Genomic DNA, 57671 nt, shown 5'->3' with positions numbered 1-57671 from the left:
GGTAGATGAGTTACTATAATAATAGCAGATAATTTATATTGTAGTAAAGACTTTTTGAGTAAAAATTCAACAATTCCGTAAGGGTTAATAAACTCCTAAGAAAACAAACCTGCTTATTAGCCTCTCAAATAATGTTTCATAGATATTTGAATCATTCTCCCAAGTAGAAGTTATGCTCATATATTTGTCAAATTAAAATTTATATAACCAATATTTTTTCAGGAGTCGTACATATGGGGTTTAAAACGCCTCAATTTCTCTCTTATCCTATTATCGAACCCTAACAACCCGTTTCGAATGGAGGCAAATATGGCAGTAAGGAATATATCATTAAAGCCAAAAATTTATTTTATCAGAGATGCTGAAGAAGTTACACGCAGAAATCGATTGACGTTACGACGATGGTGGCAGAAAAAAATTTTTCCTACCCCTTCGTTGATCAATAACCGATTAGCTTGGGATGCAGAAGTGATTGAGCAATGGATCAGAGAAAATTTACACGGAGAGTAATATGAGAAAAAATAAGAATGATCTTAAAAAAGACTCAGAAAATGAATCACAAAGACCACCGTTGGCAGCGATGGCCTGTGATGCAAAACGGTTTTTAGGACTACGTACAGACATCAGACAATTAATAAACGTAAATAACCCACCGTCAAGAGATAAGTCTATCTCTAAAACTTTACATCATCCAGTTTTAGATGAATTACATAAAAAGTTGTTAAGAAACTTAAGGAGGAATACACGATGAATTTCTCTCAAGACTTAATGGCGGTAGAGCAAGCCTTTCGTGATTTTTTAGCGTCCAATGGTCATCCATTGGACGGAGAAATACGATATGACTCGAATCAATTTCACTATCTCAAATGCCCTCATGGAAGTTCAACTGATGCTCGATATAAGTTTTATTCTGACGGAATTATCTCAGGATATTGCAAGTGCTGGTATTGTGACATTGAGAAATATTTTTGCTCAAAACAAAAACATGAGATTTCAAGACAAGAATGGAAAGTACATAGACAACGCATGGCTGAGGAAAAAGCAAGGATTGAACAGGAAACTCAAAAACGCTGTGCAGATGCTGCTATTCTGGCTCAGACAGTATTTTTTAGTGCAAGTGAAATGGAGGCTAGCAAGCATGGATATTTAAGTTTAAAACAAGTTAGAAATCACGGCTTAAGAGTTGTAAAAACTGAAAATGAACACACAAATTTTGCTCAATGCTATAAAGATACTCTTTTAGTTCCTTGCTTTAATGCCAATAATGAATTGGTAAATTTAGAACGAATTTACTTTGATAAAAAGGCAAATAAATATAAAAAGCGTCCTTTAGTCGGCGGTCTTCGTAATGGAGCTTATTACCTAATTGGCGAACATCAGAGTAATCACGACGTTATATTGCTTGCAGAAGGAACAGCCACTGGATTTACTGCTTATGAGGCGAGTGGATACCCAGTGGCAATAACATTTAATTGTAATAATTTAATAAATGTGGCCAAAATCATTCGTGAAAAATATCCTCATACTAAATTACTAATCATTGCAGATGATGATCGATGGCATAATGAGGTGGATTTACGAGATACAGGGGTGAAGGCGGCAAAAAAAGTTTGCACCACTGTTGAAAATATTTCTTATTTTTTGCCTGATTTCAAAATTCTGCAACTCTCGGAAGAGCGATTAGGGATACTTCAATTAACTGATATGAATGATCTATTTGTTCATTTATTAGCAAATGGAATTGATAATGAAGGTGCTTTAGCAATTATAAGGGAACAGATTTTAGTTGCTATATCTACGACGGATACTATTTCTCATGCTGTAATACTAGATCAACTTCTTGATAAAATTGGCAAAATTGATTTTGCACCATTAGCAGAACTCAGAGAAGGAGAAAAACTTACCAATAGCCAAATGCAGGTAATTATAATTGATCAAATTTTAATTCTTGCAAAGAATAACAATTGGGGCTTATGCCGGCAGTATGATTTTCTTTATTTATTCAATGGAGAATATTGGTACCTAATTGAAGAAAATGAGTTAAAAACTTTTTTGGGTAATGCTGCAGAAAAGATGGGGCTTCGCAATGTACATGTGCAACATTTTAATTTTAAGGAGCAGCTTTATAAACAGTTTTTGGTAGCAGCTAATTTATCTAAACCAGAACAGCCAAAAGAGATCATCAACATTCATTTAAGAAATGGAACTTTTGAAATAACGCCAACAGGTAACGTTTTGAAACCTTTTAATCGTAATGATTTCATGATTTACCAATTGCCATTTGATTATAATCCCCAAGCAAGTGCTCCTTTATTTTTTGTTATTTAAACAGAGTCTTGCCAGAACAAGAATTACAAAATATTTTGGCAGAATATTTAGGTTATGTATTTATCAGAACGAGTACGTTAAAACTAGAGAAAACTTTATTGTTATATGGTTCTGGCGCGAATGGTAAGTCGGTGTTTTATGAAATTGTGCGAAGCCTTTTAGGAGAACAAAATACATCAGAATATTCATTGCAAAGTCTTACTTACCAACGAGAATGGCTATTATAGAGCAATGATCGTTAATAAACTGGTTAATTACGCTAGTGAAATAAATGGTAAGCTCGAGTCCTCTATTTTCAAACAATTAGTGAGTGGAGAGCCAGTAGAGGCAAGATTGCCACATGGTCGTCCTTTTACTTTAACCGATTATGCAAAATTTATATTTAACTGTAATGAGCTGCCTAAAGATGTAGAACAAACTGAAGCCTATTTTAGGCGGTTTATAATTATACCTTTTGAAGTCACTATTCCTGAAGCAGAGCAAGATAAGCAATTACCTCAAAAAATAATTAAGCAGGAATTATCGGGCGTATTTAATTGGGTACTCCAAGGGCTTGAGCGATTATTGCAGCAACAACATTTTACTGAAAGTGAAAAAGTAAGACTTGCGCGCGTTCAATATGAAAAAGAATCCGATAGTGTGAAACTTTTTCTTGAGGAAGCCCATTATACTTCCAATTTCGATAATTTTGTTCTTATAAAAGATCTCTATCCTGAATATAGGCGTTATTGCCAAGATAACGGTTATTTTCCGGTTAATAATATCAATTTCAAGAGACGCTTAATGCACTCAAAAATTATGATCTCAAAAAAGACTAAAGGTGACGTTGCTTTTTTTAGTAAAGGCGATGCTTATAGCCGAGTAAAATTCGCATCATGATTAAAATGATAGAAATGATCACGGAATAAAATTTATTTTGGACTTCAAGGAGGATATATGTCAAAACAGGTTAAAAATATAAGCGCAGCCCCAAATAAGAGCACTGAAATGTCAGAGAGGCAATATTTAAAAAGAAAAATCTTACGACTCAATGCTCTTGCCTGTAACGATATTAGGCAGAATAATTTTGACATAGAAAATGCGATGCATCAGAGCAGGAAAGAGCTGCAAACGTTAGGTGTAAATGACTGTTTACAGGAAATGATTGCGGCTCAAATTATATCGATTCATCGTCTTCAACAGATTTCAATGAGTTTCGCTAGTTCTACTGATGAAATGAATCATAGACAATATTTTACTAATGCCGCCATTAAACTTGCGAATTGTTTCGCACAGCAAGCAAATCTTTTAAGTCGATTACAAGGCTATGGAGGGCAAAAAATGATTATTGAGCGTGTCGATGTGCATCATGGAGGACAGGCTGTTGTAGGCAATATCAATGGTAGTATTTCTCATAAGGATGGAAAAAAATGAAAACGACCTCATGTAACGGACAAAAACAATATACGTTTAATAACGCTCCACGATGCGGAGCCAAAACCAAGCATCATAATGGCAAACCTTGTTTAGCTCCTGCCGTTAGAGGAAAACGTCGCTGCCGTATTCATGGAGGATCCAAAGGTAGTGGCGGCCAACAAGGAAATTCTAATGCACTTAAACATGGTTATACCACAAAAGCGATTAAGAATTTTAGAGAAAATGTTAAGATTGCGATTCAAGAAGCAACGCGATTAACTGATGCTAATTTTTTTGATTAACAAGGATACAACAATGGATTTTAGTTTTATTAAAAGAATTTTTGGTAGCCAGAGGGCAAATACAAGAAAATCTACTACAGCAAACAAGCAGGCAAAGAGTAATAAGGAAATTGTCGAAATTTTACTCTCACTTATTATTAACGATGATTATTTATCTGTACCCATTTATATACATGGAATTAACTGTGAAGAACAAGCTCACGCTTTCGGAACTCTTTATCCATTGCAATATGTTTGGAATGAACACCAAACCGATGCTGGCCACTTAGGATTTAGTTTTAGCATAAATGGGGCCGCTGTTGGCAGTATGCTAGAGGGACTGATCCCTAGAACAAATTCAAATTTTGCAGTTATTAGAGATGAAGTAATGAGCGTCCTTAGTTATGGAGGTAAACAAACTCTTTTGGCCATGGTTGAAAAAGCTATCTTGCCGCCGAGTCAGCTACTTAAAAATTTTGAATATGAGGACATAATAAATCTAAATTTTAATCGATAAGTTAAATGAGTTTCTTGAGAGTTTAATTGAATCAAATAACGCTTTCCTTAGTCAATTATGGCGTTGAGCAGTCCTTGAGTTTGCGTTTCCTCTTCAAAAAACTTAACAAAAAATGTCTTTGATAGCTTCGGATTAATTTTATTTTCCCGAGTAAATTCGGCTTTAAATCCGCATTTTTTATAAAATTCTGGCGCTTGAAAAGCACTTGTACATAAATTCATATTATTGAACCCCTGTCCTTTAAAATGCTCTTCAAGTGCTTGCAGCAACCTCCTTCCATATCCTTTACCGCGATGATCACCATCTACCCATATATCATCAATATAAATTTCAGCAAAAGCGGTATAGGCATTAATTACCCCACAAGCAACACCTTCTTGGTTATGGAGAACTATTGAAAACCGCTTATAATTAACATCAATTCCATAACTAGCTTCGTATGCCTGGAAGCTGTCTGTCATTCGTTGCTCTAGTTCTTCGCTAATGTTATCAAGAAAAGAAATCTTCACATCATGATTATACTGAGAGTGCCCCATAGTTGTAATCCTAATACGTTATTTAGTTGTCTGCAGAGAGGACAAGCTATTATTCAAAAATTTGAGCGTAAGTTGATTTATCTTTTTATGCGTTTTTTCATCACCACGGTCACAAAGGTCTATATGCTTAGAGTTTTCAAGTTTTATAATTACAATGCCAATGTGCCTTGCTTCTTTGTCACTCGGTAAAACCCCAGCATCTGCCTGAGTATCGTTGGCTCTCAAGGATAGGATAGGTGAAATGCCGTTGCGTGGGAAAGGCATGCGTAAGCTATCCAATGAGATTAGCTTTTTAACTAATTGGGGATGCTCTTTTGCAAAAAGCATAGCAATATCACCACCATTGGAATGACCAATTAGAATTATTTTATTTATATTTAAATTAGGTTCTCTGCGATGAAGTTCACTCATGACAAAAAGAATATTGAGGACGCCTCTTTTCTATAAAGGCTTACGTCTTGTCAATAAATCGCCAGTTCTTGCCAAAGCTGGGTCAGTCTTTAAGTCATGTTGAATACTCACGACATAATAACCTTGTGCAGCAAGTTCTTTGGCTAAAAATGAATACTCCGTGTTTCGCACTCCATAGCCATGATTAATAATGACAACCGGTAGATTGTAGCGCTTGCCTTTTGCTTTAGGCTGAGACGAATGACTAACATAAACTTCAATGGGAACAATACGATTTCTTGCTCTATTCTGAAGCCTATAGGATTGTTGTATGACTTCGTTTTGAAGTGGACTAATAGCTTGAAAATTAGAGGCTAAGGCAACAGGGCTTTGACTAAAGCAGCTTAGTGTAAATACAAAGAATAAAAGCCTACATAATAGATTAGTCATTTTAGTAAAAGTGTACCCAGAGAGATGATTAAGAAATTTGAATTTTACTAGAAGCCAAGCTGTGCTTGGCTCCCCGGGACGGGCTCGAACCGCCGACCTAATGATTAACAGTCATCCGCTCTACCGACTGAGCTACCGGGGAATGAGGCAGAATCTTAAATGGATTCCGCCTATGGGTCAAGGGCTTGGCGTGAATTTTTTTCTTTTCCTGCTGCAGGGTAGAACTATTTGCAAAAACGTTGCAAACGATCCAGTGCGTCATGCAAGGTATCCATGCTGGTTGCGAAAGAAAGCCGTATACAACCTTCGTTGCCAAAAGCAGAGCCGGGAACCAAGGCGACGCCAACATCGTGTAAAAGTCGTTCTGCAAATTCTACATCATTCGCGAACCCCCGTTTTTTAATAATGGCCTGGACACTCGGGAAAATATAAAAAGTTCCATCAGCAGGAATAACTTCAATATCAGGCATTTCTTGTAAACGCTCTACTACATAGTCATGGCGTTGATGAAAAGCTTTAATCATCTGTTGTACAGTCTCATCCCCTCCATTCAAGGCGGCTACAGCGGCTTTTTGAGCAATGGAGCAGGGGTTAGAAGTGGATTGGGACTGGACTGTTTTCATTGCGGTTATCAGCGAGGCAGGACCTCCTGCGTAACCTATCCGCCAGCCAGTCATGGCATAGGCTTTGGAAACCCCATTTAAAACGATAGTGCGAGAATACAAGTCGGGGCATGCATTTAAAATGTTGGCAAAGGGTTGCGTCCACAAAATATGTTCGTACATATCGTCAGTAGCAATGAGAACCTGGGGATGTTTTTTTAATACCTCGCCGAGCGCTCTTAATTCATCCAGGCTGTAAGCTACTCCTGAAGGATTGGATGGGCTATTTAGGAAAAACAGTCTTGTTTTGGATGTAATTGCATCAGCCAGTTGTGCGGGAGTAATTTTGAATCGGGCTGCGGGCGTTGAAGGAATAATAACCGGAGTTCCACCCGCTAATAAAACAATATCAGGATAGGAAACCCAGTAAGGTGCGGGTATGATGACCTCCTCCCCTTCATTGATTAAAGCCTGGCATAAATTATAAATTGATTGTTTACCGCCTGTAGACACCAGAATCTGATTAAGCTGATAGTCAAGGCCATTATCTCGTTTAAATTTATCCTTGATGGCTTGCTTTAATTCAGGGATACCATCAACAGCCGTGTATTTGGTAAAACCTGCTTCAATCGCAGCAATGGCAGCCTTTTTAATATGATCAGGCGTATCAAAATCTGGCTCGCCGGTGCCTAAACCAACAACATCCAGCCCTTCGGCACGCATCTGAGCTGCTTTTGCAGCAACGGCAAGGGTGGGAGATGGTTTTACTTGATGGACACGTTCTGCCAGTGTAATACCCATTTTTTTAAGCTCCTATGTAATATTTTGATCAATTAACGAGGGTAAAGCTACCTAAACATGTCTTGATCAGTTATAGTTTATATTATGAAAAATGTATTCAAAATTTATGCAGATTATCACCCGGCCGGCGATCAACCGACAGCCATTGCTTCATTGATCGGGGGACTTAAAGCCGGCTTGGCCCGCCAAATTCTATTAGGCGTTACCGGCTCAGGTAAAACATACACTATTGCGCATGTTATCCAGGCGATGAAAAGACCCACACTCATTATGGCTCCCAATAAAACATTAGCCGCTCAACTGTATGGAGAATTTAAAACCTATTTTCCCGACAATGCCGTAGAATATTTTGTGTCTTATTATGACTATTATCAACCTGAAGCCTATGTTCCCGCTTCCGATACTTTCATAGAAAAAGACGCTTCCATCAATGAGCACATTGAACAAATGCGCCTGTCAGCGACCAAGGCGCTCATTGAACGTAGAGATGCCATCATTGTAGCAACCGTATCAGCAATCTATGGTTTAGGTGATCCTGACTCTTACTTGCGTATGGTATTACATCTTTCACGGGGAGAACAATGTGATCAACGTAAAATTTTAAAACGTCTTGCTGAAATGCAATACATTCGAAGTCCGCAAACCCTCGAACGTGGACAATTTCGGGTACACGGCGATGTGATTGATGTTTTCCCTGCTGATTCAGAGAAAGAGGCGGTTCGTATAGAGCTTTTTGATGATGAGGTAGACAATATTGCACGCTTTGATCCGTTAACAGGAGAAGTTCTTCAACGGTTACCCCGCATTACAATTTTTCCTAAAACCCATTATGTGACTCCTCGTGAACGAATTCTACAGACTATTGATTGGGTAAAAGAAGAATTACAGCACAGGCTTGTTGAATTTACTGAACAAAATAAATTATTAGAAGCACAGCGATTGCAACAACGTACCTGCTTTGATATTGAAATGATGCTCGAACTGGGTTACTGCTCAGGAATTGAGAATTATTCTCGTTATCTGTCCGGAAGAAACACTGGAGAACCTCCTCCGACTCTTTTTGATTATTTACCTCCCGACTCATTGCTCATTATTGATGAATCGCATGTCACGGTTCCTCAAATTGGCGGTATGTATCGAGGAGATAGAGCACGCAAGGAAACATTAGTGCATTATGGTTTTCGTTTACCATCAGCCCTCGATAATCGCCCATTACGCTTTGAAGAATTTGAAGAGCGTTCGCCTCAGACAATTTATGTCTCCGCAACACCTGGGCCTTACGAGCAAGAGCATGCAGATAATACGGCTGAACAGGTTGTTCGGCCTACCGGTCTGGTTGATCCGGAAGTTGTTATTCGCCCTGTAAAAAATCAGGTGGATGATTTGTTGTCGGAAATAAGAATGATTGTTCAACAGGGCGAACGTATTTTAGTGACTACTTTAACCAAGCGTATGGCTGAAGATTTAACAGATTATTTACGCGAACAGGGCATAAAAGTGCGTTATTTGCATGCGGATATCGATACCGTAGAACGTGTTGAGATTATTAGAGATCTGCGTTTAGGTGAGTTTGATGTATTGGTTGGTATCAATTTGTTACGCGAAGGGTTAGATATGCCTGAAGTAGCCTTAGTTGCCATTCTTGATGCAGACAAGGAAGGTTTTCTTCGTTCTGATCGCTCTTTAATCCAAACGATTGGCCGTGCAGCGCGCAACATTAACGGCCGCGCTATTCTCTATGCCGACAGGATAACAGGCTCTATGCAACGGGCATTGGATGAGACGGAGCGACGTCGTACCAAACAACAGGAATTTAATCAGGCTCATGGAATTACACCTAAAGGAATAAAAAAATCAATTACGGACATTATGGAGGGCGCTTATAGCACTAAACGACAAGCTCAGGTGGCCGAACCAAAGGCAAATTATCAAAGATTACCTCCGGAACAATTAAGCAAGCGGATGAAGCAACTTGAAAAACAAATGCATGACTATGCAAAAAACATGGAGTTTGAACAGGCTGCCAAAACACGTGATGAACTACTTACTTTGAAAGAACAATTGAAGCAAAGTTATTAAGTTTCTATTTAAAGAGATAGCCCGACAAACCGGATTTTGAACCCTGGGGTTCAAGTGGGTGACAGATGAGCCAGTTCAGGCTTCCCATTTAAAATGGGCTTGCACAACGCCAGCTACACAACGTCTCCCTGAGTGTAAGTATTGGTTCACAAATCACTCGCTGTCGGGTTAATTGCAGTATAACATTATTGTATGATAGAGGAAGCTGTCTGGCTAAATTTTACTGCTTTTTTTCGATCGCGTATAATACCTGTCTCATTAAACATTGAATAAAAACTGCTACTCGTTTCTGTGGGTTTCAAGATGAGATTTGATACATTATTAAATGACATTAAAAACACGTTTCCTGAAATCAATTGGGAAAAAAGGAAAAACAGGGAAAATCAGATTGTGGAGCTTGTTTCTCCCTTAATGAGCAAAGATGAAGCTCATAACAAGCTGCATGAATTAATTTATCCTGGATTATTTTTTACGGAGAAGGACGCTTTTAATATTGTCGAATCACGTTTTTTTTCAGGATATAGAATTATTATTTATCTTGATCAACTTAAATTGATAAGAAGTGAAATTAAACTTTATCCTGCTATAAACGATATTTTAGGTTTTTTTAATAAGAAATATCTCCCCCATCAAGGATCAAAAAAATTTCGTTGGGAATATAATCCTCTTATTAAAGAAATGTATATAAATATAGGAGATGAATGGGAGTTAAAAAATAACAACTTTTATATGGAACCTGTTTTTTTAAAAAATATAGGTTTTTCTGATAAATTAATTAATGAATTTAATAAATTATTAAAAAAACAATTCACTCGCCAGGGAATAAGATGGACTATTTTTCATGACGACCTGATTCGGTTTTTTAAAAACACAAACTTTAAAACGTTACGCGCTCAGGGCGGAACGATGAAATTATTTGAACCTACGTTTCCTGATAATATAGCACGACATATAGGAACTTTTTTTGATTCACGGAGTACTTCCAGTCTGGCTTGTGCAAGCAAAACAATCAACGAAGCAGGGAAAAAATATGAAAACCATGTAGAAAGCACGAGTTCAGTGCAAATGTAACAGCGAGGCTAAAAACAACAGCCCATCTCCTTAATAAATCGAGCGAGATATCAATTACAAAATATGACAAATAATCTGCATGGCGTTTTATTCTCAATCCGTTTGCGGGTCCTGATCAATATTGCCATGCACTACCTGATGAATCTTATTTTCCAGAGAGCTAATAAACTTCGTCACTTGTTGGCGTTGCTGTTCTTGTTGTTTCTGACAAGTGATTAATTCATGACTGATATTTAACGCAGCCAACAATAATGTTTGAAACTCATCCAATTGTTTAAATTTTTTCTTACTCTGTAGCAATTGCTCATTCAATTTCTCGGCAGCTTGCTGAAGATTACCTGTCTCATTATCCGGGCATTTGATTTCATAGGTTTTATTCAGTAGCTTAATAGAGCAGGATTTGGAAGTTGTCATTTTATAATGCCTATCAGATTACAATGCTATTACTCTAAATAGTAACAATTTTGGCTTACACGAGCAAATCAGTTATTATTTATAATTTTGTAATGAGCTTATTTATGTCTTCTCAAAGTGATGCCATCCATTTGCCTGCTTACCAAACTTTTCTGGATACAATTGCTGTTTTAGCCTTACCAATCTCAGCCAGTGAATTACATGGTTTAATGTGCGGTTATTTATGTGCGGGTGCAACCAGTGAAGGAGAGACCTATCTTCGCGCGTTAACACCTGGCAAACGGGATGTATCTGTGCGAACCGCCGCTCTGGCAATGTTTGAAGTCTATTCAATCAGTCAACATCAACTTGCCAATTTTGATTTTGAATTTCAATTACTGTTACCGGACGAACATGAGTCACTTGTTATTCGCGCGCAGGCTTTTAGCGAATGGTGCGAAGGATTTACGCAGGGAATGGCTCTATCGGGTATTGGTTACGAACAGCTTCATGATGAAGAATCACAGGAAGCATTACAACATTTGGGCGAATTTGCTCACCTGGATTATGAGACATTGGAAATTGATGAAGAAGATGAGAAAGCGTTAATGGAAGTACAGGAATACACGCGTATGGCTGTAATCCGTTTACATAGTGATTTAATATCTTCTCAGAGTAATGAAGAGAATTCCTCTGAAACAAGACATTAATAGAAAGGATAGGTCGATGATTACTCAGCAAGAATATCAGACAAGAAGGCAAACCCTGGCAGCCCAATTACCTCCCGATGCCCTTGCGATTATTCCCGGAGCTAATGAAGTGCTGCGTAATGGCGATGCTACTTATCGATTTCGCCAGGATAGTTATTTTTATTATTTAACCGGTTTTAATGAGCCTGAGGCAGTGCTGGTCATAACCGGCAGCGAATCAGGTAAAAGTTTTTTATTTAATCGCTCCCGTAATCCTGCGCAGGAACAATGGACGGGAAAACGATTGGGTCAGGAAGGTGCTTGTGACCTTTTAGGTGTTGCTGAAGCGTATCCTATTGACTGTCTGGCTGAACGTCTACCGCATTTATTGACTGGCAAAACGGCTATTTATTATGCAATAGGACGTCAACCTGATTATGAAAAATGTATTATGGAGGCTTTACAGTCTCTCAAAAGTAAAGTGAGACGCGGCGTAAAGACACCGGAAATGCTTTGCGATTTGGAACCATTGCTCAGTGAAATGCGGCTAATTAAAAGCGAAGCAGAAATAGCCCTGATACGCCGCGCTGCTGAAATTTCTGTGGCGGCACATCAACGAGCCATACAGTATTGCCGCCAGGTTAACAATGAATATCAATTGGAAGCAGAACTTTTATATGAATTTGCGCGAAACGGTTGTCGCGCGGTTGCTTATGATCCGATTGTAGCAGGCGGGGCTAATGCCTGCATTCTTCATTACACAGAAAATAATCAACCGCTTCGCCAGGGGGATTTATTGTTAATTGATGCAGCGGGCGAATTTTGCAATTATGCGGCGGATATTACGCGAACTTTTCCCATTAATGGTCATTTCAGTAATGAACAACGGGCAATTTATGAGCTGGTTCTTAAAGCGCAACAAGCCGGTATCGCCTGTATTAAACCGGGATTAGGCTGGCATGAGATACAAAAAACAATAATTTCTATTTTAACTGAAGGTCTGTGTGAATTAGGTCTTCTAAAAGGTCGGGTTGATAAACTTATTGCTACAGAAGCCTATAAGTCCTTTTACATGCATAATTCCGGACACTGGCTAGGTTTGGATGTTCATGATGTGGGTCGCTATAAAATTAACGGTGAGTGGCGTCCACTTGAAGCAGGAATGGTACTTACTGTGGAACCGGGATTATATATTTCTCCCGGGATGGAAGGCGTTGAACAACGCTGGTGGGGTATAGGCGTACGAATTGAAGACGACATTCTGGTTACTAAAGACGGCCATGAGAATTTAACGGCTGCTTTGCCTGTAGATGTTGCTGCTATAGAGGCGTTGATGCGTGATTGAGAAACAGGTTGATATTCTTGTTGTTGGCGGTGGTCTAACCGGAGCCATCCTGATGCTGGCTTTGGCTGACAAAGGTTATAATAGTTTGTTGATAGACAGTCATTCTTTCAGTGATAAGGTTCGCGCTGATTTCGATGCCCGAACCCTTGCTTTGGCACCCGCAAGCATTCGCATCTTGAAAATGCTTAATATTTGGCCATTTATAGAGCCAGATGCTACCGCTATTGAAATGATTCATGTGTCTGAACAACATGGATTTGGTAGCACTCAATTGCATGGTCAACCTCTTAAACCTCTGGGTTATGTAGTAGAAATGCAGCATATTAATCGTGCGTTATATCAGTTGCTTGACAAGCAACAAATTATGGCTCCCGCAAGCCTTGGTACCCTCAATAGAAAAGAAAGTATAGCCACGATTAACACATCGGCAGGAGAGATTAAGGTTCACGCCAAACTTATTGTGGCGGCCGATGGAAGTGATTCCACTGTACGCCGTTTAAGTGGTTTGTCCGCCAAAACGACCCAATATGCGCAACAGGCTATTGTTGCCAATATCGGATTGGCACGCTCCCATCAAAATAAAGCCTATGAGCGCTTCACTGCATCAGGACCTTTAGCATTATTACCTATGACAGAAAAACGTGCTTCATTGGTCTGGTCTTTATCACCTCAAGAGGCAAAACGTCTCATCGCTGTAGACGAAACTGCTTTTTTAACGGCTTTGCAGCAATCATTTGGTTATCGTTTGGGACGTTTTGTGCGAGCTGGTCAACGAGTTATTTTCCCCTTGCGGCGAGTAACAATGACCAGAAAAATAGCCTGGCCGCTGGTCTTTGTAGGTAATGCGGCTCATACACTGCATCCCGTAGCAGGACAAGGGTTTAATCTCGGTTTACGTGATGTAGTTACACTTGCACAATGTATTATACAACAAGGACTTAACGACACGATGCTGGCTCGCTACGAGCAAATGCGGCAGGAGGATGAAAGAGCTATTCGAGGCTTGACAGATGGTCTGCTCCATGTATTTGCCAGTCGTTTGCCAGGTATGGCGCTAGCGCGCAATTTAGGACTTATTGCAGTGGACAACCTTGCTTTTTTAAATCGATATTTAACCCATTATACCTGTGGTTTTGGGGGCTACATACCCGATTTGGTTTGCGGGCTTCCCTTGCAGGCCGGGAGTGACAATGAACCAGTATTTTGATGTGGCTGTTATTGGCGGTGGAGTGGTAGGATTATGTGCGGCGGTGGCAATGGCTCAACGTGGATTTTCTGTTGCTATCATTGATGCAGGTACTTTGCAGGTCGATTTAACCAAACAGGACCCTCGTGTTTATGCAATCAATCAAGCCTCACAGGATTTGTTGCTTGATTTGGGAGTATGGCAGCAGTTAGATAAAACACGGACTTCTCCTTATCGACATATGTACGTCTGGGACGCAGCAAACGGTGCTCATATTGAATTCGATTCCCGTTTGATTGCAGGGAGTAATCTGGGAGTTATTGTCGAAGAATCAGCGCTCAAACAAGTTTTACTGCAAAAATTAAACTTGGAGAAAGTAGTTTTTTTTCCGCGAAGCTTAATTACCACATTCGAAACAAACGCTGATTTTATTCAGGTGAATAGTGATAAAAAAAGCTGGCAAGCAAAATTAGTCATGGTTGCGGATGGGGCCAACTCCCCTTGTCGTCAGCTCCTTAATGTACCTTTAACAAGCTGGCCCTATCATCAGCAAGCTCTTGTTGCTTCAGTTCGCACAGAAAAAGCGCATCAACAAACAGCTTATCAGGTTTTCAACGCAGACGGCCCTCTGGCTTTTTTACCCTTAAATGGTGATAAACAATGTTCTATCGTGTGGTCAACTTCGCCCACGCACGCCAATCAATTAATGACGCTTTCTGATGAGGAATTTAATCGGGAACTGACCGAGGCTTTTGCCAGCAAATTAGGACAAGTTTGGGTACAGGGCAAACGTTACCAGTTTCCTTTAACAATGCGTCATGTCAATCAATATAGTGGCAAGCGCTGGCTGTTATTAGGCGACGCGGCACATACCATTCATCCCCTGGCAGGTCTTGGTCTTAATGTGGGTTTGGCTGACGTGAGCGTCTGGCTCGATTGCCTTGCCAAAAGCAAAAATTGTTTAACCTCCTCAACCGCTCTAAGTGCTTATCAACGGCAGCGTAAACAGGCTGTGTGGCAAATTATCGCAACAATGGAGGCGCTAAAAACCTTGTTTCTTAATCCCTTGCCTCCAGTGGTTACCTTGCGCAATTTGGGATTACGTGTTTGTAATCGTTTTTCACCTTTAAAACGAGTATTTATTGAGCACGCTATAGGTAAGAAGCTCAGTATGCTCTGATAAGTCAGGAAAAATGAGAAAGACTGAGCCTCACCGTAGCAAAATGTTTTGGAATGCGGTATAAAATGACTGGTTTTAAGACGACTGTGCTGAAGCATAGGCTATATATTACAGGATGTAGAATGATTATAAAAAAATTACAGATCATGGTACTTGGTTGTATTTTATCAGCGAATGTCTCAGCTAATAGAATGGATTCCGGCTATTATGGTGAAGGGGGCTGGCCTTTTGTCGGCTCTTTAAGCGTTGGTCCTGCCTGGACGAGAGCCGGAGAATGGGAAAGCTTTTCTCTTCAGCCCGATATAGAAAAAACATATGCAGCCGATCAGGGTGAGTATGCATTGAGACTGGTATCAACACCAAAAGGTACCCATACTCTTGCCACTGGCGAGTTATTTTTAGGCGTCTATGGCCCTATTAACTCCATCGTTCAAGGACAAATTGGTTTGGCGATAGCGACATCCAGTTCGGCCAAATTAACGGGCGACATTTATGAAGATGCGAATCCAGCGTTCAATAATTATAATTACAGCTATTCGGTACGTACGACACGCGTAGCCATAAAAGGCAAGGCGTTGTATGACCCCGGGTTTTACGATCTGTTTCCTTATGTCAGCGCGAGCGCTGGGGTAGGATTTAACCACGCTTCTTCATTTAAGGTTGCACCGAAAATTGAGGAAGAAGTACCAGCCCCCCTCTTTACTGATCAAACCTCCAAGGAATTCAGTTATACGTTGGGTATCGGATTACAAACCCCGGTAGATCCCAATTGGCAGGTCGGACTTGGTTATGAGTTTTCTGATTGGGGCCAGAGTAATCTTGGCCGCGCTCCAGGACAAACTTTAGGCCGCGGTTTGCATGTCAATACGTTCAGGGTTCATGGACTACAGGTAAGTTTGACTTATATCGCTTAAAAGAAAAAGAATTGAACCTCAGATGAGGAAACAAACTCAATGTATACACCAACTTAACTTGGGTTAACTAAAGAAATTAATTTGTGCAGACTTTTTGTCTTGAGTTTCCTCTCTCAACGCCTTAAGCTGCTGATTTTCTGAAATCAAAATCTTTTTATCAGTTTCTAATCGACTTATCTTTTCTGAGAGTTCCTGATTGCGCAGTTCCAATTCCTTAATTTTATCTAATAATTGGAAGAGACCCTCACAAGATTGAACGTTCCTGAATTCGGGTTGACCTGGCAAACCTCGATAGGAGTGAACTATATAATCTAAATAAGGCTCCTGAACTCTATAGGCTGACTGCATTGCTAATTTTAAATCCACCTCCGGGCGCTGATTATCTAATTTGGAGCGAGTAACATAAAGTATAGCCAACCTGCGTTGGGCCTCTGGATAATGAGGGTTAGCTACATTGACGTCTTCATAAAGTCCGATAATCTTATTTAATAACTCTAAATCACTATCAACATCTGAAGTATGATTATCATCAACGAAACACCATAAAAACTCATAATATCCATAGGCTTGTGCTTCTGATGCTTTTTGTTTTGCCAGGTTAAACTTATCTTTAGAGATAGCTTTATTGATAGAAAATAAATAAAACGCGGCTGGAATTTTTAAATCATAGTTTTTTTCTAAAAAGCGAAATAACTCTAAATCAATTTTTGGTTCGAAAGTTAATACTGTTGTGATAAATTTATCTACAGCTTCTTCAGTGACCCGACGATCCCAATGCCTGTCTGTTGAAAAAATATGATCTACTTCTCTTCCTCGTTCTACTTCTCCCTTACAAACGCAACCTAGATGTTCTAAAATAAATTTCTTTTCGCGTTCACACCACCAGAGGTCAATAAAAAAATACTTAATCACACTTTTAGGGTCTTTATTGTCAAACTCTATTCGGTGAGAGTAGTTGTAAGCCCTGGGGTGAGGCTGCTTCAACTCTTTATCAACAATATCCTTTATATCTGAACAAACAAACATGTAAACATTCCGCTCTATATAAGAAAAGTAATGCTAACATAGAAACTATCTTGTTTAGTTATGTTTTTTTCTATCCGATATTTCAGATTGCATGAGTTTGATTTGCTTAACCTGGCAGGGATTTCATCAAGGTTTAAAAACAAATAATTTAACCAAGGAATTGAGTCTATTTTTTAATAAAAGATAGGAAATAGCGGTTGAACGTGATTAGAATCAGGTGACTGCGTGGCGACAGGAGAGACAATGAAGTTTGCAACAATTCCAAAGTGAAAATCTGTATAACTTTGATAGGGGAGATTACTTTTATAAATCACTCAGAGGCTTGTATACTTCCTATGCTCTAAAATATACACCACCCAGGTTAAATGAAATCAATTCCAGGCGCCAGGCCCCAGCATTAAACCTTTCCTGCGCTTGATGAAGACAAAATAAGGTAATGAAGCATGAAAAACAAAATTATCCTCCTGGGAAACCCGCTTTTACGACAAAAATCCCAAGCTATTTTAGAAGAAGAATTTGGTACACCCGACCTTAAACAATTAGAGCAGGCATTGTTTGAAATGATGCAAGCAGAAAATGGCCTGGGTTTGGCTGCTCCTCAAATAGGAATTAATAAGCGAGCTATTGTGTTTGGTATGGAAAAGCATCCAGTGCATACTTACTTGCCAACGATTCCATTTACGACTCTATTTAATCCGTCGTATGAGCCAACATCAGATGAATGTATTGAAGATTATGAGGGATGTTTAAGTGTTGGTGCACTTCGAGGCAAGGTATCGCGATATAAGCACATTTGTTATCGGGGTTACGATGTGAATGGTCAGTTGATAGAACGAGAGGTATCTGATCTTCATGCACGTGTTCTGCAACACGAATACGATCATTTGGAAGGTGTAATTTTTTTGGATAAAGTTATAAACGTTAACTCTCTGGGTTTTCATGATGAATTAGTTCGAGCAGGTAAGTTCAAAACCAGAAAAGACGCGTAAAATTACATGTTTAAACTTTCAAAAAATCATCATTAGCAGTGCTATTGGCAACGTGCTTGAGATGTATGATTATGTGATATGAGGGTTATTTTCCGTTTTTTTATCAAAAGAATTTTTGCCATCACAATCCAACCTATCCGATATTTTCTTTTTATTCTGACTTTAAAGTACATTAAAATAGTTTATATTATATCAATGTAGAAATTAATTTGACAATTATGATGTATTTTTATACAATTGAGATTCTAACTGTTATCGTAGCGAAGTTACATAAATGAATACCTTACTCCACAATTAATAGGTTTTAATATTGGGAATGATTTAACATGGAAAATGAGCATAAAGCAACAACATCAGTTAGAGGTACCCAATAGTCATTTACTTTCTATCGAAGTTTATATTCAACAAGACGACCTTGGCGCAGAAGTATTGGCTCTTCCAGCGCAAAAGAGCATAGAGCAGCAACATCAACCGGAAAGGTTAAATAGTAGCCTGTTTTCTAACGAGATTTATATTCAACAAGAACAACAAGAAGAAGTTGATGCAGAAGTATTGGCTCTCCCGGTACAAAAGAACACAGAGCAGCAACATCAGCCAGAGGCATCAAGTAGTAGCCTGTTTTCTAACGAGATTTATGTTCAACGGGAACAGGTTAGTGAAGAGGTATTGGCTCTCCCGGTTGACTCATCTGAAAAACAACCTCATGCTGTAAAAAATGATAAAAATGAACGAAAAAAACAAGAGGTCATTGATAAATTAACTACTCTGACAAAAAAGTATTTAACTCATTTAAATACAGCCTCAAGGAAAAACAACGACAACTTAACACAAAGAAAACATACGATTATATCAAAATTAGATAATATACTAAGTGATACATCCCTGGACAGGAATGAAAAATTACATCTATTTTCAGCACATTTTCGGACAGCAGATAAAGACCTATTAAAAAACCACAGAGAGCCAAATTGGGTGGCTTTTAAGAAAGTTGCATTATTTTTCTTGAGTCTTACAGGAATTGGCGCTATTTTTGGTGTCATTGACTACAGTATAAGACGTCACCATTCTATCTTTTGCACTCCTAAAAGTCATGGAGAGCGGTTTGTTCTGGATATCGAAAATATACGGAATCCCTAGCCTAATAGTTTTTTCTTAGTTCATATTTTGCAAAAGCTTCTGTATTTGCTAAAAATATGGTTTAATTTTAAACATGAACGTTTATAGGGTTGGTGTGTCGTGTTTTTTTTGAAGCCTAAGCTGCTATTGAGTTGTGTTTTTGGCAGCTTTTTAGCAGTTGGGTATTCACTGGCTGCTAATGACCAATCCAGTCAATCTCATAAAACACCCTCTCTTTCTCGCTGGAGCAAGCAATCTGACACGCAAGTCTCTTCTGCCGATGAGGCTGAAAAACGCCTGGAAAAAGCAATCAACAATCCTGAGTATATGCTCGATAACTGGGTAGAGTTACCTGTTTCACCCGCGGCGCAGCATAAGAAGGTTCAACGATTAAGCCTGCGCGAAGCAATTCTACTGGCTTTACGTTATAACCCGAATGTCCAGAATGCGGAATTGGATCGCATTATCCAGCGTTATCAATTGCGTCTGGCCTATAATGAATTTGAACTACAATATGCTTTAGCGGGTGCAGCCGCTATTGAAAATAGCCGCTATACGGGCGTAGGCGCGACAACCAATAAAAGCTACATCGCTTCGCCTGAAGTGAATTTAAAGACCAAATCAGGCGCACAAATCGGTTTAAACATTGATAATAACGTTTCAAATTTTAATAGTTATACGCCGGTTCTCAATTTTTCGATTACTCAACCTTTACTGCGAGGTTTCGGGCGAAAGGTCAATGAGGCTAATCTTTTAAATGCGATTGACAGAGAATGGCTGAATAAGGTGAATTTACAGCAGGCCATTATTGATCAGATTACTCAGGTTATTACAGCCTATAGGGCATTAATTTTAAGTGGTAATAATTTAGAAACGCAACGATTGCAATTGCAGGAAGCAAGGAACACCTACGCAATTAATGAAAAAAAAATAAACGCAGGACAATTGGAGCCGACAGCCAATATTCAGCAATCGTATCAGATTGAATCGTTAAGTCTTATGGTTGAACAGGCCGAAAATGATTTTAAAACCGCGGCGCAGGATTTGTTGCAAACGATAGGATTAGATCCGCAAATGCGTTTATCCGTTCCTAAAGATATCGCATTACATAAGCTCATTATTCCGGATAGCAAGGTTGTCATTGCGCAGGCACTGGAACATAATAGTCAATATTTAGCACAAAAAATGCTTCTTCGTGCTGATGAAAGGGCTTTGGAAGTGGCAAAAAACGAGCAACTTTGGCAACTTGATTTAGCAGGCAATGTGCAAAGCGGCCGATTGAATAGTCTGGATGGTCAGGGAAACTTCCCCGGTTTGTATAACGGGCGCAATATTAATCAAACAGCTCGAATAAAACTAACCATTCCTCTGCATGATATCGGACGCCGTAATCAGCTTATTAGCGCCAAAGTTCAACTTGAAAAAGATAAATTAAATCTTATTGCACTTAAACGGGCTTTGGAAACGACAATTACCAATACCGTTAACACCATTCAGAGTCTGGCAAAGCGTTATCGGTTGGCTCAAAAACAAGTCGATTTAGCCGCTCGATCTTATGCACTGGAAAAGAAAAAGCAGCAAGCAGGGATTGCCAGCGCTCTTGATGTCAACAATACCCAAAATCAATTAATTCAAGCGCAGATGGGTTTAATTAACGCCAAAATAGCCTATCTTAACCAATTGTCTGCTCTGGAGCGTATTTCAGGCACAACGCTTGATCATTGGCGCATTAAACTGAGGTATGGTGGATGAAAACCCGATTAGCCTTAATCATTGCATTCGTTACATTATTAGTAAGTTGCAGTAACAGTGAAAGTAACAAAAATTCCGGGCGGATCTATACGGTAAAAAAAGAAGTTTTTCATAAAGTCTTGCATTTTACGGGGACTATTCAACCCTTGCGCGAAAGTGCTTTAAGCAGTCCGGTTGACGCAGTAGTAGAAACGATGCATGCCCATTATGGGCAGCAGGTAAAAAAGGGCGATGCCGTTTTTACCCTGAATTCCAGCGAATTACAAAAACAGTATAATGATACGCTGACCGATTACCTGAAAGCAAAGGACAATTACACTGTAGCGCAAGCAAAATTTACCGGCACCCAAGAACTTTGGGAGGCTGGCTTGTTGTCAAAAAATAATTTTCTTGGGGAACAATCAAGCCTGGCTACAGCAAGGGTCGGTTTAATACAGGCTACTCGTAAGCTTACAGAAATGCTGGAGAAAATGGATGAGACAAATACATCCAGTTTATCTGCTTTGACGATCGCTGAGTTTGATAAAATAAGGCAGGAGTTAGCTGGTAAGCATAATCTGATTCGCCTCAAAGCACCTTCTGATGGTGTATTGCTTTATCCACCTAAATCGTCCGGGGAAGAAAAAGCAGGTAAATTAAACATTGGCTCCACGGTTAAAACAGGACAAGTGTTAGCTCTTATTGGCGATTTAACAGGTGTCAGTGTGGAAATTGATGTCCCTGAAACCGATATTGACAAGATTCATACAGGTATGAAAGCGACTATTACCGGTATTGCTTTGGGTCAGCAGGTGTTAAACGGCGAGTTGGTTGCTGTTAATGTTCAAGCCTCCAATAGCGCCAATGGAACCTTGCCCTCTTTCAATGCGGTAGTGGAAGTCAAAAACCTGAATGACGACCAGCGCTCCTGGATAAAAGTGGGCATGAGTGCAGCCATTGAAATTGTCATTGATAATGACAAACAGTTACTTGTTCCGATTACCGCAATAAAACAGGAAAGAGGTAATTCAGTGGTTAAATTAAAAGAAGAAAATGGCTCTCTACGTACACATATTGTTACAACCGGAGCAGCACAAGCGGATAAAGTTGTTATTGCATCAGGGCTTAAGCCGGGTGACGTGGTGATTTATGATTGAGTCCTCATTAATAACACTCAGAAATATCACCAAAACTTATGAGATAGGCGGGGTGAGCTCTCAAGTATTAAAGAATGTCTCATTAACGGTTGCTAAAGGCGATTTACTCGCTATTGTGGGCGCCTCCGGTTCAGGAAAATCAACACTCATGAATATTATAGGCTTGTTGGATAAAGCCGATGAGGGGAACTATTTATTACAACAACGCAATATTGCTGATTTAAATGAAGATGGACTGGCAACTTTACGCAATCAAAGTATTGGTTTTGTTTTTCAACAATTCAATTTATTACCTCGTTTTTCTGCCAGTCAAAATGTGGCGCTACCGTTGATTTACCGCCATGTACCTGACAAAGAAATCAAGAAACGGGTGGAGAAGGTTTTAACTCGTGTAGGGATGCAATCGTTTGCAGCGCACCGGCCTACCCAATTATCAGGGGGACAGCAACAGCGAATTGCCATTGCTCGTGCTCTGGTTGGGGAACCACGGGTTATTCTCGCCGATGAACCCACAGGCGCCCTTGATTCGCGCACAAGTACAGAAGTAATGAATTTATTCCATACACTGCATAAAGAAGGCTGCACACTTATTATAGTTACTCATGATGAAAAAGTGGCGGCTCAATGCCAGCGGCGTATTACTCTGGCCGATGGACAGATTGTCACAGAGAGCAAACAATGACACTCTTTGGTCACGTTCAACAGGCACTTGTTAATTTAACGGCGGCAAAACTAAGATCGTTTCTGGCTGTGCTAGGTGTGTTAGTAGGTACGGCCGCAGTGGTTGCCTTATTAAGTTGTGGGCAGCTGGCTACTGAAAAAGCGTTGGAACAATTCAAGACGCTGGGCACAGATTTACTAGCCTTGTCAACGTATCAAAAAAACCCAGCACCTTCCCATAGTGTCAGTGAGTCAATTCCTGTTAACTTATGGCGAGAAATGCCAGAGCAAATTCCTGCGATTTTAGAGATTGCACCTTATAGCATGGCTTACCAGTCGATAAGTTTTCAAGGCCAGGTTTTGCAGGGGGTAATTATTGGCGCTGATGAAGCTTTAGCCAGTATTATTCATATTAAATTAGCGGCTGGTCATTTCGTGTCGTTTGTCGAATCCTTTGAACATTTTTGCGTTATTGGCCATACTCTCGCTCAACAAATGCAGCAAGTGAGCCTGGATAATCCTATTGGGCAACAGCTACGTATTGGCCCTGCACTTTATACGATCATCGGAGTAGCAGAGCCTTGGAAAGAAAATGGTTTTTTTAATGAAGACATTAATCAGGCAGTGATTATTCCAATAAAGGGTATCCCTCTTCTTAGCAGGGATAGTAAAATTAATAATGCCGTTTTGTTATTAAAACCGGATAGCAACATTGATGAAGTTATAACACAAATCAGGCAAGTTATTAATTCATGGGCGCCGGATTTGAGCGTATTTGTCCGCAGTGCCAAACAGATTATTGCCAGCATGGAAAACCAGGGTCAAATCTTTACCTTATTGTTAGCAGTAATAGGCGGTATTTCTTTGTTTGTGGGCGGCATTGGGGTCATGAATATCATGCTGGTTTCTGTCAGTGAGCGCAAAAAAGAAATTGGTATTCGTAAGGCAGTCGGCGCCAAAAATAGCGAGATTCAAATTCTTTTTTTGATGGAAGCAGTGATATTGTCGCTCTCAGGAGGAATGTTGGGAGTGTTTGCAGGTTTAGTTTTCACTCGTATAATTGCTTATTTTAATGAATGGCCTTTTATCCTTTTTCTAACTCCACCTTTGGCAGGATTTGCTGTTTCTGTAATAACTGGGGTTTTTTTTGGTTTTTATCCAGCAAGACGAGCGGCGAAATTGGAACCTATGGCTTCTTTGCGCAGTGAGTAAGTTAAATGATGGTCAAAGAGGGAGTTATAAGGGTGTTGTAGGAAATTTCATAACTTCCTGCAAAGAACCACTTATTCATTATAAAGCTCCAATTTTTTCCATTGTCCCTTTGAAGGTGATCATTATGCTAAAACTATTTATTTTTAGCTTACTCATCATAGTCGTGCGAATAATGAAACAGTAACATGGTGGTTTGGTCATCCAATTTTAGCAAGAGTTGTAAGCAGACATTATCCTGAATATTTGCTTGGCAGAGATACAAATATGCATATTATTCAAACACCGAAAGTATCAAGTTCTCGACATGCCGCTTATCATGCAACGGAATCTTACAGTGGTACCTATTGTGTAGTTGGCAATCATTATATGTACATGCGAGATGTTGAGCATTTGGTACAATCAGAGTCCGTGACTGGTTGTGATATTTACAATGGATGGTGGGATAACCCATGATGAATTTAAAAAAAATAATAACTATGATTCTAAGTTTAGCTGCTTTAAATGTGGAGTTGCCCCTGTTACGTCGCAAAAGATACGATAGCATTTGCTAGAACTTTGGGGTTCGAAGTTTGTACTACCGCTCCTTACAGCCCAGAATCAAACGGAATGGCTGAAGCCTTTGTTAAAACATTTAAGCGTGATTATGTCGCTTTTTATGAGCCCTTAAATGCTCACTCCTTTATGCAACAACTTCATGAATGGTTTGAGGATTATAACGAAAATGCCCCGCATAAAGGGCTTAATATGATGTCACCTAGACAGTTCTTAAATTGGGTTAAGAGATTAGTGGTCCGGTTTTATAGGGGCAACTCCAGCCTGGAACAAAATGAAAAAGGCCATATTTCACGTTATAGAGAAAGAGCAAAAGAACTAATCCAATTAGAAGATATTATACAATTTAAATATCTTGCCAGCTCTAAAAACAATGATAAAAATAGTTCAAACTAAGAAAGGATATCTCTGGAATTTCAATGGGCCGCCAACTATTGCTAAGAACAATTTTACTCTTTAAAAAGTTATGTGTTTATCTGTAGAGATTCGTCAAAGATTACATTTCATTTTATTGATTCAAATTAATTATATAAAGTAGTATCAATTAATACTATTTATTTTTTCAAGCTCAATAATTTTATCCGCCATGTTAATAGTTTCTTTTCTATGGGCTATTATTACTTGAGTAATATTTAACGACCGCAATGAGATATTAATATTTTTCTCATTCTCTCCATCTAAATGGCTAGTGGCTTCATCTAAAAATAATATTTTAGGTTTTTTATATAACGCACGGGCCAATAGAATCCTTTGCTTCTGCCCTCCAGATAACATAGAACCCATTTCTCCAACGCGAGTTTCGTAGCCCATCGGTAGTCTTTTGATTGTCTCATGTATAAAAGATAATTTTGCTACTTGATATACATGTTCTATATCAAGGTTTTCATCAAAAAATGATATATTATCAAGTATTGAGCCGTTTAATAAAGTATCCTCTTGCATGACAGAGGCTGTAATATCTCTATAATTTTTTAGGCCAAAGTCATCAATTAATGTATCATCAATATAAATTTCACCTTCGGTCTTATTTAACAAGCCCATAAGTACTTTCATTAAAGTAGATTTTCCACATCCAGAGGAACCAATTAATACTACTTTTTCTCCTGCATTAATTTTTAAATTGATATTTTTTAAAATGTATTTCTCTTCAGAATTATATTTAAAGGAAATATTACATAGCGTCAATGCCCCCATTACTCCAGCTTCTGTTACTGGAAGTCGAAGCTCTTCTTTTTCCATTTTTTCAGGCTGCTGAAATAAAATATCACTAAGTCTATTTAACTGAATAGAAATTAATTTATAGTCAAAAATGTTTTTTATAAAAGATGAAGATTTACTTACCAGTAAATTTCGATATGTTAAAAAAGCCATTAACATACCTATTGAAAACTTATTTCCAAGAACCAACGAAGCACCAACGCATATTACAATGATGTATTCAAAATTAAATAAAAACTGGTTTGCGATGTTATAATAAAGATCAATTTTTGAAATTTTTACGTTTTCGTTCAATGCATTAATATAACAGTTTCTCCATGTATTAAATCTAATTTTTTCTTTTGAAAAGGTTTTAATAGGTAAAATGCTCTGTATTGTTTCAAGAAAAATAGACGATGCTTTAGCATGTTGTAGAATAGATGATTCTGTATATTTTTTTAAAAAACGATATGAAAAATAACGTATAAAAAAATATATAAATAAAAAAAATACTACAAGCATTGTTAACACTGAACTATAAATCATCATGACAAATAAATTTATAATGATCATTATTCCATCAAGTACAGTATTGATAAAATCCGTTGATAGCTTCTTTTGTATATGATCGATAGATTGAAACCTTGATTGAATATCACCTTTATACCTTACTTCAAAAAAATTCAAAGGTAATTTTAAGATATGTTTTACTACATTAGATGAGAACTGCTCTGTTAAATTATTTGTTAAATATACCACCATGTTTCCACGCACATATTCGGTAAAAATCTGGAAAAAAAGAAGAATAAAAAAAGCACTGGCAATTACATACAAATTATTAATATCACTAAACACAAGTACATCATCCGTTACGTACTGAATAAATAAAGGATTCAACAATCCCAAAAATTCTATAACCAATGATAAAGAAAGCAGCCAAATCAGAAATCTATTAATACCGGAAACAGACTTAACTAAATCACTTAAACTAATTTTTCTCTTCTCAGAAATTGCACTAAAATCAGTTGTTTTTTCAGTTTCCAGAACAACTCCTGTAAATGAATTAGAAAACTCTTCCATAGTACAATGTCTTACACCCGAACCAGGGTCATTAATAACAATTATATTTTTTTTAACCTCCTTTAACACCACGAAATGATTCATATTCCAATGTATAATTGCAGGACATTTTATTAATTGGAGCTCTTCTAAGGGAACTTTTAATGCTCTTGTTTTAAAACCAAATTTTTCAAGGATATTCGTAATATTTAATAAAGTAACTCCTTTATTAGATGGCTTACTAATTTTCCTAATACTATATAAATCTATATTATGCCCCCAGTAGTTACAAACCATGGCAATACAAGCATGTCCACATTCAGCCATTTCACTTTGGAAAATCATAGGTAATTTGGACTTTCTCTTGAAGAAAAGATTAGTTTTTTCTATAGTCATACAGTAGCCCCACCATAAAAACTGTAAATCGGATCCAAAATCCATTGCCATACTTTTCTTTTAGCTCCTAGAACTATACCTGTAATTGTCATACCATCTTGCACTTTTACCTTTTTACCATAAAGAAATACACTTTCACTTTGCAGAAGAGCTGTTGCCTTATAATAAGGCTCCTTGATTCTTATAGGTTTATCCTCTTCTTCATCGGTTAAAATACTTTGACTAATATCTTTAATCACTGCTTTATATGTTCCAAAACGTTCATAAGGATATGCATCATAACGAATGATCACATTTGAATTTTTATGTATAAATCCTGATTTTCTAATAGGAATAAATAATTCAACTTCTAAATCTGAGTTTACAGGCAATATTTTTAATAATGGTTTGGTTAAGTTTATATATTGTCCTGTCTTATAGCTAATGCTAGCAATAGTTCCAGTAATAGGCGCCTTTATAATATAAGATCTGCTTTTCTTATATTTAATCAAATCCATATCAATCATATTCAAACTATTTTTAAGCGAAGCTATCTCTTCATGCTTTTGGTTAAATGAATCTAGAGAAATATATTTTTTCTCTAACAATTTCTTTAATTTATTTAGTTGATATAATTTATAATTAATTTCATTTTCATAGTATTTTTTCCTCTTCTTTAAGAGATAAAGTATGTCGTTATCCTGATTTTTATTCAAATAATCATATGAAGTATCAATAACAAATAATACTTCATTTTTCTTAACTTTTTTCCCATGGTAGACATTACTTTTTTTAATTATCCCATTTTTATTTGGAAAAACACGAACAATACCTTTACGTGAATTAACATATCCGTAAACAATGTATTTTTCAGAAAATTCACCAAAACAAATAAATACAATTAAGACGATGACTAGCATGAGAAAAACACCAGAAACAAATTGATATTTCACTGGAGTATTAATAAAAACAGAACCCCAGTTAGCATATCTTTTATTATCAATAACTTCTTGTCTAAATAAAGAATTTTTATTCATAAGAAACTACTATCCCTCAATTGTAGGTGCAACGATAAATGATAGATAACTGAGATCTAACCAATAGTAATTTCATGCCCTGTTCTTATTCATTGTATCAAGCCATTTTTCCCATGCATCAATGTTATTAGATCCAAAGTCTTTATCACTAATTTTCTTTAAAAGAGCATAGGTTACGTCATGATTATTGGGTTGTTTTAATCGCAACAAAGAAACAAGCTTCTTATTTCCTTTTTGAATAATTAGCTGTTTTGACAACGTTGAACTCGCAGCGTTCAGAAGTACTAATAAAGCTTTATTTCTATCTGTATCAAATGGTGAATCCAAAAGATTTAGGAATGGCATGACATTAATATCATGTATCTTCGCTTTATTCATAGTTTCACTAATTACGCGCATTGCACTATTTCTTACCCCTTCATCAGAATCCATAACATGCCTGGTTAATAAAGAAAGTATTTCCTGAGGATCATTAAAATACCCTATCAAATAAATAGCAGCCGTTCTTCTCTGTGGAAGAGGATCACTATTGATTGTCTTAACAAGAAGGTCTTTTTCTTTGGGAGCACTGTCAGTTAATACGCTAAACTCTTTTTTTAATTTAGGGTGATTAAATCCGGGCAAGCAATGATATACAGGACATTTAGTCCCTTTGGTATTTAGTTGATTATTTAGAATAAGGTTCATTGAACTATTATGGAATTCAATCATTTTTTCAATAAGATCATGCTTCGATTTTGTAGTAGGAACAGCTTTATCCTTTTTAGGAATAAACCGAAGTCTATCTTTATCATTCTGGCCAACAACTTCAATAGTTGTGTGAATATCTTTATCATTAGGATAGACAATTGTATCAAATTGAACATAAGCAAAATCGTATTGTTTTTTAATGTTATCAATCAATTGGTTTTTTTTAGGGAAAACTACCTTCATAAAATAATCATCTTTTCCTCCATTAGATATTTTAATCATTGCATCAATAAATCGAGATTCAATATCACCGACCTGAGTACCATAATTTTTAATTAAATCTTCGGCTTGTCTAAAATCAATACCATACACATCAATAATACTTGCAGCATTCAAACATAAAGAAAAAGCACAAAGTAATATAAAAAAATTAACTCTTCCCACAAAACCCCCTATTTAAACTGGTTGGTGCACCATTTAAGTAAACATGACGTTGCATATTCTGCTTATAAATTTCTTGCATTCTATATCTATATTTCGCGAGTGAATGTATACAGTTATGAGAATTCCAAATGTAATTCCTAGACTTATTTATAATAAAATTAACAAATATATCCAGGATTTTTATTTCAGAATTTAATTCTTCAAGCCACAAAAATTGACCTTGTTCATTGACTTCAAGAAATATATAATTATCATCATAAGTTACAATAAAATCAAAAGAGCCAAAGACAATACCTAATTTTCCCATAAAAATACGTAAACGATTTTCTATTTGAATGGGTAATTTATAAGGTTCAATATTTAGATTATTTCCTTGCATTGCGCGCCAATCTAATTTGCTATCTTCATGCAATTGTGAATTTAACTTTGCAGCAACAATATGATTGCCAAAACATACAACTCTTAATTCGTATTTTTTTTTAATTTCAGGTTGGTATATACCTGGGACAAGTTGTAATAAATTATTTTTTGGAAGATCATCTAATGTTATTTTATTTGTATAAGAAATTTTAATCTTCTCATCTTCAAACCAAAAGTTAGAACATAAAGGCTTATATATAACACCTTCATTTTCATGTACCTTTAAAAACTCTTGAATCTCATTAGGATCATTAGAACAAAGTGTTGTTGGAATAATGAACCCACATTGACTAGCTAATTTTAACTGTAACAATTTTAAATTAGCTCTGTAGGAAGCCTCTTTATCATTAATCCACCATGCATTAGGTGCGATATTTGATGTTAATGATTCATAAAATAGTACATTTTCTCTTGCGATAAACTTATAGTCTTCAGGATGAGCTTTGCCTTCGGGTAAATATGGCTTACGAGCACGTCGCCACCATACAATATCGTAATCATTTTCTTCGTAATTATTATACTTATCTGAACTTTTCCAATTATAAAACTTATCATCAATAAATACAGAGTTAGTCTGTTTGTAGGGCTGATCTGCCGTAAAATAAAGTCGTACCTGATGTCCTATTTCTTCTAAAGCGATTTTTACAATAATAGCATGGAGATCATCTGGCTCAGTGGGAATCAATAATTTCATAAAAAAACCTGGTTAATTTTACATTAAACTGTTATTAACGATTTAGCGAATCATCTAAAATGATTCGCTACTTAAGTTAATTTACCAGTCTACAGTAACATCCCCAGCACCATCAGGACTTGAAACATTACCAGTTACTTGAGCTGTTGTCTGTACACTTCCTCCGGAAACTTCATCCAGGTCTTTATAGTCAATTTCTTTGGCTAGCGTGTATGCTAAAACTCTTTCCTCTTTTTCCATTTGTTACTCCTTTTTATTTCATATATTAATAATATAAAAGTTTATTTTTGTTGATTTTCTAAATTAAAAACTTCAGGGTATAAATGCAATGAAGTATTTGTAGATAATTCAGAAAGGCACTCCAAAAATAAATCTTCCTTGGTATCCAAAAATAGTGTATTTGCCCACAATTAATGGATACCTTCCTACCTCAGCTCCATGAGCAAGATAAGAATCTTTTTTCCAACCATCTTGGAAATCCTTAGCTTTCATCATTGAGGAAAGTTTTATCTAACAATAACAATTTATTGCTATTTAACAGATACGAATACAACCATGATCCGCGCCATTGTCTCCGATTGATCAACACTCCTTTCAAATGATACACTTTAGAGAGTTAAAAATTGATTAATACAATTTAAAGTGTAAATTAACACTCTAAATTGTATTAATCAAGATGCTTATAACTTTTATTTCATAGCTCCACTAAAAACTTGAGTAACGTAATGAATTACATTGGCGAAAATTTAAAATATCTCTTAAAGCAAGAAAGCATAAGTGAAAATGAACTATCTAGACGGCTTGGAATTGCGCAGCAAATTATTAATAGAATAATTTCTGGGTCGAATCAAAATCCTAAAATAGCTACTTTAATGCCTATAGCAAATTATTTTAATATCCCACTACATAACTTTATTGAAAATCAGCTTGCCGATAGCAAAAATAAGGCCGAAGCAACCCACATTCATAGAATTCCATATATAGAATTTAGGGAAATAAAAAATTTAGGTGTTGAAGAAGCTATATTACTCACAAAAAAATACATATCTGTTGATATAAATAACAAAACGGATTATTTTGCAACATCAATGTACGATGACTCTATGGAACCAAAATTCTCCAAAGGAACTATTCTTGTTTTTGAAAAAACCGGAGAAGCTATTAGTGGGGACTTCTGCTTACTTAAAGGCGATAATAGTCACTACATGTTTCGCCAAGTTCTTATTAATTCTATGGATAAAAAATTTATTAAATGTCTTAACCCAACAGGGGAAGATTTTAGCGCCCTACCCTTACCTGTAAATTTTTATGTATTGGCTACTCTTTTGGAATCGAGGACTATTTTTAGCTCATAAGCAAAGAAAATGGATTTAATGACGGCTTTTCCGTTATTTCACGTTCCTTTCTTTTTAAAACGTATGCAATAAAACTCGCAGGCCATACAGCAAAAAAACCATAAAGAATTTTGAATAATAACGCATTTAACATAATTAAAAGTATGCTTTTATTTGGCATCATACCAAAAAAAGTCAGGAATCCTGCAACAAATGTTGCTATTCCTTCGCTAAGAGAAGATGCTATAAGGCTTCTTAACCAAAAGTAATTTCCTTTTAATTGATATTTCCATTTTGCTATTAAATAAACATTAAAAAAAGAACTAGTTAAATATCCTACAATTCCAGAATTAGTAAATCGCAGCACATGCCCCAAAACCAGTTCAAATTGCTCTTTCAAGTCCCAATATTCAGGAGATGGAAAAGCATTAACGATGGTAATTAAAATAGCAAATAAGTACCCTGACAAGATTGACTGCCAAATTAATTTTTTTGCATTTTCCGCTCCATAAAGCTCTGAGTAAATATTTCCTAAGAAAAACGTAAACGTGTATATAATAGTTGATCCTGGCTCTGAAAATCCCCAGATATTGACTATCTTATAAGCCATTACTGTCGCAGCCATTAAAAAAGTTACATAAACCATGGACAAAAAAGTTATATATTTAAATTCTCTTTCTTGTTTTACTATTTCTTTTTTTAAATACAGTCTCGTTAATTTATTTTCCATAGCTAACTCATATTGTTAAAATCTTGTAACGATTGCTCTTGAATTGCTGTAGAAACAACGTTAATCATATCTTTTTTGCTTATGTCATTTAAAAGATCATAATCTTGATATGCTTCTATAGCTCCTTTCTCAAACTTCTCTTTAGTGAACCAATTAAAAAATACAAAAACTGTCTTTCCTTCTCTCATGTATTGACCTTGAATCAGCAAAGAGGACTCATTAATCAATTTGATGTATTTCTGAAAAGACAAATAAGTAATCGCTCTTACATCACACGGAGAAAATTCAGTTAGTAGATGATCATTAAAAACAATTTCTTCAGGGTTATATTGTATGATCTGATTTTTAATACCACTAACTAAAATATCAAGTTCAATATTATTATCTTGATTCAAACGGACATCCAATAAGGCTAATCTGAATAGCATTCGCTCTTTCTTAAACTCAATACACCACATTTTTAATGTCTGAACCCATTTAAAAAATGAAAATCTTTTTACAGCAATCATTTTAATACTCCTCAAATACCCTTTGTATTTCTTGTTTAGATAGCCTGTGAGCCAAACAAACAGACAATAATATACTGGCTTTATGAGGAGAAAACTCTGAAGCAACAACAAATCCATATTTATTATCATAGGATGGATCAACATTGGTAATAGACAAACCTGAACGAGCACAACGCACAACAGGAATACCATTTAATACAGCTTTATTAAGTAATGTACTTATTTCTTTGGTTTGATATCCCTTCCCATATCCAGCACTTACGATACCATTTATTATGTTATTATTAATAATGTAATTAATATGATCGATAGCTATACAAAAGTGAGCATAGATCATTCCTATCTTGGGAAACGATTGCATCGCATGAATTGAAAACTCACTACTGTATGCGCATTTATGTAAAGGTTGCATTTTTTGGTGAAAAATATCTCCAACAACATAACCTATCCCTCCTATACCATCATTGGAAAAATCATTTGATATGCCTGGTTTATTCTTAGTAGCCCATCTCGCCGAGGTTACTGTATCATTTAAAGTTACGACAACGCCAAGATCTTGAGAATAATCAGATTGCGCGACTACAATTGCATTGAACAAATTCTTTTTTCCGTCAAAAGCCAAACTATTTTGGGGAAAATGAGCTCCCGTAAAAACGATGCATTTTTTTGTTTTAACCACGAGTCCAATAAAGTACGCAACATCTTCTAATGCATTAGTTCCCATTGAAACAACTAGCCCAAACACATTAGGATCATCTATTATGTTTTGAATTTTTCTTCCTAAATTCAAAAGATCATCTGGACTCAACTCATGACTAATTATATTACTAAAAGATTCATAGTTGACTTCAATTTTTCCTGGAAGCGGTAATTCATTAATAAAAGAATAAAGCGAAGCTCCTTTTTGACTATAAAATTCAGCCGTACTTTTTGGTGTATAATTAGAGATAGTTCCGCCAAGATCTAATACAGCTATTTTTTTCATTAATTCCTCCTATGTTTTAAGTAATCACTACTTAACTTCTTTTATTTTTTCCATCAATAAAGTAGCATCTTCATGAGTTTGTACAATTTTTTCCCATGCAGATTATCAATAGAAGACTCTTTACCGGTATATAAACTGTGGAATATCTATTATTCATCGCATCAATTACAAAGACAACGGACTCTTCATTTATTATTACTATTAAAAAATGCCTGAGGTTTATCACAAAATATAGCTTGTTTAAAGATTTATTTTGAAAACTACAACAATGAAGAAGCACCTGATAGTTATTGAAAATATAAACTCCTATGAAGTACAGCCTCATGGAAAATAAGATCAAAAATAGTCGAATTTATTTATCAACAATCGTTAATTCCGCCAACTATTGCTGAGAACAATTTTACTCTTTAAAAAAGTTATTCTTAAAAAAGATAACGGGCCAATTAAAAGTTTGCGCCAGCAAATTCATCATATAATTAATAATCGCTTCACCATTTTCTGAATTAGTCATAATAATCGCACCGTCTCCTGTGTTGGGAAACAGGATTAACTCGCTGTGATAGCCAAGATTATGGCCCGCTTTTCTAAAACTTAGTGTTTTACCTTGGCCGTTGATCACAACGCCCAAACCATAATTCGTATTGTTTTGTCGTTTAAGCATTTCTTGAGCGAGGGATTTGTTTATTAACCTGTTATCTTTACCAAAATAAGCTTTTGCAATAGCTATGGCGAATTGAGCTAAATCGGTCGGCGTTGACCATAATCCTGCAGCGCTGGCTTCTGTGTAATTATTCCAGCCGCCTTTGACCCTGTTCCCATGATTTAAAAAGCCTGGTACGGCAATAGAACGCCAGTTTTTAGGGAGAGGATTCTGAAAAATGCTTTGCTCCATGTGAAGGGGCTTAAGTATTTCCTTTTTCATCCACCGTTTAAACGGTTGTTTAGTTGTGTCATTTATCAGTTGTTCTAATACTTCATAACCTCCACCTGAATAAAAATATCGGCTACCTGGGCGATAAAATACACGTATCGGTGCTGTATTGGCTGGAGGGTGACCTTCGAGAATGTTGTTGAGTGTTGGCAGTTGACTGCCTTGAACATGACCAGGAAAACCAGCAACAGATAACCCTGATGTCATAGACAAAACTTGTCTTAAAGTGACTGGATTATTTTTATTGAATTTATTCAAAGGAATCTTCCAGCCCGCCAACTGCTTATTAATGTCTTTATCCAACGCTAATTTTTCTTTAGAAACCAATTTGAGTACACCGTAGGCGCTGACACTTTTGCTGATAGACGCTGCTTGAAAAATTGAATTTATTGAAACAGATACGGCAGGGTCAATGGACAACGTTTGAGAAATAATTATTTTATAATTTTGGATAACAGCATAACCAACAACAGGTACTTTGTGTAATTTCATTGCTACCCGCAATTTTTGATTAAGTTCATTGATACCATAGGGAGACGCCAGTGCACTGGAAGAAAATAAAATAACAACAATGAATTTAACAATTGACATGTATTAATTCCAATCTAACGAAGCCACCGTTCGTTAGATTTATCGATTAAGCAATCGAGACAATATAAAACCAACGCCTGCAGCAATCAATAAAGAGGACAATGGTTTTTCGTGAACCTTTGCTACAATTTTATCGGAATGCTGTTTCAAATTATTCTGTAATTCATCCATTTTATCTTGACCTTCACGATAAAGTTGAGAACCCATTTTTTTTGCTTCTTTTACTACGTTTTCCATTTGCTCGCTTAGATCAGGCTCATGGGATTTAGAAAATTGGCGCGTATTATTACGTTCATAATTCATGGTCTTCTCCTTGAACGATTAATTATGAATTACTTACTTAAATTATTTTCGGGTAGATCACAGCATTCAATATATTCATGCCATTCAAAATCAATAAATTTTTCTATAATTTTTTTAATTTCATTCTCTGCTTTTTTATTACTTAAAGCTTCTGTATGAAATTTGCTATCAATTTTTTCACCATCATCCATAGTACTTACTATAAAGCCGTCTGCTTTGTATAATTGGGTGCCGGGATCCTTTTTTATCTGATAACAAATTTTAAAACCTCTATAGGTATATTCACTCATTTATAAACCTTGTATTATCCAGTAATTATTTAATTATTCTCCTTATAGAATTAGGACATAAAGCGATCAAATTCAAGGTTTAAATTGACTTTATGATTTAGCTTATTGAATTAAATACTAATTTTTCTCTCTACAAAAAAGGATGCTAAAGCTCATCCAGTCTTAAGGACTGGCCAATCTTCCAAAAATTGCCCCAGGGATCAGTTTTTAAGTTCAGCAAGCGTCGAGGTAACGTATGAATAGTATAAAAGGTATCCTGATAGTTATTACTTAACTCATCCCAGCCAACAGGCGTAGCAACCGGGGCATGCAGCCTGGCACGCGTGGAATAAGCAGCAATGGCAGTAGCTCCACGTTGATTACGCAAATAATCAATGAAAATTTTACCTTTTCGTTTGGTTTTCGCCATATTACTGGTGTATTTCTGAGGGTTACACTTTTCCAGATAGTCAACAAAAACATGGGTAAATTCTTTTACCTCATTCCAATCATAAAGCGGTTGAATAGGAACAACCACATGCAGACCTTTTCCTCCGGTTGTTTTGACAAAAGCAGTCAGATGATATTGGTTAAGATGCTCTTTTACATCAAATGCTGTTTCTACAACAGCCTGCCACGCCAGATCAGGACCAGGATCCAAATCAAAAACCAGTAAATCAGGATTCTCAACGTGTTGAATGGTACTTCCCCAAGGATGGATTTCCAAAACACCCATTTGAACCAGACTTAAAAGGCCAGCTTTATCCTTTAAATAAATATAGGGTTCCTCTTCGCCGGATTTATTTTGAATGGTAATTTCCCCTAATTTTCCTGTAGCGTGATTGAGGTGTTTCTGATAAAAACAATCCTGATAATCCGAAGGACACCTGACTAAAGTTAATGGACGATCAGTTATAAACGGCAAAATATAATCGCTAATAGCCTCATAATAATCATAAAGATCGCGTTTGGTAATTTTATCTTCTTTATAAAGTACTTTATCAGGATGAGTGAGCAGAGGGTCTTTTTTCTTTGTCGGTTTATTTTTTCGTGTGGTTTTTGTTACTGTTTCCACAGCAAGTTCTTTTTCCTTGCTGATATCTTCAGGATTTTTATCACTACGAAGACCTTTAAAGCGCGCTTGTCTTAATCGCCCATCCTCTGTCCACTCAGAAAACTCTATTTCAGCAATAAGTTCAGGTTTAACCCAGGTCACTTCTTTTGAATCAGGGATCTTTTGGGAGAAAGGGTTTTTATCGGTAATTAGAGGCTTTAATTGCTCATGGATCGATTTTAACGATGCTTCGGTAAAGCCAGTCCCTGCTTTGCCACAGAATAGCAATTGATTTTCATTAAAAACACCGAGATATAACGCACCAAAATGCTGCCTTGTATTGCGGGGTTTTGAAAAGCCGCCTACCAGAAACTCCTGTCGTTTAATGCATTTTATTTTAAGCCAGGCCCGGCTTCGCCGTCCTATGTAATCACTTTCTATTAATTTCGATACAATGCCTTCTAAAGCAAATTCGCAGGAATTTTTTAGTATTTCCTCACCTTGACCAAAAATATGATCGCTATAGCGAATGGAATCTGGCGCCTGAACAAGCACGGATGCCAATTGCTCTTTCCTTTTAATCAGGGGAACAGCGCGCAGATCGTATTTATCAATATACAACAGGTCAAAAAGATACAAGACAAAATCAGGGTCAGGATCTCCTTTAATAGCATTTTGTAAGCGCTGAAAATTAGAACGGCCATTCTCATCCAAAATAACTATTTCACCATCAAATATCGCCGTATGAACGGATAGTTGTTGAATTGCAGGAATTAAACTTTTAAATTCATTGCTCCAATCATTATGATTACGAGAGACAAAACGTACCTGTTTGCCTTCTTTAAAAATAATCATACGATAACCGTCCAATTTGATTTCATGAAGCCATTCATCGCCTTGAGGAGGTTTGTCCACTAAAGTAGCCAGTTGGACCGAAATAGTATGGGGAAATGCGGCAGGAGCACCCAAAATTTCTTTAAGATCGGGATTAAGGGCAATTTTTTGAGAGCGACTTCTTTTTTTATAGCCGCTTGAACTCCAGATGCCCTTATAATATTCACTAATTTCATCCAATGACTGATGACTTACCACGCTAAGCGGCTTCTCTTTGGTTATATCGTAACGGGCCAGAGGCTTCGCATGCTCATCCTGATATTTTTTTAATAACCATTCTTTGTCTCCCTTGAAACGAATTAAATCCCATCGACCTTTTAATTTGCTGCCCTTTAACTGAAAACGTAAATGACCCTTTTCATAAGCTTTTAATGGCTCGTTATCCAAAGACTGCCAGGTTCCCTTGTCCCATAACATCACTGTTCCACCGCCATATTCACCCTTGGGAATAATACCCTCAAAGGAACCATATTCGATAGGATGATCTTCTACATGCATGGCAAGGCGTTTTATGTTCGGATCATAGCAAGGTCCTTTAGGCACAGCCCAACTTTTTAGCACACCATCAAGTTCAAGACGAAAATCATAGTGGAGATGACTGGCCGCGTGTTTTTGAATAACAAAAAGCGATTGATTTGTTTTATGAGAACGCCCTCCTTTGGGTTCAGATGTTTTTTTGAAATCTCTTTTTTGATGATAACGGTCAAGGCTCATAAGTATCCTTGCTCTGATATTAATTACTAATTATAGACAATCCGGTTTAATGCAGGTGTTCACTTGTGAAAACGACCAACTTTTCTCAAACTGCTCCATTCGGATTAATTTTATAATGACTAATGAGAGTGATGTTTTTTATCTGGAGTTGAGTTATTCTATAGTTTCGCAAATTTCAATAGGGATATTTATGAAATCAAAATTTATTTTGTCGTTGGCTTTAGGTCTTGGCGTCTTGTCATCTGGTTGCGATTTAAATACTTATTCCAGCAACTATTACGCTAATCAGGTTCCCGTCAATTCCAGGCAGGCTCAATTCGATGCCCGTGTTCTCGGCGCTCTTGTCGTATTAAATAAAAATGAGATAGCTGCGGCTAGCGAAGCACAACGAAAGTCGGCCAATCCGGCTGTTAGAAATTACGCAAGCTGGATGTACAGTGCTCATAATCAAAATTTACGGGAAACCGAAAATGTAAGCCGCAGAATTGGCATTATGCCCCAAAATGGTGACACCGCTCGGATGCTGCAAAGAAAAGGCCAACAAGAAATGGCTACATTAAATCGATTGAATGGTAAAGCGTTTGATAAAGCCTATATGACTGCCATGGTTAATGATCACACGAAAGCATTGGCGTTATTGAATAACAAACTTTCAAGCCGTGTAGCCAGCCCTTTATTGAAAGATCATCTGGAAGCTACCAGAGCACATATTCAGAAGCATCTACAGGAGGCTAAAATTGTTCAGCGAGAAGTCGCTCGTTCTTAATGACTGGCCATTATTAATCCGGGATTGAATAGTCAATAAAAGCCGCTAATGATGCGGCTTTTTATTTTTAATTTTTTGAGTCGCACTTTTTGGATTATCCGTACGTTTTATTCTTTTTCCCATACTTTTTTTCAGTAAAGTAATAAAATCGACTACATCATCGGGTTTTCGTATACGTGTTGTTTTTTTACCTCCGGATTTTTCGGCTTCCGCTGCTTTTTTATCAAGCCACCTGGTCATCGTCTCATAATACTCGTCATGATACTTTTCCGGTTTCCATGTTCCGCTTAAATCCTTAATTAAATCAACCGCCATTTTCATTTCACGATCAGAGATTTTATAGTCTTTTAGTGATTTGGTGGGTAATTTTAAATCGTCTTCTTTACGAATTTCATGCTGAAAACGAATGCGATTTAAAACTAAGGCTTCATCATGCGCCATGATTAAACATAAATATTCTTTTGTGCGTATAATTGCCTTGGCTACTCCTACTTTTTTTGTTTTCTTCAGGGCTTCTCTTAAAAGAACATAGGCTTTTTGATTTTTTGAATCCGGTATTAAATAATAGGGTTTATCAAAATATAAATTGTCAATTTCAGCCAGATTAATAAATTCTTCAATATTAATTAATTTAAAAACGTCGGGGCTTGCTTTTTCAAACGCTTTTTCATCCACTATAATATAGCGCTCTTTGTCATACTCATAACCTTTTACTATATTTTCCAGTGACACTTCCTTACCTGTTTCACTATTCACTCGTTTGTATCGAATACGCGCTTTATCGCGATTATCTAATAAGTGAAAATGTAATTCATTTTTTTCTTCAACAGGGATAATTTGTACCGGAATTGTGACCAACCCAAATGAAATATCACCTTTCCAGATAGCTTTCATAATCATTCCTTTTTTGAAGAACTTTCTCTAATTATAGTCAGTGCCTTTTGTTTTTATTAATCACTCAACATGTTATTATAAAAATCATAATGTCATAAATAAAACCGATGAAAAACAACCGGAATACAAAAAACAGGGGTGCTATCAGTGCTATTCAGGGAAGATTTGAACACCTGACTTATGAAGCATTTGACGATGGATGGGATATTGAGGAAGAACCTCTTTCTCCTTTAGAAACCACATTACTACCTGAAAAAGCCAAGTCTATTATCAGTCGTAATAATTCCCCTGATCTTGGTTTTGAACAATCGATTAATCCTTACCGCGGTTGTGAGCATGGATGTATTTATTGTTATGCCAGACCTGCCCATGCTTATATGAATTTGTCGCCCGGGCTGGATTTTGAAACCAAAATTTTTTATAAAGCAGACGCCGCTCACCTTTTAGAAAAAGAACTTAACAAACCCAACTATCAATGTAAACCCATTCTTTTAGGCGCTAACACTGATCCCTACCAACCTGCGGAAGCACAACTCAAAATTACTCGTAGTCTGTTAGAGGTTTTAAACAAATACTCTCATCCTGTAATTATTATTAGCAAGAATGCTCTTATTACACGAGATTTGGATATTTTAACCTCCATGGCGAAACAAAATCTGGTAAGAGTCGCCATAAGCGTTACCTCCCTTTCCCGTCAATTAAAGCATATTATGGAACCCCGCACGACGACTCCATCAGGCAGATTAAAGACGATTAGTATTTTATCAAACCATGAGATTCCTGTTCGTGTAATGGCCGCTCCTGTCATTCCTCTGATCAATGACGATGAACTGGAAAGCATTTTACAGGCTGCCAAACAGGCGGGAGCTCAACATGCCAGTTATGTATTACTGCGCTTGCCTCACGAAGTTAAAGTGCTTTTTAAAGAATGGCTGCACCAACATTTTCCTCAACGTGCCGACCATGTTATGAGCATCATACGTCAAATGCGTGGAGGAAAAGACTATGATTCCACTTATGGAACCAGAATGCGAGGTGAAGGTCACTATGCCAATTTATTAGCTGCCAGATTCCGTCTGGCATGTAAGCGTTTACATTTAAATATTAATTCTCTTCCTGAGTTAGACGTAGGAAAATTTAGAAAAAAAGAACAGATGATAGCAAAACAATTAACATTATGGGATGATGAATTTTAGCTAATAATGAATAAAAATCAAATAAAAACAGCATCCTAGTTCAATATATTTTAATTAAAATTTAATGCTTAATTTTTTATGATAAATTATCTTCTATACTAATAAAATTCGGATGTTTTATTGTATTAGACAGGAGGTCGCCATGAACAAGAAACCATCTCATCCTCCAGCTCAGCAGCAAAACCGTCAACCTGGTCTTGAATCGAAAATGACCCCTGAGCCTGACTATTTCTCTGCTAATTATAAAGGAAGTGATAAATTAAAGGGCAAAACGGCTCTCATTACGGGTGGAGACAGTGGAATTGGTCGTGCAGTTTCCTGTGCTTTTGCAAAAGAAGGAGCAGATGTCATCGTTCACTATTTAAATGAACATGAGGATGCAAAAAAAACAAAAGAAATTGTGGAAAAAATGGGAAGAAAATGCTGGTTAATGTCAGCTAATTTACAGACCTTTTCCGCCTGCGAAAAACTGGTCAAACAGGCACAAGAACAATGTCCTCCTATCAATATTTTAGTGAATAATGCCGGAGAACAACATCCTCAAGAGAGTATAGAAGAGATAAGTTGTGACCAATTAGAAAATACATTCAAGACGAATTTTTTCTCTTATTTTTATATGGTCAAAACCCTCTTACCTTTTTTGAAAGAAGGCGATGTCATTATTAATACCGCCTCGGTCACCACTTATAAGGGTAGCGCACATCTTTTGGATTATTCTGCAACTAAAGGTGCAATAGTAGGATTTACGCGCTCACTTTCACAAAACCTGGTGTCGCGAGGAATTCGCGTTAATGCCGTTGCCCCAGGCCCTATATGGACGCCGCTGATTCCTTCAACCTTTACGGCAAAAGAGGTTGAAGAATTTGGTAGTCAGGTTCCCATGAAACGGATGGGGCAGCCCGCTGAAGTAGCACCTTGCTATGTATTTCTTGCCTCGGAGGATTCTTCTTATATGACAGGACAAGTACTTCATCCCAATGGGGGTGTAATAGTCAATAGTTGAACATCGATAGGACCCTCATAGTCATAGAAGCAAAGATATGGAGCTTATTAGTTTATTGTTAATTATTTATTATTAATTCATAATGGAGAGAAAGAGCAAATAGCATTTATTAGTAGAGAGCAATGAAAATTACCTGACTTTTTGATTTTATGGAGAAAATCATGAAAGAAATTCTTTTGGTAATGACAATAATTCCTTCTCAAAAAAAGCTAATTATTTGTAAAACAAAACAAATAATAAAAACATCGTCCTATTTAAGCGATTTTTCTATCCCAAAAAACGCAGGGAAAATAGAATTAATTAATTAATCTATCACAAGAGGAAAACCAATCAAGATCACATGAGCTGTTGAACAAGGTAAATGATGATGTCATAATGTTCTATTTTTAAGCACAACAATGCATCTCAATACTAGCAACATTAAATGGCTTGTGGTACTTCACGTTCTTATTCTTTGTGTAAGCAATACGCTCGTTCAATATCCCTTTATTTTTTTGGGAGTCCATACAACGTGGGGAGCTTTCAGTTATCCATTAATTTTTATTTTGACTGATTTAAGTACACGTCTATCAGGAGCAAAAACTGCCAGAACAATAATTTTTATGGCAATGATACCCGGCTTTATTTTTTCCTATTTTATTTCAAATTATTACGCGCAAGTGAGTTTATTCGCAGGAAATATCCTTGTATTGCGCATAGCTTTGGCAAGTTTTCTTGCTTATGTAATAGGGCAATTATTGGATATTCTGGTTTTTCAAAAATTGCGTTACTGGAAAAAATGGTGGATTGCCCCAAGTCTTGCGACTGTTTTTGGTAACTTGGTTGATACCTATTGTTTCTTTTTTATTGCTTTTTTTCATAGTAGCAATACGATTTTAAATGAGCACTGGCTTGAAATGGCAACAGCGGATTTAGCATTTAAACTACTCATAGGACTTCTGTCTTTCATACCCTTGTATGGTTTTATTCTGCAATTAATTTTGCGTCATCGTTTTAAAGCACTCTCTTAACTGATAAGATATTTTTCTCATCCTTTGGCTCTTGCTTATTAAGGAATGTCAATCAAAAATAACTATTCAAAAAAATTATTTCCAGTCTTTGCAAAATGGATTTCAGAAGAAGTAGGAAAAGCCTGGGTCTTTATATTTTCGTTAAGTTTCGTGATAGGCTGGCTTATTTTAGGACCTTTGTTCAAATTTTCCGACACCTGGCAATTAATTATTAATTCCGTCTCCTCCGCCGTAACATTTTTGATGGTATTTTTAATTCAAAATACCCAAAATCGTGAAAATAAGATTTTAAATTTAAAATTGGATGAAATAATTAAAGCGACAAAAACGGCTAATAATAATTCCCTTGATTTGGAAAAATTATCGACTAAAGAATTAAAACGTCTGGAGAAAGCTTATCAAAAACTTGGTGATAAAACCGATAAAAAAGCAAGTAATCCAAAAAAATTGGAGAAATAATAATTCAGGATCTTTCTGCCTTTTTCTTTTGAACCTTGATATTAAACTTCTTGTTCCATGGAGCTTTTATCCACCAAGTAGTTTAATATCTTTTATCCGACTGATAAATAAAGCTTATTTAAGTTCCCTTACTTTTATTCTGATCTATTAATCCTGTTGCGGTGTCGCTGCATTCGCACGTTCCTCCAAAATGGCAACGGCAGGTAAAGTTTTACCTTCCAGAAACTCAAGAAAAGCGCCACCTCCGGTGGAAATATATGAAATTTGCTGAGTCAAATCATATTGATCAACAGCAGCCAATGTATCACCTCCTCCAGCAATGGAAAAAGCATCACTATCGGCAATAGCTATTGCCAATGCTCGGGTGCCATAGGCGAATTGAGGAAATTCGAAGACACCGACAGGGCCATTCCAAATGATGGTTTTCGCCTGATCGATAATATCTACATAGCTACTTACAGTTTCAGGTCCTATATCCATAATCATATCATCACTGGCAATGTGGGCTAACGATTTATTAAAAGCAGGACAGGAATCAGAGAAGTGCTTGCCTACAACGACATCAGAAGGTAGAGGAATTTCACAGCCTTTTTCCGTAGCAAGCGCTAAAATTTCTCGTGCATCATCAAGCAACCCCTCTTCGCAAAGTGAAACGCCAATCTCGAATCCCTGTGCTTTAAGAAAGGTATTCGCAATACCACCGCCAGGAATTAAATAATCAACGATCCCTACTAACTGTTTCAGAAGCGTTAATTTGGAAGAGATTTTGGCGCCCCCGACAATAGCAATGATTGGTTTTTCCGGTTGCTTAAGTACTTGCTGTAAAGCTTCCAATTCACGTACTAAAAGAGGACCTGCCGCCGCTATGGGGGCATATTTTGCTACGCCATGAGTGGAGGCTTGGGCGCGATGGGCTGTGCCAAAAGCATCCATTATAAAAATGTCGCACAAACTCGCAAGTGTTTGCGCCAGTGCATCATCATTAGCCTTTTCTCCACAATTAAAACGTACGTTTTCGCAAATAACCAATTCGCCCGGATTAACTTCAATACCATTTAAGTAGTCGCTAACAAAGCGGACAGGGTATTGGAGGTGGGCTGCCAAATAATCAGCAACAGGTTTTAAGGAAAAACGTTTTTCAAATCGACCCTCTTCGGGGCGTCCCAAATGTGACAACACCATGACGGCAGCATTTTCTTCAAGTACTGCCTGCAAGGTCGGTAGAGCCGCTTGTAAACGTTGATCACTTGTAATAAAACCATCTTTAACTGGTACATTCAAATCTTCACGGATCAGTACTCGTTTATTGCGAAGACTGAGGTCACTCATTTTAATCAAATTCATCATGCTATCCTTTAACGATTCATCATGTAATTTGCTGTATCTAACATACGGTTGGAAAAACCCCATTCATTATCATACCAGGCTACTACTTTCACCAGATTACCTAACACTTTAGTCTGAGTTGCATCAAAAATAGCTGAGGCCGGGTTATGATTAAAATCGCAAGAGACCAAAGGATCATCGTTGATCTTTAGAACATCACTGGCTGCACGGCGCATGATGTTATTTACTTCTTCTGCGTTCGTTGTGCTCCGGGTAGTAAAAGTTAAATCAACAACAGAGACATTCAGGGTGGGGACACGCATCGCAAAACCGTCCAGTTTGCCGGCCAATTCAGGCAATACCAATCCTACAGCAAGAGCAGCTCCCGTTTTAGTCGGAATAATGGATTGAGTTGCCGAACGGGCACGGCGCAGATCGCTGTGGCTACCGTCCAAAAGCATCTGATCTTTGGTATAAGCATGTACCGTATTAACCAGTCCGTATTCTATACTCAAGGCTTCATGTAACGGTTGCACAACGGGTGCCAGGCAATTAGTGGTGCAAGAGGCATTGGAGACGATAATATCCGTTGCCTGTAAACGCTGATGATTAACGCCATAGACAATAGTAGCGTCAGCGTTTTTACCGGGTGCGGAAATCAAGACTTTTTTAGCCCCTGCTGCAATATGTTTCATGGCTGCGTCATACTGGGTGAAATGCCCGGTGCATTCGAATACAACGTCAACGTCAAGTTCTTTCCAGGGTAAATCCTGGGGAGAGCGCTCGGCAATCACTCGAATAGAATGGCCATCAACAACTAAATTGTGCCCATCCACCCGAACCTCCGATCCGAAATGACCGTGAGTAGAATCATAGCGGGTTAGATGAGCTGTCGTTTCTATACCTGACAGGTCGTTAATAGCGACCACATTAAACTGATTTTGGCGCTTATATTCATAAATAGCACGTAAGATACAGCGGCCGATACGGCCATAACCGTTTATCGCGACTCTTACAGTCATAGGGTTCTCCAAATTAGGCTGGCTCTTTTAAATACTTGTTAACATACCTCACCTGATTAAAGGTCTGATTTCAGCCGTTGCGTTTATAAACAGATGAAATCCAGACTTGGCTACATAGGCGAGAGACATGTCTACAACTCTTCTGACGAGTCAGCGTTTAAAATTGTAATTTTGTTATTAAACGTCCAGCATTTGCTCTATAGTGAAAAGAATGGTTTCAACAGTCAGATTTAAATCATTATAAGCCTGCGTGGCAGGTGCTGAAACACCAAAACAATCCAGTCCAATTACCGCACCATCCAGTCCAACAAAACGATACCAGTAACTGGTTGCCGCTGCCTCAATTGCGACCCGATGGCGCACTGATCGAGGCAAAACCTGTTCCTGATAATCCGCTTCTTGCATAAGAAAACGTTCACAGCAGGGCATGGAAACTACGCGAACCTGTCTATTTTTTATTTGTAATTGCGTTGCGGCAGCAAGTGCCAGCTGCACCTCTGATCCTGTTGCCAACAAGATAACATCCGGCTCTTTCTCACAATCCTTAAGAATATAACCCCCTTTCCTGATTAACTCCGCAGCATTGGGTGTATGCAGCAGGGCCGGCAGATTTTGCCGGGATAGCAATAATGCCGAAGGACCGGTGTGACATTCCAGTGCCTGTTGCCAGGCGATAGCCGTTTCCATAAGATCGGCAGGCCGCCATACCGCCAAATCAGGTGTCATGCGTAACATGGCGGCGTGCTCTATAGGCTGATGAGTAGGCCCATCTTCCCCCAATCCTATTGAGTCATGTGTAAGAACATAGATCACACGTTGTTTCATGAGCGCGCTTAAGCGGATGGCATTCCTGGCATAATCGGCAAAAACAAGAAAGGTTCCTCCGTAAGGAATAAATCCGCCGTGTACCGCTATTCCATTCATAATGGCTGCCATGGCAAATTCACGTACTCCGTAAAACAGATAATTTCCCAAAAAATTATTTGCAGTGATGGATTTCGAGCCGGACCAATCCGTATTGTTGGAACCTGTTAAATCGGCCGAACCACCTAACATTTCCGGCAAGTGTTTTGCAAATTCCTCAATACAAATTTGAGAGCTTTTTCGGGTAGCAAGCGCTTTATCGTTGCTGCGACATTGGTCAATAAACGCACTTGCCACGCTATCCCAACTATCTGGCAAGTCACCATTAATACGGCGTAAAAACTCATGATAATCAGTTTGATATGCTTGCTGATAAAGGTGACAGCACTGGAGCCAACCGTTTTCTTCCTTTTGTCCTTGTTCGATATGATTCCATTCGGCATAAAGCCTATCCGGAATTTCAAAGGGCGCATAAGACCAGCCAAAAGTTTCCCGTGCTTTAGCGACGCCTGCGCTTCCCAAAGGAGAGCCATGTGCTTTTTCACTACCGGCAACCGGTGAACCATATCCTATTATTGTTTTACAGATAATCAGGCTGGGGCGGGCGATTTCCTGACGTGCCTGTTCAATAGCCTGTTCGATTTCCCGAGGATCGTGACCATTAATGGGGCCAATAACTTGCCAATTGTAGGCATTAAAACGTTCAGCAGTGTTATCTGTAAACCAGGTTTCTACATTACCATCAATTGAAATACCATTGTCATCATAAAAAACAATCAATTTTCCCAAGCCTAAAGTACCGGCCAAAGAACAGGCTTCATGAGAAATACCTTCCATGAAACACCCATCACCTGCAAAAGTATAAGTATAATGATTTACCAGCTCCAAGGAGGGACGATTAAATTGAGTTGCCAATAGCTTCTCCGCAATAGCCATTCCTACCGCATTGGCTAACCCTTGCCCCAGTGGACCCGTTGTGGTTTCAACACCAGGAGTATGCCCATATTCCGGATGCCCTGGTGTTTTGGAATGAAGTTGACGAAAATTTTTTAATTCGTCAAGGCTTAGTTGATAGCCGGTTAAATGCAACAGTGAATAAAGAAGCATGGAACCATGACCATTGGATAAAACAAAGCGATCGCGATCAAACCAATGAGGATTTTGCGGGTTATGTTTTAAAAATTTTTTCCATAATACAGTAGCAATATCTGCCATCCCCAGCGGCATACCGGGATGACCTGATTGTGCCTTTTCAACGGCATCTATACTTAAAAAACGAATAGCATTAGCTAAATCAGTGGGACTCATGCGTTCTCTTGTACAATCGTTAAGGCCGCTATTGTCGCTCAGAAGACTCTAATCGGCAAGTTAGTGTGCCATTTACTGTAATAATAATAGGCAGAAAGTATTTTTCTATTCAAAAATCGTAATAATTCCTACAAAATTTTACTTTTTGTTTATTTATTGGCATGATTTTCAAATTTACATTAACTTGGACTCATATGACAATAGCATCGCAACGATTACTGTCTTTGTTTAACAGGGAGAAGACAGATAAGGAAACAACAGGCATCGATGTGATTTTTATATCCTCCCCGGAGAAAGGAAAAACGCCTTGGCAATTTGGCCAGATCCTCCTTGAACAACGGGATGAATTTTTTTATTCTCTTTTACCCCTGCATCTTAGTTTAGCTTTTGAATACAGCATTATTTGCGACCATCTTAAGCATAATTTTGCCAAAAAAAACAATTCAGACATAGAATTTACTGATGTCGAAAAAAAGGTGTTTATTCAACAATTGAGTGCCGCATTAAGAATGGCTGAGTTGTTGACTCATCTTTATCGTTATTATCTTTGTATACCCCGTGAAGTAGTTCGCTTACAAAATGAACAAGAGATCTATCGTACTTTATTAAAAGACTACTATAAATTTGAATGCTTACTAAAAGATAATGATATGAAATCAACTTCTTTAACGCAGGAGGTAAAAAAAAAGGCGGCATTAACCCTCTGGCCTCGCCTGTTTATTGTACGTTTCAGGCGCGTATTAACTACCCTGGCTCCTCTTATAAAAAGCAGTGATCTTTATTCTCACTTTATCGGGTTAATGAACCGACATACAGCCCTTATTTTTAATTATGTAGGATGGGTTTTTTATTTGCCCCGATTGATAACGAACATTATTTTACTTTTAAAACATCTTATTCCTGGCCCCTGGATGAGTGATAAAGAAAAACAAATCCCCTGGTTGGCTCGTTTTAAAACTCAGTTACAACGCCGTTGGTTTGAATTAGGTAATGACATAATGTGGTTGACAGGCGGTTTACTTTGCTGTTTTTTACTCACAGGTGCGTTGACACCAGCAGGGATGTATTTAACTGTCGGCTTATTTTTATCCGATGTAATTATGGCCTCTGGCCGGGCCTATCATGAACTTGGCCGCTTGAAAAAGCTACGCAGCAACTACGCTGAGCTGGCTAAAAGTAAACATTCTGAAATAAACCTTAATCTTATTACTGAACAAACGCTTTTGGATAAACATATTCGTTATGAACAACGACGTTTGTTATTCAGTGTGGCAAGCACCACCACTTTATTTTTAGCCATGTGTCTGGCTATTCCAGCGTTAGCATTTAATCCATGGTTTTCTTTTATCGGTGCAGTAATAGTTATTACTGTGACCTTATTTAATTTTCTGGCAGTAAAAAAACTTGAGCAACAAAAACCTGTAGTGAACATTAAGAATTTAAAAGAAGAAGGCCAATTAATTCTGCAGGCCAAAAAAATTGAGCGGCCATTTTCATCGGTCAAAACAAAGCCTATTTCTTCTTCCTCTTCTCTATTAATGTTTGGTCGCAACAATAATTCACAGCTACCGCATTCCGCCAGTGAATCAAACCTGCCCTCTTTTGAGCCCTTTAAAAGCCCTTAAGATAGAGACGCAACCCATTCGATGTTATGCTTAACCATTTACAATAGAGGAATGTATGTCAACAACAGTTCTACCGCAATTTACTAATTTGGATGTTGATAATTTTAGTACACGTCTTGAGGCCATGTTACAGGCCAATTTACAACAAATAACAACGATCCTTACCCAAAACAATCAGTTCACCTGGGATAATCTCATGCGCCCCCTGGAAGACATGGATAATGAACTGGAACGTTTTTGGTCACCTTTATCGCATTTACACGCTGTTGTTAATTCAAAAAAATTACGCGATTGTTATCAGGCATGTTTGCCCAAATTATCAGCTTATGAAGCAGCAATTGGCCATAATCAGGCATTATATGAGGCGATTAATTCATTAGATAAAAATGTGCTTGATAAAGTACAAGGCAAAATAGTAGAAGACGCCATTCGTGATTTTAAGTTAGCAGGCGTTGCTTTATCTTCGGAAAAGAAACAGCGGTTTGAAATAATTCAAACTCGTTTATCAGAATTAGCCAATCAATTCGAAAATAATGTTCTGGATGCCGGTCAAGCTTTTACTCTACCTATTAATGATGAAAAACGATTGGCGGGTTTACCCGAACATGCCATCCATACGGCACGTGAACTTGCGGCAGAAAAAGGACTATCAGGGTGGATGTTAAATCTGGAGTTCCCTTGCTATCTTGCCGTCGTGACTTATGCAGAAGACCGATCACTGCGTGAGCAGATGTACTACGCTTATGTAACACGCGCCTCTGATCAAGGACCTCATGCCGGGCAATTCGATAATACCGCATTGATCAATGAAATATTAGCGCTGCGTCATGAAAAAGCTGTTTTGCTGGGTTTTACCAATTACGCCGAATTATCCCTGGCTACCAAGATGGCAGGATCAGCAAAACAGGTCATTGATTTCCTGAATAACCTGTCTGAACGCGCTTATCCTCAAGCAGAATATGAATTTAACGCCTTGAAAGCATTTGCCGCAAAACATTATAATCTTCCCGAACCTGCTCCTTGGGATTTGACCTACTTATCAGAAAAGAAAAGACAATCGCTTTATTCAATATCACAGGAAGAACTACGCCCCTATTTTTCGCTAAATAAAGTGATGTCTGGCTTGTTTACCATAGTTAACAGGCTTTATGGCATGACTATGAAAGAGATTAAAGACGTTGATGTTTGGCACGCTGATGTAAAATGTTATGAAGTACTTGATGAAGATAAAACGATTCGAGGCTATATTTATGTTGATTTATTTGCTCGTCAGCATAAACGCGGAGGCGCCTGGATGGATTCTTGCCAGAGCAGATATAAATTAAGTAATGGCGACATTCAGTTACCCATTGCTACACTTACCTGCAATTTTGCCAAGCCCTCAGCAAACAAAATGGCAACGCTTTCTCACGATGAAGTCATTACTTTATTTCATGAATTGGGCCATTGTTTGCATCATGTTTTGACGAAGGTAGATTATTTAGGAGCTGCTGGAATCAATGGAGTAGAATGGGATGCTGTGGAATTGCCCAGTCAATTTTTCGAAAACTGGTGCTGGGAACAGGAAGCCCTTCAGCTATTAACCGAGCATATTGATACGGGCGAGGTATTACCTGAAGGCTTATTTAAAAAATTATTGGCAGCTAAAAATTTTCAGTCCGCAATGGCGATGATGCGTCAACTGGAGTTTTCCTTGTTTGATTTTCATCTCCATTTGGACTTTATACCTCAAAGCAAAGGTTTTGTAGAAAAAATTCTCGCCCAGGTACGTCAACAAACCACAGTCGTTCCTGTTGCGCCTTATAACCGTTTCCAGCATAGTTTTTCACATATTTTTGCGGGTGGTTATGCCGCGGGCTATTATAGCTACAAATGGGCCGAAGTTCTTTCCAGCGACGCCTTTGCCCGTTTTGAAGAAGAAGGAATATTTAAACAACAAACCGGTCGAGATTTCTTACAGGCCCTATTAGAGATCGGAGGATCACAAAAAGCGGCCGATGCCTATTTAGCTTTTAGAGGACGCCAGGCAACAATTGATGCGTTGTTAAGGCATAACGGTATTCATTGAATTGCTTAGAGGTGTATTGAAAAAATTCATACAACAAGACATTTATGCTTTTCTCTGTGTTATAATTAATACATGGGGGCGACCTGGCTTCGACGCGGGTTGCGAAACCTGAGGGGCATGCCGAGAATGAGAACTCTCGTAAATCAGACTCACTAAATATAAATGCAAACGATGAAAACTTTGCAGGTGAAGCTATCGCTGCTTAAGCTTTGATAGTTTAACCGCACCGTGCGCTGCCATAAAACCAGCGCCCCGTTGACCGAGCTTGCTTATCGGTATCGAATCAACGGTCATAGAAGATAAGCTCGCATTTTGGTACGTCCCGCATCAAAATGTTAAATTAAGGGAATCGCCGTGTACTATCCTGCCTGTCGGAGAGTCCACGGTTAACATAAATAGACAAGGCTACGCATGTAGAACTGACGGCAGAGGATTTGCGGACGCGGGTTCGATTCCCGCCGCCTCCACCATATTGACTTCCAAAGAATTCCAAAAACATCTTATAGGCCTTGAAATAAATGCCTTTTTTATTTATCCCGCGTCCAATAATGTTTAGGGAATGGCAAATTGACAGAGGAGCAACTTGAAATTCGCCGTTTACGTGAGGAAGTCCGACGGTTGCAAATTGAGAAAGAAATATTAAAAAAGGCAACGGCCTTCTTCGCGAAAGAAATGAAGTGAAATATTCATTTATTGCTCGTTAGAAGAAGGCTTTTACTGTTGATATGATGTGTCAATTATTAGGTGTTACCCGCTCTGGATATTATAGTTATTACCAGCGGGAAAGAACAAAGCCGGATGCTCTGGAACACAAAGAGTCATTGTATGGGGTAAAAAAAATTGCTGAATCCAGCCAGTTTACTTATGGAACACGTCGGATAAAAAAGGATTGAATGCAATGGGGTATCCAGTGAGGAGGAGAAAGACACGCTCCCTAATGCGAGAAGCGCACGTATTTTTTCGATATCGAAAAAAATACAAAGTAACGACGAACAGTGACCCCAAAAAACCTATTTTTGAAAACGTTTTAAACCGACAGTTTCAAATGACCGAACCTGATCGTGCCTATGTTTCCGATATCCCTTATATCTGGACACATGAGGGCTGGTTATATCTGACAGTTATGATTGATTTGTTTTCCCGAAAAGTGGTTGGCTGGGATATGAGTTCCAGAATGAAAGCCGATGTTGTTTGCAATGCGTTGACCATGGCGACATGGCGCAGAAGACCTGAAGCAGGTTTGATTGTGCATTCTGACCGAGGCTCTCAGTATGCCAGTAACCAATATCGGAGCCTTCTGAACAAGCATTATTTTGTCGGCAGCAGGAGCAAAAAAGGCGATTGTTGGGATAACAGTGTGGCGGAAAGTTTCTTCGCGCGTCTGAAAGAGGAACGGGTTCATTGGCGCAATTACCAAACCAGACAGGAGGCTAAACAGGATATTCTGAATTACATTACGATGTTTTATAACAGCCAAAGATTGCATTCGTCTTTGGGATATATGAGCCCGAATCAATTTGAAAATCGATATCGGGATTTAATGAAAAGTTGCTTAACTGGGTTGTACAAATTTGCTTGACCACATCAATTCATTGTTTTACAAATTAATCCAAACTGTAATAAATGAGCATGTCTTCCCTCTAGCTCTTCAAAAAATAAGATATCAGGTACAGCAAACTGATAAGATAGACTAAACATAGCGCTCGTTAATTTACCGCACTCAATATCAATTAATACGCATGCATCACTGATAACAAGCAACATCTTGGCTCTCCATAGCACGCAAAGATCTAAATGATTCAACCGGAATATTCATTAGTTCAGCGGCTTTAGATTCACCAATATATTGTTCGGCAAGTGCATGAAAAATCATTTGTTCAAAAATGTGAGCTATTTCTTTTGGATATTGTTGGCCTGGTTCTTTTTTTGACCATCCGCGATCATTAAATTCTGCACGTATTTGACGATAAATATTATTAGAGATAATTCCAGTTTCTTCCGCGCGGTGCAAAATACTAGTCATACTAATCCCAAATTCTTGCTTCAATAAACTTAGCTCACGTGGTTCAATTGAATTTCGGCGTATTCCTAAAACATTTATAAGAGACTGTCTTGGTAATAGGAATGCACCGGCAAATCTATTGCAGCAACTCTCAATATCTAAATTATCCCCAAGACGGCTATCTAATAAAAGATGGCCTAATTCGTGCGCTAAAGTAAATCGTTGCCTATCACCAGGACTTTGATTACTAACAACGAAAATAGGCATTTCATTGACCTTTACATAGAGTCCATCAATTTTGGGATATTGTTGATTGTCAATTTGAAATACTTTTATACCATTTTCTTCAAATATATCAATTAAATCAGGAATAGGATCAGAGCCTAAATTCCATTGTTTTCGGATCTGATCGGCTAACTTTTCAATATCATCAATATGATTAACTATCTTAGGTAGATTTTTAATTGAAAATGGTTGCACTGGTGGGGTTGGAAATAAACCTTCAAGTTCAACACGGCGTTCAATTTGATCTAATACTATTGCACTGATCTCTTCCAGTTGGCGCGCGGGCATATCAGCGTGCTTCCGATATTGGATGTTTTTCAAAGTAAAACGTTCTGGTCTAAAAAAATACTCCACTTTGACGTGAAGCGCCTTCGCCAGCTTGATAAGAACATCTGAAGAAGGAGTCACCTCATTGTTTTCGTATTTCTTAACGGCAGCATGACTCAGCGCAATTTGTTCTCCTAAATTACGTAGAGACAAGCCTGATGCTTTTCGTGCTCTTTGAATTCGATTACCTAACATGATCAATCCTCGTAGTTTACATTTATAATTATATACTATATTTTTGTAAACTTTAAATTTATTTGATATATTCATCACAGGTGTTGGGTGTTCGCGAACAGAAGAACATTTTAATCTATTGATAATAGTAATAATAAGAAGAAATCTATGGATTCCGCGCGTGATATATCTACTGGCAAAATCATTGAGGCTGAACAATTGTGGCTTCTATCGCCTATCAATGCTAATAATTATATGTGTAGAGGTTGTAATGCAATAGTTACTCCTTGTTCATATCAGCCAAAAAATAAAAAGCGTCCTTATTTCAGTGCAAAACAAGGGCATAAAATTGATTGTGATGTAGATGGTGAAATTGAGTTAGTTAAGCGAGCAAGAAAAGAGCGTATTACCACTCAAGAAGGTTTCCCTGGCAATTTCCCAAGGAAACTGGTATTGCATGACAAGCGCCCTGTAGTCGCGGCTATTTGTACTGGTTCATCTCATATAAGCGAATCTCAAGCGACTCAATATAAGCCAATCAATATAGATAATAACGACCATTGCCGAACTGCATCAACTATACGGCCAATTTGTCGCGTATTTATCAATTTTCCTTTTGATCGTGATCTCCCTTTAACTGTGCCTGAAATTTCGAGTAATACTTATCAATATGTTTTTTGGTCTCTTAAAAGAAATCAAATTATACTTTACCCACAATTAAAAATTTTTTATGCGCCTATTAGTTGGAAAGCTTTGGTTATAGAGAGTGATCATTTAGATATTCAATTGAATGCTGGTGAATGGGGAGAAAAAGGATTTAGCCGCTCTTACAAAGTCAAAATCAATTGGAAAGACTGGGGAACAGCAAAACGAAACTATGTTACTAAAGAAATAGAAATTGCCAGATTAGAAGCTATAGAAGCTGGTAAGTGTGGAGATAAGCAGAAAGGATGGTTATTTTTTATTGGAAAACAGGATAGCATTGACCCATCAATTTTTCATGTTGAGGATCACAGACTTATATGTTGTTTGGTTGCGGAAATACTCTATCCGAAATAAGGTGCCATGAGGAGTCTGTATTTAATTTTGCTTTTGTAGACATGTGGAATTGGGTTCAATTCCAAGAGTAACACCGCCCAAACAGGGGCCTATTTGGGGGCTTATTCAAAAACCACATTGAAATAATTATTTATTATCAATCAATTAGATATCCAATGTTATGGACGCCTCCCCATATAACTTATTGACTTATAAAGAATAAATAGAAGAACCTTCAAATCGCGGCACCATATCGGCACCATTTCTCATCTAATAATTATTAAAGGGTTTTAAGTGGATTTAATCCAAATTGGTGGTATTGCTGGTGCTATCACTGGTTCCATATCATCACATTTTTGGGCAAAAAAGCGAACTAAAGACTCGGGTTTAAAAAGATTAGAACGTGAAATATACGGATTATTAAATATAATTTCATTTTCATTTCTTATGCAATATTCAGAACTATTTAATTTAAAAAAAAATTTACAACTTCGATTAGATGTCTTGAACACTCCAGAAAAAATGCAAATAAGAAATGAAAGGATTAAAGTATTTCAGGATTTTTCACTAGATTTTTCCATAGGCATAAAATTTCAGCATATAGGCGATTTAGTAAGTCTAATTTCAAATCGTTTTCCTGACTATCAAATTAAAACCCGGCCACTTTTCAAAGTTGTTATATAGCCAATAAAAAATATACAGAAATGCTTTCCATGTTCCTGAAATATGGCGATATGAAAAGGAGCATTGATAAGGAAGAAAATATTACCTGAGTACTAGACATGGCGCGCATCTTGTTTATTTTTTTTTCAAACAAATACAGGTAACCGACCACAATGATAGCGGTCACGCCTACCCCTCGGGCGAGCAGAGGAATCCTGTCATTTAATTGATCAATAAAGAGATATACCCCGGAGCATCGAGAAAAAAAGAATTGAAGTGCATACAACTTTATGATCAAATTTGTTTACGAAGACAAAACTTATCAAGAGATGTATGCACAAGCAGTTATTTTGCCAGAACTTATTCGATAATGCACTAAGCACCTGTATTCATGCTATAAGAAAAAAATGTTTGGTTCGCTTCTTAAGTGATCTAATGGACTATGATACCACGCTATCTGTGACAGAGATTGGCAAAAAGTTAACATCGAAAGCCACGGTTAATCGGTATTGCACAGGCGTCATGCTGTTTAAAGCCTGATGCGGCCGTTCCTCATTGTACTCCTTTATCCACGCTTGGGTGATTTCTTTCACCTCCGTTAAACTTCTGAATGCGTACCTATTCAAGACTTCCGTTCGGTAAGTCCGGTTAAATCGTTCTATATAAGAGTTTTGCGTAGGCTTTCCGGGCTGGATGAACTCAAGCTTAATACCATGTTGCTCCGCCCATTCAGTCATCGCGATTGAAATGAATTCAGGACCATTATCCAGTCGCAGTTTCTTTGGGTAACCTCTTATTTCGGCAATTTGAT

56 protein-coding genes, 1 tRNA gene, 2 other RNA genes and 4 pseudogenes are annotated in these 57671 nt (G+C 37.6%); 36 read left to right on the top strand and 27 right to left on the bottom strand.

Annotated elements, in window-relative coordinates; all coding sequences use genetic code 11:
* Positions 1-309 precede the first annotated feature (309 nt).
* From T345_RS0107350 to T345_RS0107325, 7 genes are all read left to right on the top strand, one after another.
* Positions 310-510, top strand: a complete 201-nt coding sequence (locus T345_RS0107350; RefSeq protein WP_028388771.1) for a hypothetical protein — start codon at positions 310-312, stop codon at positions 508-510.
* A gap of 1 nt (position 511) precedes the next feature.
* Complete coding sequence (locus T345_RS0107345) at positions 512-751, top strand: hypothetical protein (protein WP_028388770.1); 240 nt, start codon at positions 512-514, stop codon at positions 749-751.
* Entirely contained in the window at positions 748-2328 is a 1581-nt protein-coding gene (locus T345_RS14585) for a hypothetical protein (protein WP_051555191.1), read from the top strand. Before T345_RS0107345 ends, T345_RS14585 begins: the two co-directional genes overlap by 4 nt.
* Before the next feature lie 171 nt (positions 2329-2499).
* Positions 2500-3207 (top strand): DNA primase family protein, encoded by a 708-nt coding sequence (locus T345_RS14575; RefSeq protein WP_345940158.1) that lies wholly within the window; start codon positions 2500-2502, stop codon positions 3205-3207.
* Positions 3208-3264: 57 nt separating this feature from the next.
* Entirely contained in the window at positions 3265-3741 is a 477-nt protein-coding gene (locus T345_RS0107335) for a hypothetical protein (protein WP_035918435.1), read from the top strand.
* The gene (locus tag T345_RS13835) at positions 3738-4025 is read left to right on the top strand and encodes an HGGxSTG domain-containing protein (protein WP_035918434.1); all 288 of its coding nucleotides are present in this window, start codon (positions 3738-3740) and stop codon (positions 4023-4025) included. Before T345_RS0107335 ends, T345_RS13835 begins: the two co-directional genes overlap by 4 nt.
* A 13-nt stretch (positions 4026-4038) precedes the next feature.
* Complete coding sequence (locus T345_RS0107325; protein WP_028388768.1) at positions 4039-4521, top strand: hypothetical protein; 483 nt, start codon at positions 4039-4041, stop codon at positions 4519-4521.
* A gap of 47 nt (positions 4522-4568) precedes the next feature.
* Here the strand turns inward: T345_RS0107325 and T345_RS13830 are convergent.
* The 5 genes and pseudogenes from T345_RS13830 to T345_RS0107305 all read right to left on the bottom strand — a co-directional run.
* Positions 4569-5027, bottom strand: a pseudogene (locus T345_RS13830) (GNAT family N-acetyltransferase); the annotation flags it as partial.
* Between the two features lie 48 nt (positions 5028-5075).
* On the bottom strand, positions 5076-5468 hold the full coding sequence (locus T345_RS15415) for an alpha/beta fold hydrolase (RefSeq protein WP_051555188.1): 393 nt from the start codon (positions 5466-5468) through the stop codon (positions 5076-5078).
* A gap of 30 nt (positions 5469-5498) precedes the next feature.
* Entirely contained in the window at positions 5499-5897 is a 399-nt protein-coding gene (locus T345_RS15410) for an alpha/beta hydrolase (RefSeq protein WP_051555187.1), read from the bottom strand.
* A 66-nt stretch (positions 5898-5963) separates the two neighbouring features.
* Positions 5964-6039 (bottom strand) — tRNA-Asn (locus T345_RS0107310).
* An 82-nt stretch (positions 6040-6121) separates the two neighbouring features.
* Positions 6122-7300: a pyridoxal phosphate-dependent aminotransferase gene (locus T345_RS0107305; RefSeq protein ID WP_028388767.1), complete on the bottom strand. Its 1179-nt coding sequence runs from the start codon at positions 7298-7300 to the stop codon at positions 6122-6124.
* A gap of 84 nt (positions 7301-7384) precedes the next feature.
* Between T345_RS0107305 and uvrB the strand changes: the two genes are divergently transcribed.
* Complete coding sequence (uvrB, locus tag T345_RS0107300) at positions 7385-9379, top strand: excinuclease ABC subunit UvrB (RefSeq protein ID WP_028388766.1); 1995 nt, start codon at positions 7385-7387, stop codon at positions 9377-9379.
* A 14-nt stretch (positions 9380-9393) separates the two neighbouring features.
* Here uvrB and ssrS read toward each other — a convergent pair.
* Positions 9394-9552, bottom strand: a non-coding RNA gene (ssrS, locus tag T345_RS14800) — 6S RNA.
* Between the two features lie 130 nt (positions 9553-9682).
* Here ssrS and T345_RS0107295 point away from each other — a divergent pair.
* Entirely contained in the window at positions 9683-10450 is a 768-nt protein-coding gene (locus T345_RS0107295; RefSeq protein WP_028388765.1) for a hypothetical protein, read from the top strand.
* A 93-nt stretch (positions 10451-10543) separates the two neighbouring features.
* On the opposite strand, the gene T345_RS0107290 is transcribed toward T345_RS0107295, so the two are convergent.
* Positions 10544-10864 carry a cell division protein ZapA gene (locus tag T345_RS0107290; protein WP_028388764.1) on the bottom strand — a complete coding sequence of 107 codons (321 nt, stop codon included), beginning with the start codon at positions 10862-10864 and terminating at the stop codon, positions 10544-10546.
* 104 nt (positions 10865-10968) lie between these two features.
* Between T345_RS0107290 and T345_RS0107285 the strand changes: the two genes are divergently transcribed.
* The 5 genes from T345_RS0107285 to T345_RS15035 all read left to right on the top strand — a co-directional run bounded on the left by T345_RS0107285 (position 10969) and on the right by T345_RS15035 (position 16157).
* Entirely contained in the window at positions 10969-11553 is a 585-nt protein-coding gene (locus T345_RS0107285) for a UPF0149 family protein (RefSeq protein ID WP_028388763.1), read from the top strand.
* 16 nt (positions 11554-11569) lie between these two features.
* Positions 11570-12877 carry a Xaa-Pro aminopeptidase gene (gene pepP / locus T345_RS0107280; protein ID WP_028388762.1) on the top strand — a complete coding sequence of 436 codons (1308 nt, stop codon included), beginning with the start codon at positions 11570-11572 and terminating at the stop codon, positions 12875-12877.
* Positions 12870-14084, top strand: a complete 1215-nt coding sequence (locus T345_RS0107275; protein ID WP_028388761.1) for an FAD-dependent monooxygenase — start codon at positions 12870-12872, stop codon at positions 14082-14084. Before pepP ends, T345_RS0107275 begins: the two co-directional genes overlap by 8 nt.
* On the top strand, positions 14068-15243 hold the full coding sequence (locus T345_RS0107270; protein WP_028388760.1) for an FAD-dependent monooxygenase: 1176 nt from the start codon (positions 14068-14070) through the stop codon (positions 15241-15243). Before T345_RS0107275 ends, T345_RS0107270 begins: the two co-directional genes overlap by 17 nt.
* Positions 15244-15365: 122 nt before the next feature.
* Positions 15366-16157 (top strand): outer membrane protein, encoded by a 792-nt coding sequence (locus tag T345_RS15035; RefSeq protein ID WP_051555186.1) that lies wholly within the window; start codon positions 15366-15368, stop codon positions 16155-16157.
* Between the two features lie 63 nt (positions 16158-16220).
* On the opposite strand, the gene T345_RS0107260 is transcribed toward T345_RS15035, so the two are convergent.
* Positions 16221-17183 (bottom strand): cell division protein ZapB, encoded by a 963-nt coding sequence (locus tag T345_RS0107260; RefSeq protein ID WP_028388758.1) that lies wholly within the window; start codon positions 17181-17183, stop codon positions 16221-16223.
* 443 nt (positions 17184-17626) lie between these two features.
* Between T345_RS0107260 and def the strand changes: the two genes are divergently transcribed.
* The 8 genes and pseudogenes from def to T345_RS15405 all read left to right on the top strand — a co-directional run.
* Entirely contained in the window at positions 17627-18172 is a 546-nt protein-coding gene (def, locus tag T345_RS0107255; RefSeq protein ID WP_028388757.1) for a peptide deformylase, read from the top strand.
* Between the two features lie 333 nt (positions 18173-18505).
* Positions 18506-19309, top strand: a complete 804-nt coding sequence (locus T345_RS0107250) for a hypothetical protein (protein ID WP_028388756.1) — start codon at positions 18506-18508, stop codon at positions 19307-19309.
* Positions 19310-19417: 108 nt separating this feature from the next.
* Positions 19418-21040, top strand: a complete 1623-nt coding sequence (locus tag T345_RS0107245; protein WP_423202096.1) for a TolC family protein — start codon at positions 19418-19420, stop codon at positions 21038-21040.
* Positions 21037-22176, top strand: coding sequence for an efflux RND transporter periplasmic adaptor subunit (locus T345_RS0107240; RefSeq protein WP_028388754.1), 1140 nt, complete (start codon positions 21037-21039; stop codon positions 22174-22176). Before T345_RS0107245 ends, T345_RS0107240 begins: the two co-directional genes overlap by 4 nt.
* A complete protein-coding gene (locus T345_RS0107235) occupies positions 22169-22858 on the top strand; it encodes an ABC transporter ATP-binding protein (protein WP_028388753.1) in 690 nt (229 codons plus the stop codon). The genes T345_RS0107240 and T345_RS0107235 overlap by 8 nt, the downstream gene beginning before the upstream one ends.
* Positions 22855-24048 (top strand): ABC transporter permease, encoded by a 1194-nt coding sequence (locus T345_RS0107230; RefSeq protein WP_028388752.1) that lies wholly within the window; start codon positions 22855-22857, stop codon positions 24046-24048. The genes T345_RS0107235 and T345_RS0107230 overlap by 4 nt, the downstream gene beginning before the upstream one ends.
* A 264-nt stretch (positions 24049-24312) precedes the next feature.
* The gene (locus tag T345_RS15030) at positions 24313-24501 is read left to right on the top strand and encodes a hypothetical protein (RefSeq protein ID WP_131777751.1); all 189 of its coding nucleotides are present in this window, start codon (positions 24313-24315) and stop codon (positions 24499-24501) included.
* 63 nt (positions 24502-24564) lie between these two features.
* Positions 24565-24816 (top strand): annotated as a pseudogene (locus tag T345_RS15405) (integrase core domain-containing protein); the annotation flags it as partial.
* 324 nt (positions 24817-25140) lie between these two features.
* Here the strand turns inward: T345_RS15405 and T345_RS0107220 are convergent.
* From T345_RS0107220 to T345_RS15025, 5 genes are all read right to left on the bottom strand, one after another.
* Positions 25141-27252 carry a peptidase domain-containing ABC transporter gene (locus T345_RS0107220; protein WP_028388750.1) on the bottom strand — a complete coding sequence of 704 codons (2112 nt, stop codon included), beginning with the start codon at positions 27250-27252 and terminating at the stop codon, positions 25141-25143.
* Positions 27249-28268, bottom strand: coding sequence for a beta-barrel domain-containing protein (locus tag T345_RS13820; RefSeq protein ID WP_035918432.1), 1020 nt, complete (start codon positions 28266-28268; stop codon positions 27249-27251). Before T345_RS13820 ends, T345_RS0107220 begins: the two co-directional genes overlap by 4 nt.
* 72 nt (positions 28269-28340) lie before the next feature.
* Positions 28341-29402: a HEAT repeat domain-containing protein gene (locus T345_RS0107210; protein ID WP_028388749.1), complete on the bottom strand. Its 1062-nt coding sequence runs from the start codon at positions 29400-29402 to the stop codon at positions 28341-28343.
* Positions 29389-30516, bottom strand: a complete 1128-nt coding sequence (locus tag T345_RS0107205) for an MvdC/MvdD family ATP grasp protein (RefSeq protein ID WP_028388748.1) — start codon at positions 30514-30516, stop codon at positions 29389-29391. Before T345_RS0107205 ends, T345_RS0107210 begins: the two co-directional genes overlap by 14 nt.
* Positions 30517-30597: 81 nt before the next feature.
* On the bottom strand, positions 30598-30756 hold the full coding sequence (locus T345_RS15025) for a hypothetical protein (RefSeq protein ID WP_156935633.1): 159 nt from the start codon (positions 30754-30756) through the stop codon (positions 30598-30600).
* A 485-nt stretch (positions 30757-31241) separates the two neighbouring features.
* On the opposite strand from T345_RS15025, the gene T345_RS0107190 reads away from it, so the two are divergent.
* Positions 31242-31871 (top strand): helix-turn-helix domain-containing protein, encoded by a 630-nt coding sequence (locus tag T345_RS0107190; RefSeq protein ID WP_028388747.1) that lies wholly within the window; start codon positions 31242-31244, stop codon positions 31869-31871.
* Here T345_RS0107190 and T345_RS0107185 read toward each other — a convergent pair.
* From T345_RS0107185 to ligD, 7 genes are all read right to left on the bottom strand, one after another.
* Entirely contained in the window at positions 31861-32580 is a 720-nt protein-coding gene (locus T345_RS0107185) for a queuosine precursor transporter (protein ID WP_028388746.1), read from the bottom strand. The genes T345_RS0107190 and T345_RS0107185 overlap by 11 nt on opposite strands.
* 2 nt (positions 32581-32582) lie before the next feature.
* Positions 32583-33089, bottom strand: coding sequence for a hypothetical protein (locus tag T345_RS0107180; RefSeq protein WP_028388745.1), 507 nt, complete (start codon positions 33087-33089; stop codon positions 32583-32585).
* Position 33090: 1 nt separating this feature from the next.
* Positions 33091-34074: an asparaginase domain-containing protein gene (locus tag T345_RS0107175; RefSeq protein WP_028388744.1), complete on the bottom strand. Its 984-nt coding sequence runs from the start codon at positions 34072-34074 to the stop codon at positions 33091-33093.
* 400 nt (positions 34075-34474) lie between these two features.
* Positions 34475-35596 (bottom strand): serine hydrolase domain-containing protein, encoded by a 1122-nt coding sequence (locus T345_RS13815; protein ID WP_051555185.1) that lies wholly within the window; start codon positions 35594-35596, stop codon positions 34475-34477.
* Positions 35597-35635: 39 nt separating this feature from the next.
* The gene (locus tag T345_RS13810; protein ID WP_051555184.1) at positions 35636-35899 is read right to left on the bottom strand and encodes an ElaB/YgaM/YqjD family protein; all 264 of its coding nucleotides are present in this window, start codon (positions 35897-35899) and stop codon (positions 35636-35638) included.
* A 29-nt stretch (positions 35900-35928) separates the two neighbouring features.
* Positions 35929-36189 (bottom strand): hypothetical protein, encoded by a 261-nt coding sequence (locus tag T345_RS0107160; protein WP_028388743.1) that lies wholly within the window; start codon positions 36187-36189, stop codon positions 35929-35931.
* A gap of 145 nt (positions 36190-36334) precedes the next feature.
* Entirely contained in the window at positions 36335-38830 is a 2496-nt protein-coding gene (gene ligD, locus T345_RS0107155) for a DNA ligase D (protein WP_028388742.1), read from the bottom strand.
* A gap of 190 nt (positions 38831-39020) precedes the next feature.
* Between ligD and T345_RS0107150 the strand changes: the two genes are divergently transcribed.
* Entirely contained in the window at positions 39021-39596 is a 576-nt protein-coding gene (locus T345_RS0107150) for a DUF4142 domain-containing protein (protein WP_028388741.1), read from the top strand.
* Between the two features lie 45 nt (positions 39597-39641).
* Here the strand turns inward: T345_RS0107150 and ku are convergent, their stop codons facing one another.
* Positions 39642-40490: a non-homologous end joining protein Ku gene (gene ku / locus T345_RS0107145; RefSeq protein ID WP_242604588.1), complete on the bottom strand. Its 849-nt coding sequence runs from the start codon at positions 40488-40490 to the stop codon at positions 39642-39644.
* Between the two features lie 107 nt (positions 40491-40597).
* Between ku and T345_RS0107140 the strand changes: the two genes are divergently transcribed.
* The 5 genes from T345_RS0107140 (at position 40598) to T345_RS0107120 (ending at position 44158) form a co-directional block, all read left to right on the top strand.
* On the top strand, positions 40598-41686 hold the full coding sequence (locus T345_RS0107140) for a PA0069 family radical SAM protein (RefSeq protein WP_028388739.1): 1089 nt from the start codon (positions 40598-40600) through the stop codon (positions 41684-41686).
* Between the two features lie 142 nt (positions 41687-41828).
* Positions 41829-42689: an SDR family oxidoreductase gene (locus T345_RS0107135; RefSeq protein WP_028388738.1), complete on the top strand. Its 861-nt coding sequence runs from the start codon at positions 41829-41831 to the stop codon at positions 42687-42689.
* A gap of 161 nt (positions 42690-42850) precedes the next feature.
* Positions 42851-42997 (top strand): hypothetical protein, encoded by a 147-nt coding sequence (locus T345_RS15020; RefSeq protein WP_156935632.1) that lies wholly within the window; start codon positions 42851-42853, stop codon positions 42995-42997.
* A 90-nt stretch (positions 42998-43087) separates the two neighbouring features.
* On the top strand, positions 43088-43699 hold the full coding sequence (locus T345_RS0107125) for a queuosine precursor transporter (RefSeq protein WP_028388737.1): 612 nt from the start codon (positions 43088-43090) through the stop codon (positions 43697-43699).
* Positions 43700-43744: 45 nt separating this feature from the next.
* Entirely contained in the window at positions 43745-44158 is a 414-nt protein-coding gene (locus T345_RS0107120) for a low affinity iron permease family protein (protein WP_051555183.1), read from the top strand.
* Positions 44159-44305: 147 nt separating this feature from the next.
* On the opposite strand, the gene T345_RS0107115 is transcribed toward T345_RS0107120, so the two are convergent.
* From T345_RS0107115 to tkt, 3 genes are all read right to left on the bottom strand, one after another.
* Positions 44306-45502 carry a phosphoglycerate kinase gene (locus T345_RS0107115; RefSeq protein WP_028388735.1) on the bottom strand — a complete coding sequence of 399 codons (1197 nt, stop codon included), beginning with the start codon at positions 45500-45502 and terminating at the stop codon, positions 44306-44308.
* Positions 45503-45513: 11 nt separating this feature from the next.
* Positions 45514-46506 (bottom strand): type I glyceraldehyde-3-phosphate dehydrogenase, encoded by a 993-nt coding sequence (gene gap, locus T345_RS0107110; RefSeq protein ID WP_028388734.1) that lies wholly within the window; start codon positions 46504-46506, stop codon positions 45514-45516.
* A 177-nt stretch (positions 46507-46683) separates the two neighbouring features.
* The gene (gene tkt / locus T345_RS0107105) at positions 46684-48678 is read right to left on the bottom strand and encodes a transketolase (RefSeq protein WP_028388733.1); all 1995 of its coding nucleotides are present in this window, start codon (positions 48676-48678) and stop codon (positions 46684-46686) included.
* A 194-nt stretch (positions 48679-48872) separates the two neighbouring features.
* Here tkt and T345_RS13805 point away from each other — a divergent pair, with 194 nt between their 5' ends.
* The 4 genes and pseudogenes from T345_RS13805 to T345_RS13790 form a co-directional block, all read left to right on the top strand.
* Positions 48873-50303, top strand: coding sequence for a hypothetical protein (locus T345_RS13805; RefSeq protein ID WP_131777752.1), 1431 nt, complete (start codon positions 48873-48875; stop codon positions 50301-50303).
* 55 nt (positions 50304-50358) lie between these two features.
* Entirely contained in the window at positions 50359-52371 is a 2013-nt protein-coding gene (locus T345_RS0107095; RefSeq protein ID WP_028388732.1) for a M3 family metallopeptidase, read from the top strand.
* A 74-nt stretch (positions 52372-52445) separates the two neighbouring features.
* Positions 52446-52841, top strand: a transfer-messenger RNA (tmRNA) gene (ssrA, locus tag T345_RS14790).
* 85 nt (positions 52842-52926) lie between these two features.
* Positions 52927-53950: pseudogene (locus T345_RS13790) on the top strand (IS3 family transposase); the annotation flags it as partial.
* A 5-nt stretch (positions 53951-53955) separates the two neighbouring features.
* On the opposite strand, the gene T345_RS0107080 reads toward T345_RS13790, so the two are convergent.
* The gene (locus tag T345_RS0107080; RefSeq protein ID WP_028388731.1) at positions 53956-54135 is read right to left on the bottom strand and encodes a PIN domain-containing protein; all 180 of its coding nucleotides are present in this window, start codon (positions 54133-54135) and stop codon (positions 53956-53958) included.
* The gene (locus T345_RS0107075) at positions 54116-55180 is read right to left on the bottom strand and encodes a helix-turn-helix domain-containing protein (RefSeq protein WP_028388730.1); all 1065 of its coding nucleotides are present in this window, start codon (positions 55178-55180) and stop codon (positions 54116-54118) included. The genes T345_RS0107080 and T345_RS0107075 overlap by 20 nt, the downstream gene beginning before the upstream one ends.
* A gap of 147 nt (positions 55181-55327) precedes the next feature.
* Between T345_RS0107075 and T345_RS15335 the strand changes: the two genes are divergently transcribed.
* From T345_RS15335 to T345_RS14785, 3 genes and pseudogenes are all read left to right on the top strand, one after another.
* A complete protein-coding gene (locus T345_RS15335) occupies positions 55328-56218 on the top strand; it encodes a hypothetical protein (RefSeq protein ID WP_028388729.1) in 891 nt (296 codons plus the stop codon).
* Between the two features lie 273 nt (positions 56219-56491).
* Positions 56492-56881, top strand: coding sequence for a hypothetical protein (locus T345_RS0107065; protein WP_028388728.1), 390 nt, complete (start codon positions 56492-56494; stop codon positions 56879-56881).
* A gap of 312 nt (positions 56882-57193) precedes the next feature.
* A pseudogene (locus T345_RS14785) lies at positions 57194-57361 on the top strand (IS4-like element ISLpn1 family transposase); the annotation flags it as partial.
* Here T345_RS14785 and T345_RS13785 read toward each other — a convergent pair.
* Positions 57301-57671 (bottom strand): integrase core domain-containing protein (locus tag T345_RS13785; protein ID WP_035918424.1); only part of this gene is annotated, 371 nt, incomplete at its 5' end. The pseudogene T345_RS14785 and the gene T345_RS13785 sit on opposite strands and share 61 nt — an antisense overlap.

This window comes from Legionella fairfieldensis ATCC 49588 (genome assembly GCF_000621525.1).
Taxonomy (GTDB): Bacteria; Pseudomonadota; Gammaproteobacteria; order Legionellales; family Legionellaceae; genus Tatlockia; species Tatlockia fairfieldensis.
Note: the sequence above shows the minus strand (reverse complement) of the source record. Positions and strands in the feature narration are given on the sequence as shown.

Coding starts and splice junctions, on each gene's coding strand:
- T345_RS0107350 (WP_028388771.1), top strand. CDS start 310: ATGGCAGTAAGGAATATATCATTAAAGCCAAAAATTTATTTTATCAGA.
- T345_RS0107345 (WP_028388770.1), top strand. CDS start 512: ATGAGAAAAAATAAGAATGATCTTAAAAAAGACTCAGAAAATGAATCA.
- T345_RS14585 (WP_051555191.1), top strand. CDS start 748: ATGAATTTCTCTCAAGACTTAATGGCGGTAGAGCAAGCCTTTCGTGAT.
- T345_RS0107335 (WP_035918435.1), top strand. CDS start 3,265: ATGTCAAAACAGGTTAAAAATATAAGCGCAGCCCCAAATAAGAGCACT.
- T345_RS13835 (WP_035918434.1), top strand. CDS start 3,738: ATGAAAACGACCTCATGTAACGGACAAAAACAATATACGTTTAATAAC.
- T345_RS0107325 (WP_028388768.1), top strand. CDS start 4,039: ATGGATTTTAGTTTTATTAAAAGAATTTTTGGTAGCCAGAGGGCAAAT.
- T345_RS15415 (WP_051555188.1), bottom strand. CDS start 5,468: ATGAGTGAACTTCATCGCAGAGAACCTAATTTAAATATAAATAAAATA.
- T345_RS15410 (WP_051555187.1), bottom strand. CDS start 5,897: ATGACTAATCTATTATGTAGGCTTTTATTCTTTGTATTTACACTAAGC.
- T345_RS0107305 (WP_028388767.1), bottom strand. CDS start 7,300: ATGGGTATTACACTGGCAGAACGTGTCCATCAAGTAAAACCATCTCCC.
- uvrB (WP_028388766.1), top strand. CDS start 7,385: ATGAAAAATGTATTCAAAATTTATGCAGATTATCACCCGGCCGGCGAT.
- T345_RS0107295 (WP_028388765.1), top strand. CDS start 9,683: ATGAGATTTGATACATTATTAAATGACATTAAAAACACGTTTCCTGAA.
- T345_RS0107290 (WP_028388764.1), bottom strand. CDS start 10,864: ATGACAACTTCCAAATCCTGCTCTATTAAGCTACTGAATAAAACCTAT.
- T345_RS0107285 (WP_028388763.1), top strand. CDS start 10,969: ATGTCTTCTCAAAGTGATGCCATCCATTTGCCTGCTTACCAAACTTTT.
- pepP (WP_028388762.1), top strand. CDS start 11,570: ATGATTACTCAGCAAGAATATCAGACAAGAAGGCAAACCCTGGCAGCC.
- T345_RS0107270 (WP_028388760.1), top strand. CDS start 14,068: ATGAACCAGTATTTTGATGTGGCTGTTATTGGCGGTGGAGTGGTAGGA.
- T345_RS15035 (WP_051555186.1), top strand. CDS start 15,366: ATGATTATAAAAAAATTACAGATCATGGTACTTGGTTGTATTTTATCA.
- T345_RS0107260 (WP_028388758.1), bottom strand. CDS start 17,183: ATGTTTGTTTGTTCAGATATAAAGGATATTGTTGATAAAGAGTTGAAG.
- def (WP_028388757.1), top strand. CDS start 17,627: ATGAAAAACAAAATTATCCTCCTGGGAAACCCGCTTTTACGACAAAAA.
- T345_RS0107250 (WP_028388756.1), top strand. CDS start 18,506: ATGAGCATAAAGCAACAACATCAGTTAGAGGTACCCAATAGTCATTTA.
- T345_RS0107240 (WP_028388754.1), top strand. CDS start 21,037: ATGAAAACCCGATTAGCCTTAATCATTGCATTCGTTACATTATTAGTA.
- T345_RS0107235 (WP_028388753.1), top strand. CDS start 22,169: ATGATTGAGTCCTCATTAATAACACTCAGAAATATCACCAAAACTTAT.
- T345_RS0107230 (WP_028388752.1), top strand. CDS start 22,855: ATGACACTCTTTGGTCACGTTCAACAGGCACTTGTTAATTTAACGGCG.
- T345_RS15030 (WP_131777751.1), top strand. CDS start 24,313: ATGCATATTATTCAAACACCGAAAGTATCAAGTTCTCGACATGCCGCT.
- T345_RS0107220 (WP_028388750.1), bottom strand. CDS start 27,252: ATGACTATAGAAAAAACTAATCTTTTCTTCAAGAGAAAGTCCAAATTA.
- T345_RS13820 (WP_035918432.1), bottom strand. CDS start 28,268: ATGAATAAAAATTCTTTATTTAGACAAGAAGTTATTGATAATAAAAGA.
- T345_RS0107205 (WP_028388748.1), bottom strand. CDS start 30,516: ATGAAATTATTGATTCCCACTGAGCCAGATGATCTCCATGCTATTATT.
- T345_RS15025 (WP_156935633.1), bottom strand. CDS start 30,756: ATGGAAAAAGAGGAAAGAGTTTTAGCATACACGCTAGCCAAAGAAATT.
- T345_RS0107190 (WP_028388747.1), top strand. CDS start 31,242: ATGAATTACATTGGCGAAAATTTAAAATATCTCTTAAAGCAAGAAAGC.
- T345_RS0107185 (WP_028388746.1), bottom strand. CDS start 32,580: ATGGAAAATAAATTAACGAGACTGTATTTAAAAAAAGAAATAGTAAAA.
- T345_RS0107180 (WP_028388745.1), bottom strand. CDS start 33,089: ATGATTGCTGTAAAAAGATTTTCATTTTTTAAATGGGTTCAGACATTA.
- T345_RS0107175 (WP_028388744.1), bottom strand. CDS start 34,074: ATGAAAAAAATAGCTGTATTAGATCTTGGCGGAACTATCTCTAATTAT.
- T345_RS13815 (WP_051555185.1), bottom strand. CDS start 35,596: ATGTCAATTGTTAAATTCATTGTTGTTATTTTATTTTCTTCCAGTGCA.
- T345_RS13810 (WP_051555184.1), bottom strand. CDS start 35,899: ATGAATTATGAACGTAATAATACGCGCCAATTTTCTAAATCCCATGAG.
- T345_RS0107160 (WP_028388743.1), bottom strand. CDS start 36,189: ATGAGTGAATATACCTATAGAGGTTTTAAAATTTGTTATCAGATAAAA.
- ligD (WP_028388742.1), bottom strand. CDS start 38,830: ATGAGCCTTGACCGTTATCATCAAAAAAGAGATTTCAAAAAAACATCT.
- T345_RS0107150 (WP_028388741.1), top strand. CDS start 39,021: ATGAAATCAAAATTTATTTTGTCGTTGGCTTTAGGTCTTGGCGTCTTG.
- ku (WP_242604588.1), bottom strand. CDS start 40,490: ATGAAAGCTATCTGGAAAGGTGATATTTCATTTGGGTTGGTCACAATT.
- T345_RS0107140 (WP_028388739.1), top strand. CDS start 40,598: ATGAAAAACAACCGGAATACAAAAAACAGGGGTGCTATCAGTGCTATT.
- T345_RS0107135 (WP_028388738.1), top strand. CDS start 41,829: ATGAACAAGAAACCATCTCATCCTCCAGCTCAGCAGCAAAACCGTCAA.
- T345_RS15020 (WP_156935632.1), top strand. CDS start 42,851: ATGAAAGAAATTCTTTTGGTAATGACAATAATTCCTTCTCAAAAAAAG.
- T345_RS0107125 (WP_028388737.1), top strand. CDS start 43,088: ATGCATCTCAATACTAGCAACATTAAATGGCTTGTGGTACTTCACGTT.
- T345_RS0107120 (WP_051555183.1), top strand. CDS start 43,745: ATGTCAATCAAAAATAACTATTCAAAAAAATTATTTCCAGTCTTTGCA.
- T345_RS0107115 (WP_028388735.1), bottom strand. CDS start 45,502: ATGAATTTGATTAAAATGAGTGACCTCAGTCTTCGCAATAAACGAGTA.
- gap (WP_028388734.1), bottom strand. CDS start 46,506: ATGACTGTAAGAGTCGCGATAAACGGTTATGGCCGTATCGGCCGCTGT.
- tkt (WP_028388733.1), bottom strand. CDS start 48,678: ATGAGTCCCACTGATTTAGCTAATGCTATTCGTTTTTTAAGTATAGAT.
- T345_RS13805 (WP_131777752.1), top strand. CDS start 48,873: ATGACAATAGCATCGCAACGATTACTGTCTTTGTTTAACAGGGAGAAG.
- T345_RS0107095 (WP_028388732.1), top strand. CDS start 50,359: ATGTCAACAACAGTTCTACCGCAATTTACTAATTTGGATGTTGATAAT.
- T345_RS0107080 (WP_028388731.1), bottom strand. CDS start 54,135: ATGTTGCTTGTTATCAGTGATGCATGCGTATTAATTGATATTGAGTGC.
- T345_RS0107075 (WP_028388730.1), bottom strand. CDS start 55,180: ATGTTAGGTAATCGAATTCAAAGAGCACGAAAAGCATCAGGCTTGTCT.
- T345_RS15335 (WP_028388729.1), top strand. CDS start 55,328: ATGGATTCCGCGCGTGATATATCTACTGGCAAAATCATTGAGGCTGAA.